Origin of the sequence: Mucilaginibacter sp. CAU 1740, assembly GCF_039839285.1 — a bacterium.
In the GTDB taxonomy this organism is placed as follows: Bacteria; Bacteroidota; Bacteroidia; order Sphingobacteriales; family Sphingobacteriaceae; genus Mucilaginibacter.
Genome location: NZ_JBDOQS010000001.1, coordinates 1 through 57,671 on the forward strand (window position 1 = coordinate 1; position 57,671 = coordinate 57,671).

Here is a 57,671-nt window from a genome sequence, read left to right on the forward strand (position 1 = left end):
AAATGAGGCAGTATCTCTCTATGAACATACCTTATGGTTGTTGGGGTGACCATCTGCTCTCATCCCTTTTCACTTTATTTGATTGCTAATTTATCAATTGACAACAAACATAGGAGGGGTGACAAGCAAAGCGATGTCGGGGTGAGTAACCGCCGCTTTACTTCACCATCCTCCCCTTCCAGGCGTACTTTTTGTTTTTGCCTAAAAAGCCTATGATGATAAAGTAAATGATATTAGCAGGCAAGGTAAAGCTCACGTACCACAACAGTTCGCGGCGTTTTAAAAAATTCATGATCGGAGTCATGTATATCAGATCGATAATATATTTTACACCTATCGTGATCAAAAACAACTTTAGAAAATAAAGATTGAAAAGGCCAAGCACCGCGGTGAACAATAACATAAAATTGCACAGCCACACACTAAGTGCGAATGCCACCATGCGTTTATCTTTATATTTTGTAGATTTCGACGCCCACCTGCGCCTTTGCTGCATAAACTCCTTTAGGTTTGGTTTGGCATGCGTGTAAACAATGGCTTCACGGCGTTTTAAAAAAGCTATCCTGCCAGGATATTTTACCGCTACTTTATGCAGCAGCAACTCGTCATCGCCTGATGCAAGCTCATCGATCCCGGTAAAGCCGCCAACCTCATAAAACACGTCTTTACGATATGCAAAATTAGCCCCATTGCAGGTGGCGGCAAAGCCGTTGGTCATGAATGAGCCGCCCATGCCTATCAGCGATGAAAAATCGAGCGTTTGCATGCGCTCAAATACAGATTGCTCCTGGAAATACGTCACTGGCGATGAGATCATCACCAAATCGTTTTGCTCGTAAAATCCTACCACGGTGCTGATCCATGAAGTGCCCATGCGGCAATCGGCATCGGTAGCCATCAAAAAATCGCCTGTTGATAGTTTTATCGCTTCGGCAATGGCTTTCTTTTTATAGGAGTTCAGCGCGTCGCCCAGTTGAAGTTGTAAAAGTTTTACGCCTTGCGCTTCATAACTTCTAATAATATTGGCTGTATTATCTGTTGAGTGATCGTCGACAATGATTATCTCGATTAAATGTTTAGGATAATCCTGAGCCAACAGATCGTTGATGGTTTTGCCGATGCTTTCTTCCTCGTTACGGGCGGCTATCATTACGGTAACACGGGTTTTGAAGGAAGGTGCCGCCACCGGTCCGCGGGTAGCCTTTGCCCAACCTATACGTAAATACATAAGCAAAACCACATATAAACTAATGGAAAATACAGAAAGGATACTAATCAGCGCGATCAAAGAATTTGAGTTTTAAAACGAATAATGAACCTAAAATAGCAGGAATAAATAAATTAATGAGCCATATTGACGATACCCCGGCAATTACGGCAATATTTTGATCGGTAATGTAAACAAATAGGTGCGAGGCCGTGAAACCACGCACGCCGATATCAAAAAGATCTAAAGAAGGGATAGCCGACGATACCAGGAAAAACAGCATCAACATCATCAGCATCTCAAAAACGGGCATGCTTGGCACCAACATCCTGAACACTAAAAAATACTGAAAGGAGAATGTGGCATAGCGGGCCACACTAAAGCCCATAATGGTAAGTAGCTCATGGAAATGGTATCTCCCCATCACCTCAAAAAAGCGATGATATTTTTTGATATACGGGATCCTATCAAAAAAACCTACAACCCAGTTAATGTGAAAATACAATACCAGCTGTATAGCAACAATTATAGCGCAAACAGTTGTTATAGCCCAGGCCAATGTGTTATTAGTATGGATGTAGCTAAATACAAACCAGGCCATGGCAATTACCCCCAATACGTTGGTAACCGATCCCTGGCTAAATGAACCTACGCCCATGGCAAACACGCCGGGCACACGCTTACGGGGCGGCAAAAACATAACCCTACCACCATATTCACCTAAACGATTTGGCGTGGTAACGGCCCAGGTAAGGCCGCAAAAAACAGCCTCGACGGCCTCCCACAAACTAATATTGATGAGGGCTTTGGTTACATAACGCCATTTGAGGGCCTCCAAAAACCAGTTCAGGAACATAAGCAGCACCACTAGGCCCATGGTAATAACCACCTGCGTTGTGCTTATGTGCGATGCGAAGTATTCAAACTGCTTTAAGTCGTTATTTTTTTTGATGAACTGGCGGTAAATGAACCAACCGGCAACAATCAAAATACCCGCCTTTAAAAGGTAGGAGACTATCTTTTTGGTAGAAGCTGTCAAACAGGTAAAATTTATGCAATGTTACAAAAAAATGGGGCAAGGTTTTGCCTGCCCCATATAACGTTACATAATTCCTTTTGTTCACTTTAAGCGCGCTTTTAAAAAGGCGAGGGTATTGGTGTATGCATCCTTGGTTGCATCGCTATTATAAATAGGGTTGCTTGGGTTTGCAAAACCATGATCGGCATCGTATTGGTGCACCGAAAGTTTCTTTCCGGCGGCCTTCATATCGGTTTCAAATTTGGCCACTACCTTCGGGTTGATCCATTGGTCTTTATTGGCAAAGTTGCCCAACACATCGGCATTAAGGGTTTTAAGCTTAGCTACATCTTGCTCGGGCATGCCGTAGTACATTACACAGCCTACTGCTTTTTTTCCTGCCAATAAACTGGTTTGTAAACTCCAACCGCCACCAAAGCACCAACCAATGGTTGCGATATGGGCTTTTGCACCGGCATAAGCGATAGCTCCGTTTACAATGGCGCGGGCACGATCATCATTAACGCCCTGCATAAATTTGCCGGCATCTTCGCGGGTGGTGGCAACTTTACCATCGTACAGGTCAAGGTCGATGATATTTACGTTGCCGAGGTCGTTGTACAATTTTTCCGATTCTTTTTTTACATAATCGTTAAGGCCCCACCACTCGTGTATTACAAACAGGTAGTTGTTGGTTGGCTTCTTTGCTTTCATAAAAAAGGCGGTGGCCTCTTTACCATCAGGTGTTTTGTAAGTGATGGATTCGCCGATGCTGCTTTGAAAACGTATAGGCAACGGATTTTTGTGCGACATTTTGAAAGCCGGGTTTGAAGCCAGCATAGCAAATTGTTGTGTTGCTGATGATGGGTTGCTGCAGCAAACTACTTTACGCTGCGCGAATGTAACTGCGCTGATGCCTAAAGCTAATGTTAGTAAGATGAGTTTTTTCATGAGGATTGATTTATTACGAATTTATTTAAAAATACGGGGCGGGGCAAGTTGGCGTTGCTTGTTTGTAATTTGGTTCTGAAATTTTTACAGTAATCTTTCGAACTTGATCGGATTGCATTAATACTGGGGGAGGCTTTGGGGTTGATGACTTAGAAATTTCTATACGAATTTTTACGAATTAGCGAATTACACGAATTGGCGCCACACACACTTTAGATATTCGCGTAATTTGGATAGCTGGACAATCAATTCGTGTGAAAATTCTTATTATCATTTAATGCAACCGGCAGATAGTGTAGCCAAAACAGAATGCTTGTTGTTGAGAGGATTTAAGCGAAAGCAACGGTTAAATATTTTATATAATGGGTTGTTCTATACCTTTTTGAAACTTTAACCAGTAAACCATCGTTTATAATATATTATAAATCATAATATATCATGATATCAACGCCTCCTGTTCCCGAAAATGAGATGGATAGGCTGTTAACCCTCTCCACATTCGATTTTGATTATACCGAACATAAAGACAGCTTTAATGACCTGGCCAAGCTGGCCGCTAAGGTTGCCGGTACCGAGATCTCGCTGGTAAACCTCATCGACTCGTTTACCCAATGGAGCATCAGTGGCCACGGACTGGAAGTTGAGCAAATGCCGCGCGAAGATTCTGTTTGCCAATACACCATCATTAACGGCGAGCATTTTGAGGTGGAAGACCTGCGTACCGACGAACGCTTTAAAGATAAATTTTACGTAACCGACGAGCCTAAGCTGAGGTATTATTATGGCATCCCCCTAAAAACAAAAAGCAACCATAATATAGGCGCACTATGTGTACTGGATAAAAACGCAAGGGAACTCTCGCCCGAAAAAGTTGAACTATTAAAGATCATCGCCGACGAAATTGTGAGCAGGCTGAATGATATTAAAGTGATCAACAAGCTAAAAAACAAACTTACTGAAGCTCACGAAACACAGAAAAAGGTTGCGCATGATATCCGCGGGCCACTAAGTGGCATTATAGGCCTGGCACAGCTTATTGCCGAACAGGGAGAAGACAACCAGATAGAAGAAGTGTTGGAATTTATGCAGCTGATCCATAAAAGCGGCCGCTCCATACTTGATCTGGCCGATGAGATACTAAGCGCTGATAAAAAGGAGCAGACGCCCACTACAACCAGCAACGAATTTACCTTGCTGGTATTTAAAGACAAGCTGGAGCGCTTGTTTATACCGCAAGCCCGCAACAAAAGCATCCAGCTTACAATTAGCACTTCGGCAGTCTCAGAACGGCTTCCGCTGGCAAAAAATAAATTGCTGCAAATAAGTGGCAACCTTATTTCAAACGCCATCAAATTTACCCCTCCGGGCGGTCATGTTGAAGTTGAACTGAGTCTGGAGATAAATGATACCGATAGTACCCTTCAAATTATAGTGAAGGATAACGGAACCGGTATTGATGAAAAAGGTATCGAAAAAATACTGAAGGGGAACGCCACCTCAACAGAAGGAACAGCAAACGAGGCCGGTTTTGGTTTCGGCCTCGCATTGGTAAAACATCTTATTGATACGTTAAATGGCTCAGTAAATATCTATTCAAAACCCAATGAGGGTTCGGTATTTGAAGTAAGGTTACCTCAAATACGGCAATAGAAAAACAAGCCTTCAGAAAATTATTTTTTGAACATAGGAAGTTCCGCCGGTGCGGTTAACCCGATTAAAAAGAATTGTTTTTCTGAAAAGGTAGATGCAAGCGTACGTTCAAATTAAAATACCGGAGTTAACCTACCGGTATTTTAATCCGATTATATTTTACCAGCTTTTGCCGCCGCCGCCACGGTTATCACGTGAATAACCGCCGCCGCCGCCACCACGGTTGCCACCGCCGTAACCACCGCCACCGCGGTTGCCACCACCGTAACCACCGCCGCTGCTTCTGCGATCGCCGCCTGGTTTTTTCTCTTCTGCCTGGCTTACTGCAATTGATCTTCCTTTAACTTCAGAACCGTTTAGGCCGCTAATTGCTTGTTGTGCTGCCTCATCATCTTCCATTTCAATGAATCCGAAACCTTTACTTCTACCTGATTCCCTGTCAATAATAATTTTTACGGAATTAACTTCACCATAAGCTTCGAAAAGCTGTTTTAAATCGGCTTCCCCTAAAGTAAAAGGAAGACTTCCTACGAATATGTTCATTAATATTTAGTTTTTAATGGGTATGTTTTGTTAGCTACCCACGTTTTGTTAACATCAAATATAGTAATAGATATTTGATGATTACTGCATGTTTGTGTGAATGAGTACTTTTATTTTTAAAAAAAGTTAATTTTTATTGATATTAACGAAAAAAGGAGGGCAAAGCAATCATATATTACAAAATCATAAATTATTTGTTTTAAAAATATGATGTTTTTGTAAAAAATATCCGAAACACGGACTGCAGCCGCTTTTTTACCACCAAAACGTTACAAACCAGCTAACACCTTGCTCCACACAGGTAAGCGCTGTGTTTACCTGCAATAATCAGATCACCGATTCTATCTGGTAAGTTTTACCATTCAATGTAAATCCATCTCCTGCTTTTTTGCCACTCAGCATATTTCCAACCGGCGATGCCGGTGAAACCGCGAAATAATTTTTGCCCTCTAATAAAAGGCTACCTGCGCTTATGGCGAGGTAAAAATTACCGTTACTGGTTAATATCACGCTTCCAGGCTCCGCTTTTTCCGATGTACCTACAGTGCTTATCCGATTAAGGGCCACCAGTAATTTATTAGCCTCATTAAGCTGCGCCATGTTGCGGTCGGTTTCCTGTTGCATCATTTCGCGGCTGGTTTCGTACTTATCGCCGGCACTGCTTTTGGTATCATCGGTTGATGCTTTCTGGGCATCGTTTATAGCATCCTGGGCTGCTTCCATGCTTTTACGCACGTAGTTAATACATAGCCGATGTAGTTCTTTTTTCAGATCGCTCATTTACGGTATAAAACAAAAGGCTAAAGTAGGGGGAAAGATGCATATTGTGAGGTTAAAAAAGGCTTAAAATAAAAGTCCCCTTGCACTCGCTGCTTGGGGACTTTAAACCTAAACCTTATCACTATTTTGCAGGTGTGAACCTACAAAGTAGATTAACGTAGCCAATAGTGATAATGGTATGTTCGACTAATCAAAACTGACAAAATAATGATAATCGCACATTATTATTCAACTGTTAGTTTAGCGCGGCGGAAAGTGTTTTATATAGTGTGACAGAGAAAGAAATTCCCACACGAATTATTTCGAATGATCGAATTACACGAAAACATATAAAACTGTCATCACAAGGAAGTAAAAGTCGACGCACCTGAATGCTTATGACTAAGCAGGTAAGACTTACGAAGTTTTAAAAACTTCGTAAGTCTGGATTCATCGCAATGACGCTCGGAGACAGAACAATTCTTTTGAATCGTTTTCAAACAGCATCTAAGAACGATGCAAGCTAATTTGCGTAGAAACTATAGCTTACTTACAAAAAATTTAAGAGTTGATATAATTTGCTTGCCCCAGTACGACCACTCGTGACCGCCCACATGTTCTTCATATATATGCAGAATCTTTTCTTTCTCGAGTTTTTTATGCAGATCGCGGTTATAGTTGATAAGCTGGTCGTTAGTGCCGCAATCAATCCTTATGGGCGGCAAATGTTCATGGTATTTTTTAAAGGTGGCTAACACATCTTCATCGCTTATAATATCCTGCGCGTAGGTTTTTAAAGGCTCACCCGCAAAAAGCTTCAATTGCGGCAGACTGGTAATAGGCGACAAGCCTGCTATCGCCTTAAATTTATGCCCATACTTGGCACCTATACGCAAAGCGCCAAAACCACCCATAGATACACCGGCAATAAACAACGGCGACTCGGGTTTGGCACCTGTAATATTCTCTATCATTGCTGTTTGCACATCCTCAGCTATCCATTTTTCAAAATTAAGGCCACTATGGGGTAAATAGCCCGAACCATCGCCCCAAAGCCCGTCAGATGGCATGGCGATTATCATTTTAGGCAATTCGCCTTTTTCAATAAGCTCGTGGGTTTTGATGTGCACGCCGCCGTTCATGGCCCAGCTCCAGGCGCTGCCGTACATGCCATGTAATAATATTACAATAGGCAAGGTCTCGGTTTTGCTCACACCTTTAGGCACGTAAACGCAAATATCGCCCCGGCCTTTAAGGTTAATGGTTTTAACTGTTATAAAACGTAAATTGTTACTTTCAAATTGCGGGTTGGAAACTTCGGTAGTTCTAAATGGCATGGGGGCTTACGGGTGGCCAACGATACAAGTTTCCTCGTAACAGTTTTCGTGTATCGTTAACGGCTTTATCAATTTGTTTTAATTATTTAGGGGTAATAACATTTATATAAACAATAGTGCCCTCTGCCGCATAATTGTACCACTCGCACACAATATTTTGCAAATAGCTTATGAATAAGCTACTGTAAAGTTATCGTCCGGAACTTTCACGATTACTTGCATCTTGTTTATTATCCGCGTAAGCTTTCAGCTTAAAAGCAATTTAACATTGCTGGTTCCCGGATAAATAATTTCACAGCAGGCAGATGCATTTTTTGTACAGGATGCCGCTATTCTGTTTAGTTTAGCAACAGCCCGAATAGCAAAAATAACTTAACAAGCCTCTTTAAAAGTTTAGCAAATTGGCCAAAAAATGGAGTATATTATCCTTCAGGTGGTTGTTAAATTCCAATTCGGGGTAAATAGATGCCAAATCAATAAAAGAGTCCACTTATGATTGTGGCAAAATAAAAGGGGAACAGCTAACCATTCCCCTTTCACAATATCTGATCAAAAAAATACAGATCGATCTGTTACATCGAAGCCGATGCCTTCACATTTTCCATTCCGTAATGTTTCAGGATATCTTCAGGAACACCTGTCCATTTGCCTGGTTGGTTACCAGCATAGCCGATGTCTTTTACACCTATCTCGCTGGTGAAAAAGCCAGAAGCGGTTAAATCACGCATACGGTTAAAGAAAGCTACGCCTTGTGCCATTTCTGGCTTAGCTTTAGCCGGGTAAGCGATCATATCAATCAGTTGAATTTGTTGATCCTTAGTACAATCGGTAAATGGTTTACCGAAGCGGTTAAGGCATTGCAAATCGAGCCAGCGCAGTCCACCACGCATAGGCGTTTGATGATCTGGCATATCTTTTACAATAAACTCAATAAAATCAGGCACCTTGGCATCTGATGCGCTGCCCGATTTTTCATCTTTAGGGATGATGATATCGGCCAATACGGTGATGGTTGCCATTTCGGCGGCGGTGAAAAATTTCTCGGCGTGCAGTTTTTTGTCACGCTCAACCTCGTATGGCTGACGGCCAACCTCGTCGCCCGCGGCGGCTGTGGTTGTTTCTTCTGCGCCTTTTTTAGTATCGGTTTTACAGGCCTCCAGTAATAATCCTGCCGATAGTGTGGTAAAGCCTAATGCTTTAAGGGAGTCACGTCTGTTCATGATATGTTATTGGATTGCTTGTTAAACGTTTAATTTTTTTCTTTCCTGTAAAATGTACTCTGCTGTACGCATAGATAGGGCAAGGATTGTCCAGGTTGCGTTTTTATCGCCTTGCTGTACAAACGGAGCGGCATCAACTACAAACAGGTTTTTACAATCGTGAGCCTGGCAAAATTTGTTCAGGGCCGATTTTTTAGGATCGTTACCCATACGGATAGTACCTACCTCATGGATAATTTTACCCGGAGCCTCTAAACCGTAATTGGTTTCAGGGCCTTGCGGGCCACCGAAAATTGCGCCACCCATATTATGCATAATTTCCTGGAAGGTTTCCTGCATGTGCTTAGCCTGTTTAATTTCTTCAGGAGCCCATTTGTAGTGGAAACGCAATACAGGGATACCATATTTATCAACCACATTAGGGTCGATCTCGCAATAGTTATCATAACGGGCAATGGCAGTACCACGACCGGCCATACCGAACTGCGTACCATAAAAACGACGGTAGTCATCTTTCAGCGAAGCACCGTAACCACCACCATCTTTCATTTTACCATCACGACCAGGAACAGCGCCGTTCATATTCTGGATGCCGCCACCGATGCCGTATGATGGCATATGGAAACCGCCGCCGTACTCAATGTGGTAACCACGAGGGAAATCCAGTTTTTTATTATCCAACCACCATGGCGAGTAGATGTGCACACTGCCTACGCCATCTTCGTTGTAGCGTTTGCGATCCATCAGTTGCGGAAGGAAACCACCCGCGCTCGAGCCGGTAGAATCATGCAAATAACGACCAACAACACCACTGCTGTTAGCTAAACCACCCGGATGCGCTTCTGATTTTGAGTTTAACAGGATCCTTGCCGATTCGCCCGCGCTTGCACCCAGGATAACCACTTTCGCGTTTACCTGGTACTCCTGCATATCCTCTTTGCTTACATAAGATACGCCGGTAGCGATACCTTCTTTATTGGTGATCACCTCGCGCACCATGGCGTTAGGGATCACTTTTAAATTACCGGTTTTAATAGCCGGGATAACCAAACATGATGATGCCGAGAAATCGCCATAAACTTTACAGCTACGGCCGCACTGCCCGCAGAAGAAACATGCGCCACGATCTTTATTGCCCGGTAAAGCTTCGGTTAATACCGAACCACGGCCAGGAATAATTTTTACACCCGCTTTTTGAGCGCCTTGTACAATGTACAGCTCATTAAGTTTTGGTTTTGGCGGAGGAAGGAAGATACCGTCCGGTTCATTTTCCAGGTTTTCTTTAGTACCATAAACACCAATCATGCGGTCAACCTTATCGTAGTATGGTTTAACCTCATCATAAGTGATTGGCCAATCATCGGTCAGGCCATCTTTGGCCTGAAAATCTTTCGGCCCCATCCTTAATGAGATACGGCCCCAGTGATTGGTACGGCCGCCCAGCATCCGCGAGCGGAACCAGAAAAACTCGGTATTATCTTTAGTAGTGTAAGGCTCGCCGTCAATTTCCCAGCCACCGTAAGCGGCGTCGAAATCGCCGAACGGACGAGTTGTACCAGCGCCACGGCGAGGAGACTCCCATGGCCATTTTAACTGTTGTGAATCTTTAGCGGGATCAAAGTAAGCACCGGCCTCAAGCATTAAAACTTTAATGCCAGCATTGGCCAACACGTAACCGGCCATACCGCCGCCCGCGCCCGAACCAACAATAACCACATCATAAGTGGTTGATGATTTTTTAATTTGCAGATCGCTCATATCGTATCAAAAGTATCTTCTTTGTATTGGGAGGAGATATTATTGCACATGCCTTGCAGCACGTTTAAACATAATTTAAGTTAGGGTAAATATATTAAACAGGGCGCTATTACACACCCTGCTTATCAAAATATTAAAGCTCTTTCAGCTTAATGTTACGGTAGCTCACCAGGTGACCATGATCCTGCAAAGCGATGTGGCCTTTAGGATATTGGGCAAAGCCTTTCCAGTTTTTGAATTTGCTATCGGCCAATGCTTTGTTCCACTCGTCGCTGCCCATTTTTACATCAACTATTTGGGTGCCGTTTAACCAAAAAGTAAGCTGACCATCTTTTTTACGCAGTTTAACTTTATTCCACTCGCCGGCCGGTTTGCACACATCTTTTGATGGGGCAATCATATCATATAATGAGCCAGCAAGATGGTTTGCTTTTTTATTGTCTTCGGCATCTTTGTTATCCAATACCTGCATTTCCATACCGGTTAGGTAGGTAGCGCCAAACTGAGGATCTTCATGTACGCCGAAAATGATGCCGCTGTTACCTTCTTTGGTGATGTTCCACTCTAAAGTAAGTTCGTAGTTTTCGTACTCGCCGTCGGTAACCAGGTCGCCATGGCCTTGAGCTGCAGGGTCAAGTTGTAACGCGCCGTCAACAACTTTCCAGCCGGTAACTTCCTGCTTTAAATAAGTGTGCCAGCCTTTGGTGGTTTTGCCATCAAACAGTTTGGTTTGTGCCGATACCGACAGGCAAAAGGCGGGGATGGCCATCAGGCCAAGCATCATCTTTTTCATAAGTTATAATTGTTAAATGTAGGCAGAGCTATCGGGTATAAGTTTTTTGGTTGGTTAAGATAGCCCCGTTTTGGTTTCATTGTTTTCTTCTCTCTCAGGTAAAGTAATGATCTACAAAAATGCCGATGGTTTAATTGCGGCAAATTGGTAAAACGTTTTATTTACAATAATAAATAAAAGCTTACTTAGTTTCGGTTAAATATATTGGCATTTTTTCAATGCTAAAACGATTATCGCAAAAATAAAGTATCAGGCCATTAAATTAGAGGTAAAAGCTTGGTTACAATGGATAATTTGGGGTGGAGGCAGGTGTGCTTTGAGAAATATTGAGCTGTTAAAAAGCGAGGGCCCGTGCGATTCCCCTCTTGAGAGGGGCGGAGGGGTGTGTTACCCCACGCATAGCTTATCGCTTGTATAACACGCCCCTGCTCATGCTCTCTCCACCGCGCCCCCTCTCAAGAGGGGAGTTTTAGTATCCCATACATTTACTTAACCCTGACACATCAGCAATTGAAAAAAAACTTATAATAAGTAATATTGCGCCGTTATTGTTAACCTTATCTTAACAGATACAGGCGAATATAAACAACTATAATTCAAGCACTATCGGCAAAATAATACGTACCACATTGATCAATTTTTCTTCAATATCACGGGCTTTCGGGAAGAAAGTTCAAATAACCGGCACCAGCTTCAAATCGGCTTTAAAAGCGATCTGCATGTTGGCCATGTTTATCACCATCAACAATTCAGCCTCAGCAAGCATACACGAAACCACACCGGCAGATACCTCCGCCGACAGCGCCCTGATCAAAAAGCGCCTTGTTAACCAGGCTTTTGGTGATATCTACAGGCAAAACCTGCGCGTATCCGAAGGTGGTAACGATTACTTTAACAAAATAAAAACTCAGTTAACTGCAGATCTGGCCCCGAACTTTGTTTTGTTCAGTACGCCTAAATCGCCGCTGTTTGCTGTATTTACTGCTCGGGTAAAAATCCGCTTACTATCATCGCAAGGAGCACCGGTAAAGTCGCCAAGCTTTATGCCGGGTTTAACCTTCTATTACAGGCTTAATGCTGATACTTACAAACCGCAGTTTTTATCGTTCGGCTATTCGCACCACTCAAACGGGGTGCGCGGACCGTCGCTTAATCCTGATGGCAGCTTTAACCGTGATAGCGGCAAGTTCACCACCAACTTTTACACGCTTACTTTTTACAACGGCAAGCGCATCGATAAAAAAGACCTGATCATTCAGCGTTATGATAATTTAGGATTAGAAGTTCATGCTGGCTTGTTTAACCTCGGTTTATCTGAAGGATTGAAAGATCATTACGGCTTTATACGTATTAATGGTAGCCGCATGTACAACTTCGCCAAAGCGGAGGTTGATCCTACAGATAAAACCAAAAAGGTTTATCAAAACTGGCAGCGCATCCGTTTCGACTTTACTTACATTGCCGATAAGTATGATGATTACTCGCATTTTAATTTGAAAAAACGCCTGAATGTGAGCCTTAAATATTATTACCAGTTTCCGTTTATGCCTGATGCAGCCCTTATGGTGGGCGGAGGTTACCGTGGTCAGGATGATTATAATCAGTTTTTTGAGGATAGTTATGCTTATATGACTATTGGCTTTGCTACTACGTTGAGTTTTAATGCGCATAAACATTAATCTCATGTCATTGCGAGCGCAGCGTGGCAATCACACGGAAGCATAGCCGCCCTGTATAGCATGCGATTGCTTCGCACCTCGCAATGACATGATTTATTAAAAAAGAGGGGCGGTTTCGCATGTGAAACCGCCCCTCTTTTTTAATCGCTGCCGCAAGTAAAGTATCCGCCATACAAAGTAAGCATAACCCGCTTTTTTGTACATTTGCCGCATGGCATCCATTAAACCATTAGTTTCCATTAAACCGTCGGTACCCAGAGGAACTCGCGATTTTTCACCCACTCAAATGGTGAGACGCAATTATATTTTCGATACGATTAAATCTGTTTTTCGCAAATACGGCTATCAGCAGATAGAAACTCCCACCATGGAAAACTCATCTACATTAATGGGTAAATATGGCGAAGAAGGAGACAAGTTGATATTTAAAGTACTCGACAGTGGTGACTACTCTCTAAGCTTAATAAAAAAACTCTTCACCAATGTTAATCAAACAAAGATTGATGCGGATCTATTATTTTTATTGACAGATGTTTCAATAGATTTTGCGTTATGCGTATCAAGATTAGACTCGAATATTCTTAGTAATAAGTTAATTCTTTTAAGACAAGTAATATACGATTCGCTTGATTCGAGGTTACTTTCTTCTGCAATAAAAACAGAAGAACTAATTATCTCCATAAAAGAAGCATTTGTAACTTTTCTTGTTGGTAAAACGAAAAACGTAATTAAATATAATGGCAATAGAAGAATTGCATATTATTTATCAATCAACGATCCCTCTCGTAGATTTGAAGAAATCAAAGCATCTTTCGGATTAGCCATTAATAAAAACATAAAATTTAGATCTGAAATAAAGTTTGAATTGTTTTTAAATAAACAACTTTCTCCTGGCAAGGTAACATCTTTGATTTCCGAAAAAGCCCTCCGCTACGATCTCACCGTACCATTCGCGCGTTACGTTGTACAACACCAAAACGAAATTACTTTCCCGTTCAAACGTTTCCAGGTGCAACCGGTTTGGCGCGCAGACCGCCCTCAACGAGGCCGTTACCGCGAGTTTTACCAGTGTGATGCCGACGTAGTTGGCTCCGATTCATTATTGAATGAGGCTGAATTTGTGATGATATATGACGAAGCTTTAACCAAGCTCGGCCTTAAAGATTTCAGCATAAAAATCAACAATAGAAAAATACTATCTGGAATTGCACAAGTTATAGACAAAGCTGATAACATCATTGATTTGACTGTAGCGATAGATAAACTGGATAAAATAGGCCTTGATGGCGTAATAAAAGAGCTACTTGAGAAAGGTTTTACAGATGCCGATATCGACAAGCTGAAACCGGTGATACTGTTGGAGGGCAACAACACCGAAAAGCTGGCCAGCCTCCGTGAAGCTTTAGCAGCCTCAGAGATAGGTTTAAAAGGCTGTGATGAAATAGAAACCGTTTTCGGTTATATTGAACGCTGCCCGCTGCAAACCGCCAAGCTGGAACTTGATATTACCCTGGCCCGCGGCTTAAATTATTATACCGGTGCCATATTCGAGGTTAAAACTAACGAAGTAAATATGGGCAGCATTGGCGGCGGCGGCCGTTATGATGACCTTACCGGCATGTTTGGTTTAAAAGGGCTAACCGGTGCAGGTATCTCCTTTGGTGCCGATAGAATTTATGATGTACTGGAAGAGCTTAACCTTTTCCCGGCCGATAGCAACCAAACCACCAAAGTGCTGTTCTGTAATTTTGATAAAGAAGGCGAGCTTTATGCATTGCCTTTGCTAATGCAGTTGCGCCGCAATAATATCAACGCCGAACTTTACCCTGCCGGTGCCAAGATCAAAAAGCAGATGGATTATGCCAATAATAAAAACATCCCTTATGTGGTGGTGATTGGCGGTGATGAAATCCAAAGTGGGTTATTGAGCTTCAAGGATATGACCAGTGGTGAGCAGGAGAAGTTGACAGCGGAGGAGATAGTGGAGCGTTTGGCCTAACAAATCATGTCATTGCGAGGCACGAAGCAATCGCACGGAAGCAGGTCCGCCATGTATGGCATGCGATTGCTTCGTGCCTCGCAATGACATGTTGGAGCATGCTGGAGATATAAACAAAAAGAGGTTTTCGTGTACGAAAACCTCTTTTTGTTTGCTATTATTTAAGGGTTACTTTAATGATCTTATTGATGTCGGGAAGGGTAGTGAACCCGTTGGGATTAGGTACTGCGCCAATAGGATTGCTTTCTTTCAGCGGCGTACCGGCGAGGTTAAATTGCGTTAAACCAGCACCGGGGAATTGGTTGATCGCCGTTCCATCATCAAATAATTTGATGGTGTTTGATATGTCGCCTTTTTGGGTTGCATCTACGCCATTGTCGGCAGAGGCAAAAAACCAATCGTTCGAGAATCCATACATGGTAGCAATAGCCAGGCGGTCGCCGGTATTTACGCTTAGTTGTTGTGATACAACGCCGCCTTGTTTACCGGCTATTTGAGGCAGCAATACTTTAGTAGTTGGGGCAGGCAATACATAAACAGCCTTAACGCCTTTAACCGTTTTCAGATAGGCTGCAAGCGTATCAGCATTACCTTGTTGTGCAAGCGGCTTTAAACCTTTACCGGCATCCAACTGGCCAACATTATAAATAGGGTTATTGATACCATTATACACCACAACCAAAATTGGCGAAAGCGGGGTGAAGATACCCGTGATAGATTTAACATAAGTGCTTAACGCGCTGTTATCGCCGGCTTCGGCAATATTTGTTAAACCGTTTGCTGTAGGCTGACCAGTTGTATATAATGGATTGGAGGCCTGCAATGTTCCGCCAACTATGTACGAAACACTCCATACGCCCGGACTAAGCGGTGTTTGGTTAGCCGTACCGCCCGAAGTATTTTGAAGGGTTAACGTAAAGGTAGAACTGCCATTGTACTTTAAAGTAGCTTTAACCAGTTTTGATGCGGCCAGATAGGTATTCCCTTGGGCATCAGTCCCGGCAACTTCAGTGATATTTTTAGATTCAGCTACGCCGGGATGGTTAACAGTAGCGCCTGGTTTTTGATTAACGCGGGTGCCATTATCCCACAGCTTTACCTGGTCAGAAACATCGCCCTCGATGGGTTTTCCGCTGCCATCATAAACCTGGATGCCGGGATTTGACGGCGCGAAGAAAAGATCGTTAGAAGCACCATACATAGTAGCGAAAGATAAGGCCTCACCTTTTGCTGCCGAAAATGTGATGGTTGTTGATTGCCCCGGTTGGATCAATGCCGGGGTTCCTGTTTCCTGGAAGGTACCCGATTCAACCAATGGCTGCGATTGCAGTACGTTCTCCACAGTGATGGAGTTTTGCTGAGGCGCACCGGTGCTGCTATTATTATCCTTTTTACATGCCGTTAACGCTATTGGTGCCAATACCACCAATAAAATTGATTTTAGATTTTTAAGTAGATTCATCTTATAAGATTTTTTCGGCTTAGTCGGTAAGCGCCGCATTTTCTTACAAGGGAATATCGAAAAAAAGCAAGCCTGACACTGGGATGACAGATGCATTAAATCAAACGGCGGTTATATCCGATCTAACATAAATGAAAAGAGGCCATATCTTTACGATACGGCCTCTTTTCATTTATAAATATTTCTCCCTTTTAGGGATCTCTGGATTAACCTTTCACACGCTCAACATATGAACCTGTCGCGGTATCAACTTTAACTTTATCGCCAATGTTGATGAACAATGGTACGCGGATCTCGGCACCGGTTTCAACAGTCGCGTTTTTTAACGCGCCGCTTGAGGTATCGCCTTTAACAGCTGGTTCGGTGTAAGTGATCTCTAACTCGGCAGAGCCAGGGATAGAACCCATGATAGGCTCGTCGCTTTCAAAAGCAACGATCACGTTCATTCCTTCTTTCAAAAATTTAACTGCCGGACCAAACAATGCTTTTGGTACGTTATGCTGATCATAAGTGGTGTTATCCATTACTACTAAAAAATCACCATCATCATATAGATATTGGTAATCGTTAGTTTCAACGCGGGCTATATCAACCTCTTCATCGGTACGGAAACGGTATTCAACCAATTTGCCTGATTTAACGTTGCGCATACGGGCCTGGTAAAACGCGCGTAAGTTGCCCGGGGTACGGTGTAAAAACTCTTCTACCTGAACTAATTCGCCGTTGAAGCGAAGTATATTTCCATTTTTAACGTCTGATGCCTTAGCCATAAAATAATATTGAGGCGCAAACTTAGTTACTTAAGGTCAAAGAAACAAGTAGTTATGTAGGTGAATGGTTGATTGGAGATTGAGTGAGTGGTTGATTGAGTTGATTAGGTGAATGGTTGGGTTGTTAGATCACTGGTCTTTCTAAACCGAAATTTATCAAATTAAGGAACTTTTAGAGCTTTAATGGCAGCTCTTTTTCATTCAAAGCCTATCAAATGTTTACACGAGGCTCCTATGGAGCCGCTTTGTTTACGCTTGGTTTTTCTATAAACACGGAACCCCTATGGGGTGTGATGTTGCATAAAACCCAACTCCGTAGGAGTATCGTGTTTATAGCAAAACGAACGACATTGTTTTGGCTCCGTAGGTGCCTCGTAATTGGCCTATGCAGTTTCAACTATTTTCGCCGACAACCAACCTCTCACCTAATCAACCCAATCAACCACTCACTAACCCTTATAATCCACAATACTCAACCTATGCTCGCAAAAACCATATTCATGCTCTTGATTGGAGCATACAATGGTTAGGCGACCTTCGGCAAATTGTTGTACAAGGCTTAAGTACCAATCAACGCCCTGCGTATCGAGGTTGGATGTGGGTTCATCCAGCATCAGCATGGGGGTATCGGCACAAAAAGCTAAAGCCAGTTTAAGACGCTGCTTCATGCCCGACGAAAAATATTTGATGAGCTTGTTGGTGCTTTTGGGCAGGTTTAGCAAAGCGATGAGTTGCTCTTTATCCATCCCCGGTTTAAAGCTTTTAAACTTGAAGTGAAAATCGATCATTTCGCTCAGCGTAAACTCTTCTATCAACTCTAAATATGGCGCAGCAAGGCTTAGATAATTGAATACCTTATCAATTTCAATAGCCGTTCCGTTATCGGCAAAATCAATTTTACCTGCGGAAGGGGTAAGGCTGCCATTTAAAACCTGCAGCAGGGTTGATTTCCCGGAACCGTTGTGGCCGAGTATGGCGTACGATTGCCCGGAAGTAAAGGTGTAATCCACTCCTTTAAAAATCCAGTCGCGGTTAAAGCGGCGGCCGATATTTTGGAGGGTGATGGTCAACATATTTTTGTCTGAATCAGAATTTTCAGAATGGGAGAATTAACAGAATTAAAAAGAACAAGATCAGAACTTACAGGATTCTGAAAATTCTAAAATCCTGTAAATTCTGATTCTGACACTATCAGGTATTCCCAAACCCTTTCATGATACCGCGTTGCGAGTTTTGGAGGAAGTTAATGATCTCATCACGTTCTTCACTTGGAGTAAACTCGGCTTCAATGATATCGAGGGCTTTGGTTACGTTGTATTTTTTAAGGAATATGATGCGGTAAATCTCCTGGATCTCGGCAATAGAAGCCGCCGAGAAACCTCTGCGGCGTAAACCTACCGAGTTGATCCCTACATATGATAATGGCTCCCTGCCAGCCTTTGTGTACGGAGGAACATCCTTACGCACCAACGAACCACCCGAGATCATGCTATGTGCGCCAATTTCAACAAATTGGTGTACGGCAGATGAGCCGCCGATAAAGGCGTAATCATAAACCGTAATGTGACCAGCCAATTGAACTGCGTTAGCAACGATAACGTTGTTACCGATAACGCAATCATGCGCTACGTGTACATAAGCCATCAACAGGCAGTTGCTGCCAATGGTGGTGGTATTTTTATCGAGGGCAGTACCGCGGTTAAGGGTTACGCATTCGCGGATGGTGGTGTTATCGCCAATGGTTACTGTACTTTGCTCGCCTTTGTATTTCAGATCCTGAGGCGGGGCAGATACCACCGCGCCGGGGAAAATACGACAATTTTTACCGATGCGGGCACCATCCATAATTACGGAGTTGGAGCCGATCCAGGTGCCTTCGCCAATTTCAACATCCTTGTGGATGGTTACGAAAGGCTCAATTACCACGTTATCGGCAATTTTGGCCTGCGGGTGTATGTATGCTAATGGCTGGATCATGCTTCTGTTTCTTTTACTTTTACAATTTGAGCCATCAGTTCGGCTTCAACAACAACACGGTCGCCTACCATGCCTACGCCCTTCATGGTAGCAATACCACGGCGGATAGGGGCCATCAGGTCGCACACGTAAATAATGGTATCACCAGGTACTACCTTGCTTTTAAAGCGGGCGTTCTCAATTTTCAGGAACAGGGTAAGGTAGTTTTGAGGATCGGGAACGGTATTCAATACCAATATCCCGCCGGTTTGTACCATACCTTCAATCTGTAACACACCCGGAAATATCGGTGCGCCAGGGAAGTGGCCTTTAAAAAACTCCTCGTTAATGGTTACGTTTTTGGCTCCCACAACGTGGCTTTTGGTAAGTTCCAATATCTTATCGATCATCAGGAAAGGCTGACGGTGTGGCAGCATGCCCATAATATCAACCGTATCAAAAAGCGGCTTAGCGTTCAGGTCATAAGTTTTTACCTGTTTGCGGCTTTTCTCTTTCTTAATTAAAGCTTTGATCTTTTTAGCAAAAGCAACGTTAGCAGCGTGACCCGGCCTTGCAGCCATGATATGACCTTTCAAAGGCACACCTACCAAAGCCAAATCGCCAATCATATCCAGCAGCTTGTGGCGTGCAGGCTCGTTTTGGTGGCGAAGCTCAATATTGTTCAGGATACCCTGCGGGGCGACGCTGATATCTTTACGGTTAAATAGTTTGGCCAGGTGGTTTAACTCGTCCTGGTCAACATCTTTATCAACAACTACTATGGCATTGTTCAGATCGCCGCCTTTAATCAGGTCATGCTTTAACAGCATTTCCAGTTCGTGCAAAAAGCAGAAGGTACGGCACGAAGCGATCTCTTTTTTAAACTCGCCAATGGTTGAGATACTTGCATGCTGGCTACCCAACACCTGCGAGTTATAATCAACCATACAGGTAAAGCGGTAATCATCTAAAGGCATGGCCACCATCTCTACCTTACGGTCAGGCTCAGAGTAGTGGATATTGTATGGTATATGATAATACTCGCGATCGGCATCCTGTTCAACAAGGCCGGTTTCGGTAATTACGTCAACAAATTGTATCGAGCTGCCATCCATAATGGGGGTTTCGGGACCATCCATATCAATCAGCACATTATCCACCTCAAGGCCAACTAACGCCGCAAGCACGTGCTCTACAGTGTTAACCGTAGCCCCGTTCTGGCTGATAGATGTTCCGCGCGAAGTATCGCTAACATTATCAACATCGGCATCAATAATAGGCTCACCGGGAATATCGATCCTCCTGAATTTGTAACCGTGGTTTTCAGGGGCTGGGTTAAAGGTCATGGTAACCCGCTGACCGGTGTGCAAGCCTGTTCCTGATACCGAAACCGGCGCTTTAATAGTTCTTTGTTTAACGTTCATATTTAATTTTACAGGCGGTGGCTATTCCTTCGCCGTGCCTTTACGTAGTTCTTCAATTAATTTTTCAAGTTCGTAAACTTTTCTGTCAAGTTCAGGCAGTTTACGCAACTTAGCGTGGGCACGAAGGTAATCTTTATATGGCATATATGGAGAGCCTCCCCACGCCTTACCTTCTTCTGTTATAGAACCGTTTACACCGGTTTGCGCCGAAAACTGGTTGCCATTGGCAATAGTAAGGTGACCGGCAAAGCCTACCTGGCCGCCTATAACCACCCGCTCGCCAATTTTGGTGCTTCCTGATATACCCGATTGCGCGGCAATTACCGTATTCGCGCCAATCTCAACATTATGCGCTATCTGGATCAGGTTATCAATTTTAGCACCTTTTCTCACGATGGTCGATCCCATAGTGGCCCTGTCGATAGTGGTATTTGATCCCACTTCAACATCATCCTCCAAAATTACATTACCAATCTGTGGAATTTTAGCATATGAACCGTCCGGGTTAGGGGCAAAACCAAAACCGTCGCTGCCAATAACCGCACCCGAGTGAATGATCACATTATTGCCGATAACACAATCAAAATAAACCGTTGCTCCGGCAAACAGCGTTACGTTGTTGCCGAGGGTTACATTATCGCCAATGTTTACGTTAGGATAAATTTTGCAGTTGTCGCCAATTTTAACATCCTGACCAATATAGGCAAAGGCACCGATATAAACATCTGCACCAACTTTAGCTGATGGATGGATAAAGCTTGGCTGCTCAATTCCCTTTTTATTCAGGCGGAATGAATTGTATTGTTGTAACACCAGGGTAAAAGCACTGTACGCGTTCTCCACACGGATCAGCGTGGCCTTTACCGGTCCGGTTAATTCCTGGCTATTATTAATAATTACGATAGAAGCATTGGTAGTATATAAATACTGCTCGTACTTGGGGTTGGATAAAAAAGAAAGACAACCTTCGCCGGCCTCTTCTATTTTAGCCAGCTCACTTACTGTAACTGCTGCATCACCCTCAACTGTTCCGTTAAGCAGCATCGCTATATCTTGAGCACTAAATTGCATCGGGCAAATTTAAATGTTAAAATTGAAGCAACAAATTATTAATGAGTTATGAACACACGTTAAAAAGTTTTGAGGCTCAAAGTGTTTTGATTTTCATTGTATCTTCATTTGTTGCGTGTTATGGCAAATTTATTTTCTATTTTAAAATCAATGTACCTAAAATGTCATTGCGAGCGTAGCGTGGCAATCGCATACTCTACAGAGAGACCATGCATCAGTGCGGTTACTTCGTGCCCTATAATAATATGGTTGTAAGCTATTGATCATTAATTGTATTTTTCGTTATTCAATTAATAATATGGGCGTTGCCTGCGGCCCGAGCTTTCCGCTCCAAGTCCTCGCTTTTCCTCCCCGCAATTCCATCGCACGCTGCGGGCTTTCCACTACAATCCCTAACGCGGCCGACGCACATTCCAGACATTTATCCATAACAGCTATTCGGTGAAAAACCTCTTAATTCAACAACTCCTTATTATAACATAATATATGTTTCTTAACCGTTTTGGCCAATGCCACCAGGTTCGAATTATCGCTGGCCTCTGCTATATCCTTTACCTGTCCATTTTTCATCAATATGCCGATATTACCATCACCTGGGCTGTAGGCATTATTACGAATTGATGTGGTGAACACAAAATACGCAGCCGCATCATCGTAACTGATACCATATTTTTCAATGGCTTTTTGGCGCAATTGCTCTACAAAAGCCTCATCCGGGCACTCGTTTGTAATATCAACCCTGAACAAATTGCGCTGTACCAAGTTTTTGCAAAGTGTTGAAAGCACAAAATCCGGGTGCGATGCCCATACTTTTACCGAAGCCATAATATCGGTATCATCCAGACTGGCAAAAGTTTCCAAATGATGATCCTCGTTCATAAAAGCATCACGGCTGATGCGGTTTTTTAAAAAGTGCATTAGGGCAGGGGTAGCAAATAATTCTTCGCCATCGGCAATCAGCTTACGGCCGCGTTTAAAGATCTTGGTTAGTACTTCCTCGCCTGCAATTACGGTTTTATGCAGATATACCTGCCAGTACATCAGGCGGCGGGCTATCAAAAACTTCTCTATCGAGTAAATACCTTTTTCATCAACCACCACATGATCGTCCTTCACGTTCAGCATTTTGATAATACGCTCTGAGCTGATCACTCCTTCAGATACGCCAGTGAAAAAGCTATCACGGTTCAGGTAATCCAACCTGTCCATATCCAGTTGGCTCGATACCAGGTGGTGTAAAAATTTACGTGGATAAGTAGCGTTAAAAATGCTGATAGCCATGGTAAGCTTACCTTCAAACTCATCGTTAAGCTTGTTCATCAGCATTGATGAAATATCTTCGTGGGCTATGCCATCAATAATAGTGTTTTCTAAAGCATGCGAGAACGGGCCGTGGCCAATATCGTGCAATAAAATGGCTATGGTAACGGCTTCTTCCTCTTCGGCGGTAATATTATGTCCCTTGCCGCGCAGGGTTTCCAGCGCGGTATCCATTAAATACATGGCCCCTAAAGCGTGATGAAAGCGGGTATGTAAAGCGCCGGGATAAACCAGGTGGGTCATGCCCAACTGTTTGATATACCGCAACCGTTGAAAATACGGGTGTGCAATCAAATCGAAAATCAGTTCGGTTGGGATGGTGATAAAGCCGTAAACCGGATCGTTAATTATTTTCTTTTTATTCAATGTTGCTGTTATAAGTGCAAAAATGTAAAACAAAGGTAAAATAACCCCATCAGCTTTGTTAAATTTTGTTAATACCTTTACTGTGTAACAACAAAAGCCTCTCTTTGGGGTTTAATGTCAGAATCAGAATTTTCGAATTTGTCTGAACTCGAATTTTTCGAATTAAAAAATTACCAGAATTTAAGACAGATTTCTGTACACCAGATGAGCTAAAATTCGATAAATTCGTTTAATTCCCCCAAATTCCAGTTCAGACAACCTTAACATATACATATACCATGCAAGACACCACCATTTTGTGGGCCGATGACGAAATTGACCTGCTACGACCACATATACTTTTCTTAGGCGAAAAGGGCTATAAAGTAACCACCGTTACCAATGGCTACGACGCCATCGATTCGTTCAAGAGCAACTACTACGATCTTGTTTTTTTAGATGAGAACATGCCCGGCATTACCGGTCTGGAAACGCTGCAGCAGATCAAAAACATCAATAACGATGTGCCTATCGTACTCATCACCAAAAACGAGGAAGAGTATTTGATGGAAGATGCCATCGGTTCGAAGATAGATGATTACCTGATCAAGCCGGTGCACCCTAAGCAGATATTGCTTACCATTAAAAAGCTTACCGAAAACAAACGCCTGGTTACCGAGAAAACTACCATGGCCTACCAGATGGATTTCCGTACCCTGGGCATGACGCTTAACGACAACCTGAGCCACCAGGAATGGGTTGATGTTTATAAAAAACTGATCTACTGGGAGCTTGAACTCGAAAAGCTCGAAGATGCCGGTATGCACGAGATCCTGACCCTGCAAAAAGCCGAAGCTAACATGCAGTTTTGCAAGTTTGTGGAGCGCAACTATTTAAACTGGATCAAAAACCCGGATCTGGCACCAACATCGTCAATTCAGCTGTTTAAAAAGAAGGTATTCCCTAAGCTGGATGGCAAGGGCCCGGTTTTCTTTATTTTGATTGATAACCTGCGTTATGATCAATTCAAGATCATAAACCCGATCATTTCTGAATATTTTAGATTAGAAGAGGAGGACACTTATTACAGCATCCTGCCTACTGCAACGCAATACGCCCGTAACGCCATTTTCTCAGGCCTTATGCCTTTGGATATGGAAAAACGCTACCCGAGCATGTGGCAAAATGACGAAGATGAAGGCGGCAAAAACCTTTACGAAGCAGAGTTTTTAGCCGATCACTTGAAACGTGTACTCCGTAAAGATTGCAAACATTCATACCACAAAATTCTGAATATTGACGAAGGCCGCGCACTGAACGAATCGGTAAACAACCTCATGAACAATGAGCTGAACGTAGTGGTGTATAACTTTGTGGATATGCTATCACATGCCCGTACAGATATGCAGATGATCCGAGAATTAGCAAGTGATGATGCTGCTTATCGCTCGTTAACCCTATCGTGGTTCGAGCATTCGCCGCTGTTTGATCTGTTAAAGTTTTTAGCCCAGAAACAGGTACGCGTAGTGATCACTACCGATCACGGTACCATCCGCGTAAAAAACCCAAGCAAAATTGTAGGTGATCGTAATACCAACACCAACCTGCGCTATAAACAAGGTAAAAACTTAAACTATAACGCTAAAGAGGTATTCCACATCCGCAACCCGCACGATGCCATGTTGCCAAGGTTGCACATCAGCTCAAGCTTTGTGTTCGCTAAAGAGGATAGCTACTTTGTGTACCCGAATAACTATAACCACTTTGTTAATTTCTATAATGAGACCTTCCAGCATGGGGGTATTTCGTTAGAGGAAATGATTGTGCCTATCGTTACTTACGGGCCTAAATAAGACTTACGAAGTTTTAAAAACTTCGTAAGTCTGGATATAAAGGAAAACGCCATTGCAAATTTGTATTTGCAATGGCGTTTTCCTTTATATATAAATATTATCCCTTCTTCTCTTCCTCTTTCTTCGCCTCTTCGGCTTTCTGCTTCGCCTCCACCTTTTTCAAATTACCCTGCAACTGCGGATTTTGCGCAGGCAATACGCTTACCTTATGTTCAACCTCGGTTTGCTGGATGTGCACCGCGTATGATGCCGGTTCGATATGACTACCACTGGCCTCGGCGTAAACCTGGGTAAACTCGGCACCTATGTATAATATGGCCGATGTATAATAGATCCAAACCAAAATAACAATGATCGAACCAGCAGCCCCGTAAGCTGAGCCTTGAGCTGTATAATGAATGTACAAACCGATGATGTACTGCCCCAACATAAACAGGATAGCAGTAAAAATCGAACCACTACGCACATCGCGCCATTTGATCCTTACATCGGGTAGAAATTTAAATATGATACTAAAAAGCGTTGTGATGATCACCAAGGTGATACCAAGGTTAAGGCCTTTCACCAAGATCTGCGTTACCGAGTCGATACCAGGTAAAAAGCGCTGGACTTGGTCTTGTATCGCCTGGATAACGATATTTATAATCAATGAAGCCAACAGTAAAAACCCAAGGCTAATGATCAAAGAAAAAGATACAAACCTATTCCTCAACAACTGCAACCAGCCACTTTTGGGCCTTGCTTTTACTCTCCAGATAATATTAAGCGAATCCTGGATCTCGATAAAAATACTGCTCGCACCCAATAACAGGGTACCAACCCCTATTATTACAGCCATGCCCGATTTACCCGAAAGCGCGAGGTGCTTCAAAGCATCCTGAATTTGAGCTGCCGGCTCCGGACCAACGTATCTAACAATTTCCGGGTAAAGTTTATTGGTAACCGCGTCTTGTTTAAATACCAACCCGGCTACCGACATTACGATGATGAGCAGCGGGGCTATAGAAAAAACGGTATAATAGGCCAGTGAGGCGCTCAGCTTTAAGCCATTATCCTTAGAGAAACCGGTAAAGGAAGCCAGTAGTATCTTCCATAATTGTTTAAAGTAGTCCTTGCTGAAAAACTTCATACTTGCTTTTTATAGGGTGTTAATGATGTTTTATTGATTGTTAAGCAATATTGATGCCTTTTGCAGATTAAGAGATTGATTTTTTTCATTCCCTCCCGAGGGAGGGGCGCGATAGGCTGTGTAGTGACAGGGAGGGGTTATACGATTTGCTAACGGATATGCGAGGCGTATAAACCCCTCACTACACCCTCCCAAGGGAGGGAATCGCGCGGCCCTACGCTTTTAATCGTTCTGTTATTGTCATTCAAAGTTTCTGCAACGGCACATCAAGTAGTTCATAGTCGCCCCATCCATTAAAATCATAATGCCACCACTCAGTAGAGAGTACCCTGAAGCCGTATTTGGCCATTACAGCTTTAAGCAACTCGCGATTACTGATCTGCAATGGTGATAAGTTGGGGTAATTAGCCGAAGCTTTACGGCTAAAACTATCAAAAGGTGTAGGCATATCCAGTTCTTTCCCTGTTTTAAGGTTGATCAACGATAGGTCGATTGCACAGCCCCGGTTGTGCTTGGATCCTAAACGCGGGTTGGCCACAAAATTGGTATCGGGCGTTTTTTCGTAAAAATCTACCGTAACAGAGTAGGGGCGGTAGGCATCGTAAATTTTAAGTCCTAAGTTTTGAGTCTTAAGTTCAGCCTCAACCTGTTGCAGGGCTTTTACTACCGGCAGCCGGGCATATGCTTTGGCAACAGTGTACATGCGGCGGTGCATAAAATTGTTGGTGGTGGCGTATCGGATATCCAGCGAAATTTGCGGGATATATTTTTTTATTTCGACAAGCTGCTTATCCAGGTTGGCCTTTACCTGTACTTTATACCGGGCAATATTGCTGATTTTTGTACTATCGATGTATTTGTAATGCTGGGCTTGTACACCCATCCCACAAAAAATCAATATTAACAGTAATAAATACCTGTTCATACGTTAACGATGCGATACGATGAGCAGGTCGAGATCTTTGCAGGGAATGGAAAACCTGTCGCCGATGTGTTTATTGGTGAGTTGTCCCTGGTAAATATAAACCGCATTACGTACGCCTGACTTTTCCCAGATCACGTTTTTGATACCGCCATGCTCGCCAATATCCAGCAAAATAGGTGCAAAGATATTGGTAAGCGCGTAAGTTGCGGTACGGGCCACGCGCGAGGCGATGTTAGGCACGCAATAATGGATCACATCATACTTGCGAAAAACCGGGTGGGTATGGTTAGTTACTTCGGATGTTTCGAAGCAACCGCCCTGGTCGATACTTACGTCGATGATCACCGAATCGCGCTTCATGTTGCTTACCGTTGTTTCGGAAATAATACATGGACTGCGACCATCTTCGGCACGGAGGGCACCAATGGCTACATCGCAAGTGGTAATAGCTTTTTCTAAAACAATAGGCTGCACAACCGAGGTAAATACCCGGCTACCAATATTATTCTGCAAGCGACGAAGTTTATATATCGATGGATCGAAAACTTTTACTTCGGCACCTAATGATATAGCCGTACGGGCAGCATATTCGCCTACGGTACCAGCACCTAAAATTACAATTTCGGTAGGAGGGACACCGGTGATCCCGCCTAACATCAGGCCTTTGCCTTCAAAAACATTACTCAGATATTCGGCGGCGATGAGGATGGATGTAGCCCCTACTATTTCGCTCATGGCACGTACAACAGTAAGGATATTACCCTCATCCCGTAAATGCTCAAAACTAAGCGCCGTGATCTTCTTGGCCATTAAAGCCTGAATACTTTCCGCTTTCAACGTTGCCATTTGCAGAGTTGATATCAATAACTGCCCCGGCTTCATCAACTCAATTTCCTGCAGGGTTGGCGGCGCTATTTTAATGATGATATCGGCCTCGTAAACTTTTTTGGTATCGTAAATGATCTGCCCACCCTGATCGGCATAGTCCTTATCCGAAAAATTGGCTGCCTGCCCGGCATTGCTTTCAAGCAATATCTCATGCCCGTTATTAACCAGCAAGGCTACCGAAAGGGGGGTTAACGGCACCCGGTTTTCCTGGAAGGAAACCTCTTTGGGGATGCCGATGTATAATTTGTTCTTCTTAGATTTTACCTCAAGCAACGACTCCTGGGGTTGCATCATTGCCTGTTTGGCAATATCCGAAAACCCGCTAATGATCCCTGAACTCATGATGTATTTTTTAAAAGGCTGATGAAGATACTAAAAATAGCCGGATGATGGAACTAATTGTTTTGGATGCTGATGAGCCTTGAGTTATCATCACCAACCTTGATACTCACGGTTGTATAATGATCGGGCAGCAGGTCTGGTATTTTTTCGGGCCATTCAATAAAGCAATAGGCTCCGCTGTAAAAATATTCCTCATAGCCCATATCCAAAGCTTCGGTTTGTGTTTTAAGGCGATAAAAATCGAAATGAAAAATCCGGCTATCCCTACCGATGTATTCATTAACGATAGAAAACGTAGGACTGGTGGCTGGTTCATCAATCCCCATTTCTTCGCACAGGGTTTTGATAAGCGTAGTTTTTCCGGCACCCATATCGCCATAAAATAAAAAGATCTTATTCCCCGCCGAATTATCTAAGATGGTTTTGGCGGCTTCCGGTAGCTGGGCTAATGTATTAACTGATAGTTGCACGATAATATTTCCTTACGTCATTGCGAGGTACGAAGCAATCCCAAACTATACAGGGCGGATCTGCTCAGCTACTCTGCTACTCGGGGATTGCTTCGTGCCTTGCAATGACGTGTTTTTTATATATTTAATCTATTCAAAAATACTCAAATTAAATATTAGCCAGCAAAGCTTTCAAAAATTGCTCCTTAGCTTCAATGTGCGGAATGTGCCCGCAATTGTCAAACTCTATCAATTTGCAGCCGGGAATCTTTTTAGCTGTTTCAGGGCCTAATATTTTGTATTGCCCGTGTTTGGCTTTTTCTTCGTCGCTCAGTAGTGCTTTGCCAACTATGGTTTTATCTTCCTTACCGGTAAACAGCACCGTTGACACTTTGATCAGCCCGAACTCATAACATACCGGTTGCTCATAGATCATCTCAAAAGTGAGAGCCGCTACTTTAGCGTACCGGGGAAAATCAGCACTTTGAGTTACGCCTGCACCTATTTTAACGAGGTAATCATATTCAGGCTTCCAGGTGGTGAAGTAAGAGTTTTCATAATATTTTTTTACGCTGGCAAAACTGGTTTTCAGTTCGGCTTTGTAATCATCGTCGGCACTGTTGTAGGGAACAAAAGTGCGGTAATCTTCTAAACCGATGGGATCTTCTAACAGCAGCTTTTCAACCTTATCAGGATACATCAATGTAAAACGGGTAGCCAGCATCCCGCCCATCGAATGGCCCATCAAAGTTATTTTTTGTATGCCGAGGCTATCCAACAAAGTTTTATTTATCCGCGCCAGCTGATGAAAACTGTAATGAATAAAAGCCTTTGATGATTTGCCGAAGCCAAGTTGATCGGGCACCACCACGCGGTAGCCTTTGTTAGTCATCGCCCGGATCACATCTGTCCAATAATAACCGCCAAAGTTTTTACCGTGAAAAAGCATCACTGTTTTGCCGTTGGGATTGGCTGGCTTCACATCCATATAGGCCATACGCAGGTCCTGTCCTTCAATCTTTACCGGCAGAAAACCTACCGGGTAGGGGTATTTTATGTTTTCGAGCGTAATGGATAGGGTATCTGATTGTGCACGGGCGATTATACTTACCGATAGGATGATGAATAGTGTTAATAATTTACGCATATGGAAAATACAGGATGGAGGATGAAATGTTTGCCCCCCGGAACCCTAAAGGGGGAGTTTGACGGAGAGGTGACGATGATATTCACAGGAGAAGGCCCGCCCAGTCCTCCTTTCAACAAAAAAGCCCCGCCTTACGGCGAAGCTCTTTATATAATATAACTTAAATCAGATCAGGATTTTTTGTTGGTGTTAAACCCAAACGGTACAACAACTTTAAAGCTAATGTTGCGGCCCATGTTAAAGATACCCGGGCGCACGCCATCCGGTACAGTAGGATTATCAAAATATTTAAGCCTGCTCATGTTTGATTGATAGTTAACATTGGCAAGATTCGTTCCTTCAACAAAAAGCTTAATAACCGGCTGACCGGCCTTGTTTACAATGTTGCCGCCAAAACCAGCGCTTAGCAAATTGTATCCTGCCGTGTAAGTCTCAGTTCCGTAAGCGGCGAAGAAGCGGTCTTGCGCACTGTAGTGGTCAAAGCCAACAAACGCGTACAGGCTTTTCAGCTTGCCGAAGCCTCCGTTAAATGTTCCGCGAAGCTCCGAGTGAAGGTGCAACGGTGGTATAAATGGCAGGTATTTCAGGCTATCCGCAACTGGGCCACCGTTACCTTTGTTTTGGCCGTAAGTTAAGCTAAGCGCGTTTTCAAAATGCAACCACGAAATTGGGTGCAAATCAACACTTGCCTCGCCGCCATAAATGCGTGCTCTGCTTTGCACATAGGTAAAAGTTGTATAACCCTGTGTATAAACCGGGCTGCCATCGGCAGCTAAAACCTGTTGTTGATAAATGTAGTTACTCAGGTTATTATTAAATACCTCAATACTGGCCGAAATATTTGGCAGTGTTAAAAACGTACCGATATCTTCCTGCAAGCTAAACTCAGGTTTAAAGTTTTTATCGCCAATATGATAGATCTGCGAGCCTGGATCCGGGCCGTTGGCCGAAATCTCGGCAATACTTGGTGCCCTGAAACCGCGTGAAATATTACCCTTGATCAGGAACGCGTCAGACACATTATATGTAGCGCCGAAGCTGCCCGAAAATCCGCTGAAGCGTTTGTTGAAGGCATCAAACTGCTTGGTAACGTTAGCTGCAGTTTCTGGATTGCTGCCGGTGTACAATTGCGGATATCCTTTGGCGCCCAAAGTATCAACATAAGCTGCAGCGTTCGAGAACGAACGGGTATCATACCTTGCACCTGCCGAAACATCTAATTTACCATAACTCTTTTTGATCACAAAAAACGGACCTACATCAAATTGATGATAGGCAGGGATAGGAAAATCGGTAGCATCGCCAATGGTATTGTTGCCATACTGCCCGTTAATGCCAAAGGTTGTTTCGTAATCGTTACCTATATTAAAGTTGTATTTAACATCATAAGTATAGGTAGCCAGGTGCAGGTTAAGTCCGGCTATATCACCATCCTCGGGGTGCGTGTATTCGCGACGGTGGCTATACTGGAAGCCCAGGTTAACCGCAAGGTTACCGTTGCCTAAAATAAAATTACTATTGTTGTAGATACGGTAAAGTTGTACATGCTGATGCAGGGTTGGTATTTTATAGGAGTTTAAAACCGAGTTTGGCACAATAGGTCTAAAAGCGTCGCCGTCTTCTACAACTTGCTGCGTAAACTTACGTGTAATCGAATCACGGCTACCGTCAGGAATGGATTGTTCATCATCAAACACTGATGCATGCAGGTATGAATATCCCCACGATTTGTTAAGGCCAACCATTACGCGGGCGTCTTTTTCGCGGTAGTTGGTTCCATATACACGACCATCGTGCTCGTTTTGATAATCCTTGCTGCCTTTAGCCGATACCACGGTACCCCAAACCAGTCCGTTTTGATTACCCTGCAACCTGAACGAACCATTATATAGGCCCTGGTTGGTACCATATAAGCCCTGAACCGAACCTAATATTTTTCCTTCGGGAACAGGTGCCGGTGAGATCAGGTTTACAACACCACCTATCGCATCAGAACCATAGCTTAAACTTGCCGGACCTTTGATCACCTCAACACGGTCTATCGAATTTTGATCAACCTCAATACCATGCTCATCGCCCCATTGCTGGCCTTCCTGGCGGATACCATCTTGTAACGTAATTACCCGGTTATAACCCAACCCATGGATAAATGGTTTAGATACATTAGGCCCAGTAGTAACGGCGCTAACACCAGGCAATGTAGCTATCTGGTCAATAACATTGCCCGATGCAGCACGCTGCTCCAGATATGCTTTGCCAACGGCCAGCATAGGTACCGGGCTACGTTTTATTTCGGTGGCTTTGCTTACCCCTGTAACTACAACCTCACCTGCCTCGAGCGATGATGTTTGCATTTTTACATCATATACGTTTGTTTTTGAAAAATCAACCCTCTGGGTAACGGTCAGGTAACCTAAATAAGTAACCTGCACCAGGAAAACACCTTTGGGTACTGTACTGAAGCTGTATTTACCGTTTACATCGGTAATAGTTCCTTTACGCAGATCGGGAATATTTACAGTTGCACCAATAATTGGTTTTCCATCGGCCTTATCGGTTATAGTACCCGAAAGCGTACCGGCCGCCTCTTCAATAACTTTATTTTTTACGGTACGCGTGGCGCCGTCCGCAAGCGCGACAAATTGAGCGGACAAAAACAATAATATAGCGAAGCTAATTAGCTTTAATTTCATGACGAAAACTTAAGAAATAGATAAATGCCCCCTCTTTGAGTGGCGTTATTCAGAAAAATTTAAACAGGATAGTTAAACTAACACAGGAGGTGCGCGGCCAGCCGCGAGGATAAGCGCGATGCTTACAAAATTGTAATCGCCTTGCTTAAAAACATGGGTAGAAGGTACGAGGGGTATTAAAAATAAGTTATTGGTAACAACCACGGCATCGGTATGCTGCATGGCGTCGCACAGTAAACATTTTTCTTTAACCGTTTGCCTGTCGGAGGCTATATGGCTGTGTTTGGTAATTCCCTTAATAAGCGCGTGCTGGTGCGAATAAACAGCGTATTGCCCAACTACAAAGCTAAGCAGTAGCAGCCACGCGAATACGATATGTAGGCGTTTTTTATTCACAGTCAACACCCTATTAAACGGGATAAAGCAAAAGTAAGTATTAAAACGGGAATATTAATGCAACATTGTAACAATTATATTGAAGAGTCATTGTTTCATTGGGTCATTAAGTCATTGGATAGCGTATCTGATCTCGGGTTTAAATATCCCTTCAAAAGAAAAAATGACCTAATGACCAAATGACTTAATGACCAACAACCTATCTTTGCAACCTATGACACCTGCCGAGATCAATAAAAAATGGGACATATTACAGCAACATATTGCCGAGGATTTTGATAACGAAAAGCCCGACATTAAAGTGATGCTGTTTTTAATAGGAGTGCAGGAATTGGGGCAGGGGCCACGCAAGTTCAGCAAACGCCAAAAGGAAGAGCTGATGCATATTGCCACCTGCCGGCTATTCAGCATGATGGGCTTTTACGAACTGGAAGGACTTGACCAGGATGGCTGGCCACATTGGAAACGCGTTAAAGTTATCCCAAACTACACCTTGCTTGAGCAGGAGATGACGATGAAATCGCTCATTATTGCTTATTTTGAGGAGTTGGGGGTTATTTAAGTTTGGGTGAATGGTTGATTGGGTTGATTAGACGAGTGGTTGTATCTGTGGGCAAGCCTGTCACTCTGAGCTTGTCGAAGAGTCGTGCGCAGAGGCCCCACCCACCATGCTTCGACGCGCTCAGCATGACACCCGATTTTGAAGCGTTCAGGAGAAGCCGAATCCTCTCCAACAAAATTCCGAAAATTCATAAATTCGATAAATTACGGTTCAGACAAAACCATATGAAGAAACTTTTTACCTTAAGCATCCTATTATTAACGCTCACCGCCGCCTTTGCGAGTAAGCCTAAAAACCAGTATGTGCGTATCCATACTACTTATGGCGATTGCATTATCCGTTTGTATAACGAAACTCCTTTGCACCGCGACAACTTTATCAAGCTTACAAAAAAAGGCTTTTTTAATGGCACATTGTTCCATAGGGTAATCCAAAACTTCATGATCCAGGGCGGCGACCCGGATTCGAAAGATCCGGCAAAAGCAAAACCCGGTGCAGAGTTGGGTAACGGCGATGTGGGTTATACCGTCCCTGCCGAATTTCGCGATAGCCTGTTCCACAAACGCGGCGTATTAGCTGCCGCCCGCGATGAAAACCCTACCAAGGCATCAAGTGGTTGCCAGTTTTACGTTACTGAAGGTAAACGTTTTACGGATGGTAAGCTGGACACTTTGGAGAATACAAGGTTAAAGGGTCGCAAGATTCCTGCTTCACAGCGTGAATATTATAAAACAGTAGGAGGTGTACCGCATCTTGATCAAAACTACACGGTATTTGGTGAGGTAATTACCGGCATTGATATGGTAGATAGGATAGCCGCCGTTAAAAAGGACGGGAACGACCGTCCGCTTGCTGATGTGCCGATGACTGTAGAGTTGTTAAGCAAACGGGAGTGCAAGCAGTTGGATAAAATACTTTATCCGCAGAAAAAATAAAAAAACGGGCGCATGGGTAGCGTAGAGGAGTGTAAGTTATAAACTTACACCGTTTGTAACCACGGGTTACGCTATCGCTAAACCCGCGGCAGTTGGTATATTCATTAATATTGCAAAAAAAGGCCTCTTTTTAGGGGTAGGGACACATGAAAATAATCACTTATAATGTTAACGGCATCCGCTCGGCCATCAGCAAAGGTTGGCTGGCCTGGCTACAAGCTACCGATGCCGATGTTGTTTGTTTACAGGAAATAAAAGCAACACCCGATGTACTGACAGATCTTGGTTTGGTTGATGCTATGGGCTACCAACACTACTGGTTCCCGGCCGAAAAAAAGGGCTACAGTGGCACAGCCATTTTTACCAAAATCCTTCCTAAACATATTGAGTACGGTTGCGGCATCCCAGATTTTGACCGTGAAGGCCGTTGCATCCGGGTTGATTTTGATGAGGTATCGGTGATGAGTGTATACTTCCCATCAGGCTCGAGCGGCGATGAACGCCAGGTTTTTAAATACCGTTTTTTAGATGAGTTTGGCAAATACCTTACTTTATTAAAAGTAACTATCCCAAACCTGGTAGTTTGCGGCGATTATAATATCTGCCATAAGGCTATCGATATCCATAACCCAAAATCAAACGCCAACTCATCAGGCTTTTTGCCCGAAGAGCGCGAATGGATGGAGAATTTTGTTGAAGGTGGTTTTATAGATACCTTCCGCCACGTTAATAAAGAACCTCATAATTATACCTGGTGGAGTTTTCGCGCCGGGGCACGAGGTAAAAACTTAGGCTGGCGTATTGATTATGCCATGGCCAGCACGCCATTGGAGGCCAATATCCGCAGGGCGGCTATTTTACCGGAGGCCAAGCATTCGGATCATTGCCCGGTGTTGTTGGAGTTGGAGTTTTAAACTCTTTCTTTAAAAATTGTCATTTCGATAGAGCAGGGGGAGGATAGAGCGTCGGGGCGAAAGAGAAATCTTGTACGCCGTGCAAAGAGGCTTGCATGGCGTACAAGATTTCTCCTCACCCCAATTCACAGTCCATCGCGCGTTCGTCGAAATGACAATTGGGGTATTTCGTTGAAGAGTTATCACCCTTAAAACTCCTCATGAATATAAGTCATGATCCGCACCATCTCATCCCGCACTTCTCTACTCGGCCTCACAAAATTATTATTCATAAACGCAAAGGCCAACCGCTTGCCCTTCCTGGTAACGATGTAACCGCTTTGGTTATGATTATTACTTAACGAGCCTGTTTTTGCCCAAACAAAGGGCTGCCCGTTATCGGTTTTGTAAGCATTTTTAATAGTACCGGCCACACCGCCAATGGGCATCATACTGTGTAGCAGGCTATCATCTTTAACCTCATCGTGTATTTTCAAAAGCAAGGCCACCATATCCCTCGGTGTAAATAAATTATAGCGCGACAGGCCCGAGCCATCCACCCATTGTGGCGCATCCGGCAAATCATTCAGCAAATTAGCTTTGGCATAGTTGATCACCGAATCGATATTCAACGTTCCAAACTTTACCGACGAGCATACCAACAGCAACTGTTCGGCAATAAAATTATCACTCGGTTGCAGCATACGGCGATAAACTGAATCGGCATTGGCGTTGTAAATAGTTTTGACATCGGCAGGCATTGGCGTTTGCAATAATGATACCTGTTTTTTTAAAGTATCCTGCAGCAAGGCCATGGTGAGTTGCAAACTGGTTTTCCACGGAATTTCCTGCTTGTAGCCCGGTGGGATCTCCTCGGCAGGGTAAATAAAGTTATTGGTTAACAGGTCGCGTTTTACTTTAAACTTTGCGGGGTGATAATTGATATCAGCATTTAAAAACCGCTTTAAATAATAAGGTTTTACCTGCATGTTGCCATCATGATCGGCATATAATTGGGCCACGTTATCTTCAATGGGGAGGGCGGTTATTTCGGCCTGGTAATAATCGTTATAATCGTCCCATCCCCAGCCGGGGCCAAAAAGTTCGCCGGTATAATTGCCGGGCGAATAAAACAATTGTTTATTACTGCTTTTTAAAAAGTTAAGACCACTTACACCTTTCAGATCACTATGTAAAAAAGATGGGTCGCCGGTTCCCCAAAATATTAGCGAATCGCCGCGGGTTTGGTAGCGTAAGGCGGGGATACTATCGCCCAGCATTTTGAGGCAGGTATAAAAAGTAAAAAGCTTGGTGTTGGATGCAGGAGTAAAATATTTATCGGCATTAAGCTCATAGATCATTTTTTGTTCGTCGATATCATACAGGGCGAAACCCGTAAAATGATCGTTCACAATTTTTGAGTGCTTAAAAAGCTTTTTAACCTTTCTTTTTTTTATCGAACGGGCATAAATACTATCATGGAATACACTTAAAACACAAATGATTAACAGAAATGAAATAGTTGGTTTTCGCATAATAAAATATTTATTTAACAAATAAATGTCGTAAATTTAATATACCAACTATAACCACTTTGTTACACAAGCTATATTATATTTTACGCCGATCCGGGGCATTGTGGCTTGCAATTATATTAACATTTTGCTTCGCCAATACGGTTAGGGCCCAGTACTTTGATCTTGCTGTTAATAAAAAAAAGGTGAATATCCCGTTCAGGCTGGAGCGCAACCTTTTGATCATCAAACTCAAGATCAACGATAAAGGCCCCTTTAACTTTATTTTGGATACCGGGGTAGGCCTCATGATCATCACCGATCCCAAATTAGTCGATTCGATCAGCATTCCCAACAAACGTACCTTAAAAATACCTGGTCTTGGCGAGGGCGAAGATTCTGAAGCATATGTTACCTCTAACTTAGCTGTTGATATTCCGGGATTGGTAAGTTATGATATTGCCGCGGCCATACTTAAAAAAGATGTTTTTAACCTTTCGGGATATGCGGGCATGCCTATACACGGCCTGCTTGGTTATGAGTTTTTTAATAACATGGCTGTAAAAATCGATTTTCAGGACAGCACAGTTACCGTTTGCCGCCCAAAAGATCTGAAACCCATGCGCCGCAGCAGCAAAATACCTATGAGCATTGAAGACAGGAAACCCTACATTGATGCAAAAGCTATTATGCCAGGCATAGCACCATTTAAAACCAAACTGGTGGTTGATCTGGGTGCCGGGCATCCTGTATCTATCGAACGATACATCAAAAACTACGGGCTGCCTCAAAAATTCATCTCATCTGCCAATCTTGGTATCGGCCTTAACGGACCAATTAATGGTTTTATAAGCAGGCTTGAAGAGTTTGATCTCGGTAAATTCAGGATAAAAAAGGTACTTGCTTCCTTTCCTAATGACGACAACAATCAAGGCAACGTATCGGTAAAGCGCGATGGCAACCTGGGCACAGGTATTTTGAAAAGATTCACTGTAATATTTGACTACCCGGATAGCGTACTGTACCTGAAACAAGGCTCAACCTATAACGAACCTTTTGAGCATGATATGAGCGGACTGGAATACTATGCCGCAGGCGATAATTACGACCGGATTGTGATAAGCCGCGTTGAACCGGGTTCGGCAGCCGATGAAGTTGGCCTTGAACGGGATGATGAGATCATTGCCATAAATTTTAAGCCTGTATCAAAAATGACTTTGCAACAAATTGACGAAATGTTCAAATCCAAAGATGACCGAAGCCTGTTATTGGATGTCTACCACGAAAAACGGGTTGACAAAGTGGTACTTACTTTAAAACGTCGCATATAATTAATAATACTTGTAATTTTCTTGCTGATAAAACGTCTTATCCTAAAAAAAGAAGCCTTTTTTTATATAAGTTTACGTTTTAACTATTATTAATAAATGAAAAGACATTCGTTGCCGGGCATTTATATGCGCGGTTCAGTATTGGCGCTTGCAGTTTTAGCGGGGTCGTGCGCTACTAAAAAGCATGCCGCCAATCAAACCCTAACCCTAAAAACCACAACAACAGCCTCCGGAACGGTAACTACCGCCACAACCGGTGCGCCAAAAAAAGAGGGCATCAAAAAATTCAGCGACCTGATCCCGGCAAAAACCAAAGTAGATAGCGGCCTATTTAACCTGTACAAGGTTGATGGCAAGTACTACTATGAAATTCCCGATTCATTAAACAACCGCGAAATGCTGGTGGTTACCCGTTTTGTTAAAACACCGGGTGGACTGCGCACTTTTGGTCAGCAATATGGCGGTGAAGAAATTAACGACCAGGTTTGGAAATGGGAACGCCACGATAAGCAAGTGTTTATCCGTGTACCAAGCTTTTCAATGCGTGCCGATAGTACCAGCGATATGTACCAATCGGTAAAAAACTCAAACCTTGATGCTGTACTGGCATCGTTTGAGGTTAAGGCATTTAATAAAGATACCACAGGTGTTTTAATTGATGTTACTGATTTTTACAATGGCGATACTCAGGCAATAGGTTTATCTGACGAGATCAAGAAAGCCTACAAAACAATGGGCCTTGATAACTCGCGCTCATATATCGATACCATTAAAAGCTTCCCGATAAACATTGAAGCGCACTCGTTAAAAACATACCGCGCCGGCGAATCGCCAACAGATAACAGCACAGGTGCTATTACTTTCGAGCTGAATACCTCGATGTTGTTGTTACCTAAAACGCCAATGAAACCGAGGATTATGGATGCGAGGGTTGGCTTTTTTGGTCAGGGCCAAACAGATTACGGCACCAACGCGCAAAAAGCATTGGTTACCGCCTACATTCATCGCTGGAAGTTGGAACCAAAAGATCCTGCTGCTTACGCAAACGGCCAACTGGTTGAACCTAAAAAACAAATTGTTTACTACATAGATCCGGCAACACCTAAAAAATGGGTACCATACCTTATTGCAGGTGTAAACGATTGGCAAAAAGCTTTTGAGGCCGCTGGTTTTAAAAACGCTATTGTTGCTAAAGTAGCTCCTACTAAAAAAGAAGATCCCGAGTTTAGCACTGAGGATGCACGTTACGCGGTGATCCGTTATTTCGCATCGGATGTGGAGAACGCTTACGGCCCACACGTTTCCGATCCTCGCAGCGGTGAGATTTTGGAAAGCCATGTTGGCTGGTACCATAACGTTATGCAATTATTACGCGATTGGTATTTGATCCAAACAGCCGCCGTAAACCCTAACGCGCGCCACGCTCAATTTACTGATGAGCAAATGGGTGAGCTGATCCGCTTTGTATCATCGCATGAAATTGGTCACACCCTTGGTTTACCGCACAACTTTGGTTCGAGCTATGCTTACCCGGTTGATTCATTGCGCTCAAAATCATTTACTGATAAACACGGCACAGCTCCATCAATTATGGATTATGCCCGTTTTAACTATATCGCACAACCGGGTGATGGTGTAACCCACCTTTACCCGCAAATTGGCGAGTATGATGACTGGTCGATCAAATGGGGGTACAGCTGGTTCCCGGGCAATAAAACACCTGAGCAGGAAAAAGAGATCCTTGCCAAATGGACTGATAAACACGCAGGTGACCCTAAATATTACTTCGGTCGCCAGGGCACTTCTATCGATCCGCGTTTGCAGAACGAAGATTTAGGCGACAATGCCATGAAAGCAAGCGCTTACGGTATTGCCAACCTGAAACGTATTTTGCCTAACCTCGAAAAATGGTCGTACCAAAAAAATGAGGATTATGATGATCTGAGCGAACTTTATAACGAAGTGCTTGGTCAGTTTTACCGTTACATGGGCCACGTTACCACCAACATTGGCGGGATGAACGAAAACTTTAAAACTTACGATCAGAAAGGTGCTGTGTATGATTTCGTAGCCAAAACCCGTCAGCATGAAGCAGCCGCATTTTTGAACGAGCAATTGTACAAAACTCCAACTTGGTTAATTAACCAGCCAGAGCTGGCTAAGTTTGATAACGGTGTAGTGATTAACCGCATCAAATCAATGCAGGCATCGTTGTTAGCAAACGAGATAAACCCATCAAGGTTGGCCCGTATGTATGATAACGAAGCCAAAAACGGTAAAAATGCTTACACCGTAGCTGAGTTATTTACTGATTTGCACACCGGTATATTCGGAGCAGGTACTCCTGACAGCTACAAACGCAGCCTACAACGTACCTATGTTGACTACCTTAAAACGTTGTTAAGCCTTGATGCGAGTCCTTCGTACCAGGGTATTCCGGCGGCGGCACTGGCCAATTGGGGCTTAACACCTATAAACATTGCCATGTCTGATATCAGACCTATGGTACGTATTGAGTTGAGGAAAATTGATGCTGGTTTGCCAAAAGGCGGTGACGCTATTACCTCGGCACACTACGCCGACTTACGTTTAAGGATCAAGGAAGCACTTAATCCAACCCGTCCGGTTGTTAATATTAACGGCATGATGATGAGGGGCATTACCACTCCGGTACCAAATAATTTAGATCCGAAAGCAGGCAGCACTAATTGCTGGCCAAAAACAACTTTCGATTTTTAATCTGAACTGAAGTTTCGGATGATTTTAGAATCCTGCCTCATTTTTGGGGCAGGATTTTTTATTTGAAAACGAATCCGCTTTAAATCCTATATGTCATTTCGATGGAGCGGAGGAGGAAAGAGCGTGAGGGCGAAAGAAATCTTGTACACCCTGAACCCTATAAGCATGATTGATTAGCACGGCGTATAAGATTCAGCTTGTGGTCGGTGTTTTCACCGCACCACTCTCCCTTGGCCCTGTTCCTTCAATTAACCTCACGATAAACAAATCATATGGTGCGGTGAAAACACCGACCACAGGCTGGAACGAAATGTTATTATGATGTGAAGCAAAAGCCTACTTCAACTGGCTGATATTTTCAAAAAAAGCGACTTGCAAATCAAGCAGCGATTTCACATTTATCTTTTCGCCATAGGCATCAAAACATAAAATTTTGGTGTATTCAGGATGTCCTTTTTTCGATTTTTCGAAAAAGTTAAACGTTTCAAAAAAATAATGATTAGTGGTTATATGGCTTCTGCCATTAGTTTGTGAGGCATTTAGCCTGAAACCGATCGCGTCGATCCACTTGTGCACTTTTGTGTGCAGCGAGTTGCTAATTTTGTTCATAGGTTAATGTTTGATTAAGTATAACGAAAATTCATGCCACAATGTTACCATTACATCAATAGTTTTTAAACAATAGTTTATTACTGGTGTGAGTTATTTAACGTTTTACCGTTATCGATTATTATTTACGAGATAAACAAGCCAATTGTTGCAGCTTATAACGTAAAAGATCCTTGATTAAATGGCCAATCCTTTATGGAATTGCCGGTTGATGAAAAACAGATGAAATTTGGCTACTAAAATCACTTATTACATGTAACAATAATATGATTGATAGGCCTTTACGAGCTTAAAATGTAACAATCATATATTGATTAAGCTATATATACATTTTAAGTTGAACATTTGCGGTTCAAATACGTCTAATACCCAAAACACAACAAATTGTACGCTGAAAAAACATTTATGAAAGCCCTTCTCCTTATTTTGAGTTTTACCTTTTTTCTTGCCTTCGCATCTCACGCGCAAACGGGCAGGGAAGTAAAGGGAACTATTGTCGATTCTACCAAACTATCGCTCCCAGGCAGCAGTGTTAAGCTGGTTTCAACATCGGGCGATAGCACCATAGCCATAGCCGATATCAACGGAAAATTCTCGTTTCCGGTTGTTAAAGGCAATAAACTAACGCTTACCATTTCATCTATCGGTTTTACATCTATCAAAAAACACTACACGCTTGATGCCGGCACCCAACCGGTTGATCTGGGTGCTATTGTAATGCAGGCCGAAACCAATATGCTAAACCAGGTTACCATTGTTGGTGTTAACCCGGTTGTTTTAAAGGAAGATACTACCGAATATAAAGTAAGCGCCTACCCGGTACGCGAAAACGCCCCGGTTGAAGATGTATTGAAAAAACTACCCGGCGTTGATGTGGATAAAGACGGCAACGTAACCGCGCAAGGTAAATCAGTTACCAAAGTGCGTGTTAACGGCAAGGATTTTTTTGGCGGGGACGTTAAAACCGCGACCAAAAACCTGCCTGCTGATGTGGTAGAAAGTATCCAGGTAATTGATGATTACGGCGACCAGGCCAACCTTACCGGCGTTAAAACCGGCGAACCGGACAAGATCCTGAACATTACCATCCGCAAGGATAAAAACCATGGCTACTTTGGTCAGGCAACGGCTGCTGATGGTAACGATTATTTACCTAAAGATCCAGGCGTATCTAACGCTAACCGTTATCTGGGCGATCTGAAGTTTTTTAATTTTAATAACGACCAGCAAATAGCAGTTTTAGGAACAATTAATAACACCAACGTAAATACATTTACCTATGGCTCGCCAACAAGTGGGGGAGGCGGCGGTTTCGGCGGTGGGGGCGGCGGTCGTGGTAACGCCTTACGTGGCGGATCCAGCGGTTCAACAACCAGTGCCAACGGTATTACCAATGCACATAACATAGGAGCCAACTATCGCGACCAATGGGGTAAAACCGTTTCGGTTTACGGAAGCTACAGCTTTACCGATAATACTACGCACACCATCAGTTCGTCTATCCAAACCAACAACTTCCAAACCCCAAGTGTAAGTAACCAAAAAAGCGACCAGACAGACAATCCGATCAACCATCGCTTCACCTTCAACGTTGAGTGGAAGCCTGATACCATTAACTATTTTAAAATAACCCCTAATTTTAGCTACTCGAGCACTAACACCAACGCCAACGAGGCGGTATCATCAACCGTTGGAGGCTTGCAAGATCAGGCTTATACATCATTATCGCACAGCGACGGAACCTCACCAAACTACGGTATTAACGTATTGTATAACCACCGCTTTAACGCACATGGCCGTAACTTCAGCATCAATGTGAGCGCCAACTCATCAAAAACCACGCAGTTTGATAATCCAACTTATCAGTACGCCGACGGCGCACCGCATACAGCGCCCGAAAACCAGCAGATCTTTACCAATAGCCGAGTTACCAGTGTAGGTACAAATATGTCGTACCTGGAGCCGATAAGCAAAAACGGTTACCTTGAATTAAACTATGCTTTCAACCGCTCATCAACTAGAAGCGATAAGGAAACAGATACACTCAGCGCTGCAAATACTTTTAATAACTACGATTTGCTGAGTAACAACTACAAATACAACTTCACTACAAACAAGGTAGGGTTGAACTATCGCTTTGTTGAGAAGAAATATAATTTCACCATGGGTATTGGCGTACAGCCGGCCACATTAAACGGTCTTAACCTTAAAAATGACTCGGCTACCCATGTAACTACTTTTAATGTTGTTCCAACAGCGCGTTTCACCTACAATTTTTCGAGGGGAAAAGGCTTAAACTTCAATTACAACGGAGCCAGCAACCAACCATCATTTAGCCAGTTACAGCCGGTTATCGATTTCTCGAACGCGCTTTATCCTGTAAAGGGTAATCCTAACCTGAAACCAGAGTTTGCCAATAACTTTACTTTAAGGTACAATAACTTCAGTTTCCAAACCGGTGATATCTTTTTCACCAATTTAAATTTTACTGCTACCCAAAATAAAATAGTTCAAAATACCATTACCTACCCACGTAAGTTTAGCGCGGCGGCTTTAGCGGCAGACCCTTCATTAAAAAACCTGCAAAGCACCAACCTAACAACATACCTAAATGCCGATGGGTATTATACTGGCGGAGCCAACATTACTTACGCAAAACCGTGGGCCGAGCGTAAATTCACTCTGCAATTTAATGGTGCGCTTAGCTACACTAATAACATCGCGTTTTCAAACAGTATTGATAGCAACAATGTAGCAGCTTCGGCTACCGCGCTTAAAAACATATCAAAAAACCTCAACTTTACCCCGGGCCTAAAATTCAGGGTAAATATTGTTGATGTTATTGATGCCGAAGCCAGCAGCAGCTACGGCATTAACAAAACCACCAATACCGTACATACCGAATTGATTGACGGCAGCTCGAACTTCCGCACCTTAAATATGGGACTGGCCGGAAAAAACTATTTCTGGAAAGACTGGACATTGAGCTACGACTTCACCCGTACAGTGAACTACGGTTACGCCAGCAGCCTGGAGATCAAAAACCCTAACATTTTAAATGCCTACGTTGAGCGCCGCTTTTTGAAAGATCATCGCGCAACCGTCCGTTTAGCGGCGTATGATATGTTTAACCAAAACACCGGGTACACTTCGGTAGTTAACGGTAACATCACCACACAATCAAATGTGAATAAACTGGGGCGTTACTACCTGTTGAGCTTTACTCTGCGTTTGCAAAAATTTGCAGGCAAGGCACCATCACAAGAACCTGGCCAGCGCAGGTTTAACCGCGATGGCGGTGGCCCAGGCGGTCCGGGTGGAGGCCCTGGTGGTGGTGGTCCGGGCGGACCAGGTGCGTTTTAATTACCTGATTAAAGATAAAGCATATATAACAAACAGAGGGGCTTTTTGCGGGAATGCAGAAGGCCTTCTTTGTTTTTGTATGATGCAAAGATGATACACGTGTTAGGGATTGCAGCGGATACCGGCCCTGTGGCTAAGGCCTTGTGTAGTATGAGCGGAAAGCCCGGCCCGCAGGGAACACCATAAAAATTAATTAGGCTAAAAATGAACGCAACAATCGTGCATACTCCGCCATGTCATTGCGAGGAGCGGGCAAAGGTAGGGCTTGGGGGCGACGTGGCAATCGCATACTATAAAGGGCGGCCATGCTTCCGTGCGATTGCTTCGTACCTCGCAATGACATGTTTAAAACACATTGTCATCAAGAGCGATACGCCCGCTTTTAATAATGCCAAGTTAAGAAAACAGGCGTCGATTTTTAAGTTTCTCTTACGCCGCAATAACCCTATTAATTACCTTCTCCAGATCGTCCAGATCAAAAGGTTTGGCTAAATAGGTTTGGGCGCCGGCATGGCTGGCCAGGATCTGGATATCGCTGTTGGCTGAGAAGTAGATAACCGGGATATCCTTTAGTGTATCGTTCTTTTTGAGGGTTTGCGTAGCTATGATGCCTCCCGAATCGGGGATCCAGTTATCCATCATGATCACATCTGGCAAAATGGCTGATACTTTTTCTTCGATGTTATTGCAATCGTTGTAGGTATGCACTTCCCATCCTTGTTCTTCTAAAATATAACTGCAAATAGATAGGATGTCTTCGTCATCATCAAAGATGATGATCTTCTTTTGTAGAGTGCTCATGAGATAGTTGAACCCGAATTTATAAACATGTTTTCATAAAAACAAATGTTTTAAATTGAAAGGTAAATTAAACGTGTTTAAACAACATTTTAAACGCAAAAGTTGTGCTGTTGTTTGCAAAAACTACCACTTCTTAACTACTACAAGCCCTCATCTGCACGTTTGTAACCGATTAATTACTGCTTTTTGTTGAAAACGTTAATACTTTTACCAATCCAATTCACAAAGCCTGTATTAAACTCAGATCATACCAACAAATACACCTGTAAATTATATTTCATGAACACGCAAATCAAATCGATTTTATTGGGCAGCCTGCTTTTAGCATCGCTTGCACCGGTAAGCGCGCAAACAACGAAGGCCGCTTTATGGCTCACCAAAGCCGATAGGTCGGTGCTTTTTCAAGAGCAGAAAACCAACCTTGTATTTAAAACCGGCAAGGAAAACGGTACAACCATTACTGTAGAAGATAAGCCGCGTTACCAGGCGATAGACGGATTTGGCTTCGCGTTAACAGGTGGCAGTGCCATGCACATCATCAGGATGAGTGCCGACAGCCGTGCTGCATTGCTTAAAAACCTTTTTGCTGTTACGGCCGATAATATTGGCATCAGCTACCTGAGGCTAAGCATTGGCGCATCTGATCTGAACGAAAAAGTTTTCTCGTACGATGACATGCCTAATGGTCAAACCGACCCAACTTTAAAACATTTTGATCTCGGCCCGGATAAAACGGATGTGATCCCGGTGATGAAACAGATCCTGGCCATTAACCCGTCAATAAAAATATTAGGCTCACCGTGGTCGCCACCGGCCTGGATGAAAACCAATAACGATACCCGAGGTGGCCGTTTAAAAGCTGATTGCTATGCAGTTTACGCCAAATATCTGGTTAAATATATCCAGGCTATGAAAGCTAACGGAATTATCATTGACGCCATCACCATTCAGAATGAACCGCTGCACCCCGGCAATAACCCAAGCTTGCTGATGCCTGCGCCGGATGAAGGTGATTTTATTAAAAACAACCTCGGCCCGGCATTTAAAGCCGCTGGTATCAAAACAAAAATTATTGTTTATGATCACAATGCCGACAGGCCCGATTACCCGATCTCTATCCTGAACGATCCGGCAGCGCGTAAATATATTGATGGTTCAGGCTTCCATTTGTATGGCGGCAACATTTCGGCCTTAACGGATGTACACAACGCCCATCCTGATAAAAACATCTACTTTACCGAGCAGATGACAGTTGAACCTGAAAATCAAAGCACCATCAACATCGCCTGGCCGGTAAAAAGCCTCATCATAGGCGCTACCCGCAACTGGAGCCGCAACGTGCTGGAATGGAACCTTGCCGCCGACCCGGAATATAAACCATACACCGATAGGGGTGGTTGCCCAATGTGCCAGGGTGCTGTTACTATTGACAAAAACGAGGTGAAGAAAAACGTAGCTTACTATTCGGTAGCGCATGCTTCTAAATTTGTACGCCCTGGTTCGGTGAGGATCGCTTCAAACAGTTCGGACGCCCTGCCCAACGTGGCCTTTAAAACGCCCGATGGTAAAAAAGTACTGATCGTAGCCAACACCGGCGATAGTGCTCAAAGCTTCAATATTAAATACGATGGTAAGGTGTTGGCGGCCACTTTAGATAAAGGTTCGGTAGGTACATACATCTGGTAGTAAAACGGCAAGGCTAAATTTTAAAAACGCAAACAACATGTTAACAGCATTAATAAAAAATATAAAACTAAGCACCGCAGCCAAGGCATTGCTGGCGGCAGCCCCTGCTTTATTATTCAGTTTGAAGGGCAACGCGCAAACCGGTTTTTTAAAGGCCGATGGCAAAAAAATAGTCGACGAAAAAGGGCAGAATGTATTACTGCGTGGGATGGGTTTAGGGGGATGGATGCTGCAGGAAGGCTATATGCTGCACATTAATAAAGACAGCCGCCAATATCGCATCCGCGAGCGCCTGGAGGAGCTGATGGGCCCGGCCGAAACCAAGGAGTTTTATGATACCTGGCTGGCCAACAATACCCGCAAAATTGATGTGGATTCGATGAAGCGCTGGGGTTTTAACTCCATCCGCCTGCCGATGCATTACAACCTGTACACCCTGCCGGTTGATAAAGAACCGGTTGCAGGTCAAAACACCTGGATTGAAAAAGGTTTTAAAATGACCGACGACCTGCTGGCCTGGTGTAAAGCCAACCACATGTATCTCATTCTTGATCTGCATGCCACACCAGGCGGCCAGGGTAATGATCTTAACATATCCGACCGCGACCCGGACAAACCATCGCTTTGGGATAGCGAAGCCAACAAGGCCAAAACCATCGCTCTTTGGCGTAAACTGGCCGAGCGCTACAAAAACGAACCCTACATTGGCGCTTATGATATCATCAATGAGCCGAACTGGGGTTTTGATGATCCGCAGAATGATAAGAACGGTTTGAAAGAAAAAACCAATGCACCATTAAGAAAACTGATGGTTGATATTACCGCCGCCATCCGCGAGGTGGATAAAAAGCACATCATCATTATTGAGGGCAATGGCTGGGGTAATAACTACAATGGCATATTGCCGCAATGGGATAAAAACATGGTGCTAAGCTTCCATAAATACTGGAACTTTAACGATCAAAAATCGGTAGAGCATATTGTAAAAACCCGCGACCAGTACAACATCCCCGTATGGCTTGGCGAAACCGGCGAAAACTCTAACACATGGATAAGCCAGGCTATCGGCTTATTGGAGCGCAACAACATTGGCTGGAGCTTGTGGCCGCTTAAAAAGCTGGGCATCAACAACCCTATGGAAATTGTATCCAACCTAAACTACGATGATGTGGCTAAATACATGAACACTGGCCGCCACAAACCAAAAGAAAGCAATGTCTACAGCGGAACTTTAGAGTTAGCCACCTATGCTAAACTGGAAAACACCATTATACACCATGATGTGATCGATGCTATTTTCCGTCAGCCGCACTCGGCAGCTACCAAGCCGTTTAAAGCTAATAAAATAGGCAACGGCACTATTATTAACGCTGTTGACTATGATCTGGGGCGCAACGGATCAGCTTATTTTGATACCGATACTGCCGATTACCACACATCTGGCAAACCGGGCGTAGGCAACCGCGGCCATGTTTACCGCAATGATGGTGTGGACATTACTAAAGACTCGACCCAATACAACAGCTACTATGTTGACCATATTGAAACCGGCGAGTGGACACAGTACACCGTTTTTGTTAAAACTCCCGGCGTTTACTCCATCAGCCTAAAAATTGCTTCGTCTACCGATGATGCCAAGCTATCGGTATTGGTTAATAACACTACCCAGGCAAAGGAAGAAGCAGTGCCAAACACCGGTGGATTAAAAAAGTGGCAGGTTATCGCTGTTAAAAACATCGTGCTGAAGGCTGGTGCTAATAGAATAAAAGTACAGGCCGATAATGGCGGATATAATTTACATTACCTGCAGTTTTGGAAAGGGAAGTAAACTAATAGTGAGGCTATTGTAGAGCCATAAATAAGGCGTCATTACGAGGCACGAAGCAATTGCACGGAGGCAGGTCCGCCCTGTATAGTCCGCGATTGCTTCGTACCTCGCAATGACGCATTTTTATTTTATTTTTTCTTTACAATCTATTGTAAATCAATAAGCTTATACTTAAATTTATTATACCAATTATCTACATGATCTAAACTAAGGAGGAGTCGTTATGAAAAAACAAACTACCATAGTTAGTCAGCCTGATAAGACTGAAACTATTCCTGCAGCACCCGTAAACTGCCAGCCATCAAACCAAAAAACTTACCGCAACCACAGCCACTGCGATCACTCGCACGGCAGGGTAAATAAATTCGCGATAGGGAGCAACAGGGGGCCTTGCTTTTTCTAAGCTTTTGATAGAATAATATCCATAGTGATGAGCTTGTGCTATGCTCGTTTAGTTTGCTACGCTTAATGGGGTACACGCCACAGGCGTGCACCAGCAAACAGTAAATCAGCAACACATTGGTGCTATTATTTTACCAGATAGTACGATCTGCTATCCGGCTTAAAATTGTGCAGATAAATAGCAAGCGAACAAAGGCCTATTTCCTCTCTTCGGGCGTCAACACCGGCCTCATCGGCTATGGCGAAGCTTTGGTATTGGCCATCATTGGCCTGTTGTACGTGCGTTCCGTATATCTGCGTATTGTTTTCGTTCAGGGCGATATTATCTGCTATTATGGCAAAGCCTTCGGCAGGTAAAGCGCCTTCGAGGGTGGCATTGCGTACTATCGAAAAATATTTTTTTTGCCCGGCGATATCAGCATGCATTAAAACAATAATTAGGGCTTCAGCGGCATCACGGCCAAAGTATGTTTTCCCCCTCCATCCGTAGGTATTAACAATAGATGATACCTTAATAAAATTAAGGGAATCCGTTTCGTGCAGATGTTCTTTAAAGTCCTTTACCGCTGCCGAGTTTTGCCCGTGTTTGTTAAGCAGTGTTATGTATTTATCATAGTTTGCTTGGTACTCCTTCAGCATTTGCGAAAACTCGATAGCTACCGGCTCAATTAACTGCGTGCGGTTATGGATTACTGCATCCTTTAATACTTCCCAACGTGCTTCGCGCTGATATTTTCTAAAAAGTGGTTCGGTGGCAAGCTTATCGTAATTTTTAAATCTTCGTTTGCTCAGTAGCTCCAGGTAGCGGTAGGCACTATCGCGCCCGTTCAGCGCGGCCCAGCAGGCGGCGGCGTTATAAAGATGCGTGGTATCCATGATTCCGTTAGCATTAGCGCGCAAAACGGTGTAAAGCTTGGCCGCCTTTTTATATTTTTTTATGGCGAATAAAGAATCGGCTGCACGAAACATAGCATTTCTATCCTGCGCTTTAGCCGGAATAACACATACAGATATGATGAGCAACAGTAGAAGATATTTCAACCGCATGATAAAGGTTTGATGGCTTAATTTACAGCTATCAAACGGATAAAGCCAGTTTCATGATATTGAAACCGGCTTATTTAACATTTTTTAACGGGCACGGTTATTCGGCCCGCTTCAATTCCATCTTCCCGCCGTCACCATAAAATATCAAATGCTGTTTGCCATCGACATCTTTAGTAAATTCCAGTTCGTAGGGCAGATCGCGGAAAAAGAAATGGTTTGCCGCTTGCGGGTAAAGCTCACGTTTAATATCCCCGATGGCCTGGGCGAACAGATGCCCGGCATCTTCGCTAATGGTTAAAGTACGCGGCGGGCCTATCAAAAATTTGCCGGTATAGGTTTTCAATACGTCGGCAGGTACCGTTACAAGTGTTTTTATGTTGGGATGATATAAGCCTTTAAAACCATAAACTTTTGCTACACTGTTGATCAATTCGCTGATAACGCCATCGTTGTTGCTGTTCACCATTACCACTACACCGCTTCCGCCTTCAAAGCTACCAACGTAGCGGGCACGAAAACCGGCGTTGGCACCATCATGGCTAAAATAAAAAACGCTATCGGGCTTGCTGATAAACACACCGAGGCCTACATCATTACCGGCATGCACGGTAAACATTTGTTTTACTGTCGCCTGGTTTAATACTTTGCTTGATTTGCCTTCATATGCCTGTTGCATAGCGATGATGTATTTGGCCAGATCTGTCGGGGTTGTCCACAAACCGGCGGCCGCTTGTTCCGGGTAGATATGGTAATTGCCCCTGATAGGTTTGCCGTCTTCATTATAAGCTGTAGCTAACAGCGCTTTGTCAACATCGGTTGCCGGTTGCGCATAGGTACTGCTGTTCATGCCTAATGGTTTAAGCACTTCCTTTTTCATATAATCGGCGTAGGGCAGATGGGTAATATCCATCACCATCAGTTGCGAAACGGTAATACCACCGCCCGAATACTGATAGTTTAAACCTGGCGCGGTAACCGAATGGATCCGCGGCGTATTGGCCGGCTTTTCTCCATTAAGCACCTGCACAATAGTGGGCAAGGGAGCGCCTGGCTCATAGCCACCAAAACCGTGTACATTAAGCCCCGCGCTATGGCTTAGCAAATTGGATGTAGTGATCTTTTTACCTTTGGAAACGCTATCATAAGGGAACTTCCACGAGGTTAAGTAGGTGTCGATATCTGCATCCAGATCAAGCTTTTTATCCTGTACCAGCTTAAGTACACCAACCGCATTTAGTGATTTACTGATAGATGCCGCCTGGAAAAGTGTTTGAGCCGTTACCGGCGTTTTTGCGCTGTCGTTGGCAAAACCGTAACCCTTCGCCCAAACAATTTTATGGTTTTGGATCACAGCGATGCTCAAGCCCGGAATTTTATAGAAAGCCATTCTGTCGGCCAGGTTCCATGGTTTTTCGCCGGCAATTTGTACCCGGCCAAAAAGGTTGTTCTCAACTTGTTTAATTTGTTCGGCAGTATTGGTTTGGGCCAGGAGAAATAAAGGAGCGGTTATAAATTCCGCGGACAATAAAATTTTGCTTAAGGTATTCATTGATTTGTTTTAGATAGGTTCACCTGCACAAGGTAAAAACAATCAAAATAAAATCAAACAAAAACAGAATAAAATTTTGAATAAATTAAACAATCAAAATTTAATATCAAACACACGCGCAGGAACAAAACATTAGTAATCTTTATTGATCTTATCTGCGTTCAATATACTATCAACCATCTTTCTTGAAATCTGCTTTGCGTCGTGTTCAATCTGATAGGTATAAACCACCGAATCTTTTCTTCTTTTAGTAGGATAGTTATATTCTATCTCGATCCATCTGCCCTGTCCGTTTTGCTTCGGAAGTGTATATACATCATATTCCGCCTCAATATCGCACCCTGAAAAAACTACCGATTTCCTTTTATGGCCTATTACGTTTTCATCACCTGTCCACCAAATAAAATCGAGGTTACGTTCCTTAATGTGCCAATGGTTGGGAATTGCGGGGATACCTAACGATTTTCTTTTCCCGTTATACGATAAGCCATATTTTTTATCCTGACAGCTTTTTACCCAATACTCTTTTATTGGTTCATATCCAAATGCCAACAAACAAGCCGATATCAATATAATTCGATAGATCATTGAGGGGGTTTTTGCTTCCATTGTTTAGGTTTATGTGAGTGTGTACTATGATCTCTTTGCGTGATACTTCATCCGTTCAATGCGTATACTTACTAACTATGGTAAATATAATAGGTGGAATGATTAAAGAAACCAGCACCAAAATACCTTTAAAAAGCCTTCTGAGCGAGGCTTCATCTTTCATCTCAAACCTTAATTTATTGTACCTCCCATCGTATTTACGATAGTTAAAATAAGAAACCAAAAGACTAAGAATAATGAGAACAAATTCGATTTGATCTTCATATTGGCCCCTTATTGTTTTTTCAATAAACTGATTTTTTAAAAGCACAGCTACTGTCATTAATAAAAATGATTGCGACAGAGAAATAGCCATAACGCCAGGAAGCCCTCTTCGTCCACCTCGTTTATAAAACAACTGCGCGGTCCGGTAAAAAACATAATCGAGCCAGGTGTTCATTGCTACGTATTTTAGCTTTACTGAATCTTAATTTAACCAGCCCAGCCCTCTCTATCCAAACTCCTGAAATGGATAGCCTCTGCCAGGTGCTCCAGTTTAATATCCTCGCTTCCGGCCAGATCGGCAATGGTGCGGGATACCTTCAAGATCCTGTCGTACGCCCTTGCCGATAGGCCCAATTTTTCCATCGCTTTTTTAAGCAGTGCTTGTCCGGCCATATCAATTTTACACTGTTCGCGCACCATTTGCGATGTCATTTGGGCGTTGGCATGCAAGTCGGGGCGATCACCGAAGCGCTGTACCTGCACCTCGCGGGCTTTAATTACCCGCTCGCGGATCAGTTCACTTTTTTCGGCAGCACGATCTGATGATAGTTCACTAAAATTAACCGGCGTTACTTCCACATGCAGGTCGATCCTGTCCAACAGCGGACCAGAAATTTTACTCAGGTATTTCTGCACCATGCCCGGCGGACAGATACATTCTTTTTCGGGATGATTGTAGTAGCCGCATGGGCAAGGGTTCATACTGGCCACCAGCATAAAACTGCTTGGGTAATCAACCGTGAACTTTGCACGGGATATGGTTACGCGTCGCTCTTCCAACGGTTGGCGCATTACCTCAAGGGCGCTGCGTTTAAACTCAGGCAATTCATCTAAAAACAAAACGCCGTTATGGGCCAGCGAGATCTCGCCGGGTGCAGGGTTGCTGCCGCCGCCAACCAAAGCAACATCCGATATAGTGTGGTGAGGACTCCTGAACGGCCTAACGGTAACCAAAGCATCCGCCGCCGAAAGTTTACCTGCAACCGAATGGATCTTGGTAGTTTCTAACGCTTCATATAAACTTAAAGGGGGCAATATAGACGGCAACCTCCGGGCCAGCATAGTTTTGCCAGCCCCCGGCGGACCGATCAATATTACGTTATGCCCGCCTGCCGCGGCAATTTCCAGCGCGCGTTTAATATTTTCCTGGCCCTTTACCTCGCTAAAATCGCTATCATAATTGCAGAGGCTATCATAAAACTCTTCGCGGGTATTTACTACTTCGGGCTTGAGTGTGGCTGTGCCGTTAAAAAAGCCAACCACATCGGTAATGCTTTCAACGCCGTAAACTTCCAGATCATTTACAATGGCCGCTTCGCGGGCGTTTTGTTTGGGGAGGATAAAACCTTTAAAACCGTCTTTCCGCGCCTGGATAGCTATGGGCAAAGCGCCCTTGATGGGTTGTAAACTTCCGTCGAGCGAAAGCTCGCCCATGATGATGTATTGATCAAGCGTTTCTGCCTCTATCTGGCTTGAAGCGGCAAGTACGCCGGTTGCAATGGTTAAATCGTACGATGAACCTTCTTTTTTGATATCGGCGGGGGCCATATTAACTACCACCTGCTGGCGCGGCATCCGGAAACCACAATTTTTTAGTGCCGATTCAATCCTGAAATAACTCTCCTTAACGGCAACGTCAGGAAGCCCCACTATAAAATATTTTGTACCTGATGCAATATTTACTTCTACGGTTATTGTAATAGCCTGAATGCCATAAACCGCGCTTCCAAAGGTTTTAACCAACACAGTGATAAAAGTTTAATTGGAGCGAAAATATGGATTTTTGATGAGGTGGGGAAGAGGGGAGGGAGACAATAAGGGAAAATAACATCCCGAGCTGCATATACATTACCCGCGCGTTAACCACAATGCACAGCCTTGCGGTGCTATAAATCAACTAATCCATTATCTTGATTTATAAATACCTGCTTAGGGTAAAGCGTCACCCTGTAATCGAAGTCGATTCCCTGCTCTTTTAACTTAGTAATACTGACAATACCATGTTTCCGTGATACTTCCAACTGAAACGTCGGGCCATAATGTTCCTCCCTTTGGCTCTTTTTATAAAAAACAAACGATCTAAGTTTATATATAAACAAGGTATCTCCCACAGACTTTTGAATGTTAAAAAGTTGAATTGAATCGCCACTATTATAATATTTGTTGGTCTTTAAAGTTACCTTCCAGGCTTTCCCTCTATTATTACTAAAATCAAAAAGCTTTTCTTCTCGAATTTCTTTATTATAATCACTTGGAATAACCATCACAGAATCGTTTAACCGTCTGAGATAACCCTTCATCCTAAAATATGAGTCATCGTTATTTTTAAGCAGCCAATAATCGATTCCATTTATCAATGTAGGAGTAGAAGAAAGTCCAAATGACTTTATGAAGAAGAATGCATTATTTACTTTAACATCATCGAAATGATCGCTCATTCTCGGAAAGATATCGCGGCTTTCCCTCCCACAAGCTGAAAAAAGTAATACTATAGCAATAAATCCAATTTTGTTCCTTGTCATTTTAATGATCTTTCTCCAATAAAAAACCCGCCTAAACAAGCGGGTTTCATATATTCAATAATCTATCAAAATCTTATCTCAAAAACACACCGGCTTCCGAAATAAACAATAAAAATCCGCTGGTAACAATAACGCAGATCATCAGCATCACACACCAGGTATTAGGGTTATGTTTGCTGATCCGCTCAAAAGCAACATTAATTTTTTTGAAGAAACGGCTGTTTAGCAACACAAAATAATTAAGCACCAGCGCACCGGTAGCCCCAAACAATATCATTAATACCGATGTTGGGCTAACCTCAAACCAGCCTGTATTTAAAAATAACTGGGCTGCTGTAGTTAAAACAGCCAGTAAAACGATCATTAAAAAGCTGGCACCAAAAAGGGAGTTAGCCTTTGGCAAACCGCCATGACCAAAATTTTTAACATTCCACCTGTAAAACGTTACGTAGATGGATTTGTAGGTTTCTGCTGCCTTCATAATGTTATGGTTTAAGGTAATTAATTCGGTACAGTATACTATTACTTGTACAATATTAGTTTAAAAACGCAATCTGCAAAATTTTATTGTGATAACGCAAGATTTTCGGGGCTTTTTTGAACAATTATTTGGTTAAACACCTATATAAAATTCATTTCGGGTGTAACATTCTTATAATCAGTGCCGTCTATACCAGCATTACACAACCTTATGAACACAATTAATATAACCAAACACCCGGATACTGATGCTGAAGCCCTGAAAATCAGCATGAATATCATCTTCAATAAAAAAGTTGATGGAGGCAATATAAGCATTATTGAACAACACATTCCCTATACTGCAGGAGTAGCGTTAAACCTTTGCAACAATCACGATAAAGTGGTTTATGTTGCTGAAGGCTCGTTCCGCTTCTTCGCAGGAGGCCGATATTACAATGCCATTAAAGGCGCGAGTTTGTTTATTCCGAAAGGGATATTACATAGTTACAAAAACGAGGCCCCCCAAACAGGCAAGGTATTAGTTACTTTAACACCCGGCGGTAACAACGGTTTTTTAAACAGCATTGAACGCTCGGTACAATTGGTACAACCCGGCCAGCAGGCATTGCCCGCCACGGTTTAAGTAAAACAAATGTTACAAACATTAAAATGCCGCTATTCTGAGGCATTTTTGCACATAGCAAGCAATATTTATAATTATTTGCTGTTATAGGATCGAATTTACGGCATCTCATTCCTCTGCCGGGGATATAAGTGTAGTGGTTTAGTAGGGTGGCAGTTTTTGATGCATTAAACCTTTGTTGCAGATCTTTGTCGAAGCCATCGATCACAATAAAAAACTAACAAAATACTAACGCCAAACCCTACCAAACCCTATGATATAAGTATCTACACGTACACCGGCCCTACATCTATACCTACAATACTTTTTACCTTACAAGTCCGAACACCTAAACCTTTGAATGAAGACAACCTTTATCTCACTAATACTTTTTTGCCTGTTTTCTGTTAGTTACGCACAAAATCGCGCCACTATTAAAGGCCGCGTAATTGATTCTGTTAGCAAACAACCGCTCGAGCTAAGTACCGTTGCCATGGTGGATGTTAAAGATTCATCGCTTATTGCTTACACGTTAAGCAAAAAAACCGGCGAGTTTGAGTTGCTGCGCCTCCCATCCGAAAAGCCGGTTAAACTGGTGATCTCGTACGCAGGCTATAAAACTTATATCCGCCAGTTTAATTTTAAAAAAGCCGAAGTTTTGGATATCGGCAATATCTCCCTGAACAGTAAAATGCTAAGCGAGGTGATAGTGCGGGCCGAGCGCATACCTGTTAAAGTAAAGAAAGATACTATTGAGTTTGATGCTGCCGCCTTTAAAACCCGCCCGAATGCTGCTTTGGAAGAGCTGCTAAAAAAACTTCCCGGCATACAGATCGATGGCGATGGTAC

The 57,671-nt window shown here is 43.3% G+C and carries 48 protein-coding genes and 1 pseudogene (1 of these 49 running past the window's edge); 16 read left to right on the forward strand and 33 right to left on the reverse strand.

Features of this window, described 5'->3' with window-relative positions; all coding sequences use genetic code 11:
* Positions 1 to 157: 157 nt before the first annotated feature.
* From AAFN85_RS00005 to AAFN85_RS00015, 3 genes are all read right to left on the reverse strand, one after another.
* Positions 158 to 1,228, reverse strand: coding sequence for a glycosyltransferase (locus AAFN85_RS00005; RefSeq protein WP_347524677.1), 1,071 nt, complete (start codon positions 1,226 to 1,228; stop codon positions 158 to 160).
* 43 nt (positions 1,229 to 1,271) lie between these two features.
* Positions 1,272 to 2,246, reverse strand: a complete 975-nt coding sequence (locus AAFN85_RS00010) for a lysylphosphatidylglycerol synthase domain-containing protein (RefSeq protein WP_347524679.1) — start codon at positions 2,244 to 2,246, stop codon at positions 1,272 to 1,274.
* An 81-nt stretch (positions 2,247 to 2,327) separates the two neighbouring features.
* On the reverse strand, positions 2,328 to 3,176 hold the full coding sequence (locus AAFN85_RS00015) for a dienelactone hydrolase family protein (RefSeq protein WP_347524681.1): 849 nt from the start codon (positions 3,174 to 3,176) through the stop codon (positions 2,328 to 2,330).
* A gap of 438 nt (positions 3,177 to 3,614) precedes the next feature.
* Between AAFN85_RS00015 and AAFN85_RS00020 the strand changes: the two genes are divergently transcribed.
* Entirely contained in the window at positions 3,615 to 4,826 is a 1,212-nt protein-coding gene (locus AAFN85_RS00020) for a GAF domain-containing sensor histidine kinase (RefSeq protein WP_347524683.1), read from the forward strand.
* 159 nt (positions 4,827 to 4,985) lie between these two features.
* On the opposite strand, the gene AAFN85_RS00025 is transcribed toward AAFN85_RS00020, so the two are convergent.
* The 6 genes from AAFN85_RS00025 to AAFN85_RS00050 all read right to left on the reverse strand — a co-directional run bounded on the left by AAFN85_RS00025 (position 4,986) and on the right by AAFN85_RS00050 (position 11,236).
* Complete coding sequence (locus tag AAFN85_RS00025) at positions 4,986 to 5,369, reverse strand: RNA-binding protein (protein WP_347524685.1); 384 nt, start codon at positions 5,367 to 5,369, stop codon at positions 4,986 to 4,988.
* A gap of 327 nt (positions 5,370 to 5,696) precedes the next feature.
* The gene (locus AAFN85_RS00030) at positions 5,697 to 6,149 is read right to left on the reverse strand and encodes a 3-oxoacyl-ACP synthase (protein ID WP_347524687.1); all 453 of its coding nucleotides are present in this window, start codon (positions 6,147 to 6,149) and stop codon (positions 5,697 to 5,699) included.
* Between the two features lie 518 nt (positions 6,150 to 6,667).
* Positions 6,668 to 7,465, reverse strand: a complete 798-nt coding sequence (locus AAFN85_RS00035; protein ID WP_347524689.1) for an alpha/beta hydrolase-fold protein — start codon at positions 7,463 to 7,465, stop codon at positions 6,668 to 6,670.
* A 572-nt stretch (positions 7,466 to 8,037) separates the two neighbouring features.
* A complete protein-coding gene (locus AAFN85_RS00040) occupies positions 8,038 to 8,685 on the reverse strand; it encodes a gluconate 2-dehydrogenase subunit 3 family protein (RefSeq protein ID WP_347524691.1) in 648 nt (215 codons plus the stop codon).
* A gap of 21 nt (positions 8,686 to 8,706) precedes the next feature.
* Positions 8,707 to 10,443, reverse strand: coding sequence for a GMC family oxidoreductase (locus AAFN85_RS00045; protein ID WP_347524693.1), 1,737 nt, complete (start codon positions 10,441 to 10,443; stop codon positions 8,707 to 8,709).
* 133 nt (positions 10,444 to 10,576) lie between these two features.
* Positions 10,577 to 11,236, reverse strand: coding sequence for a DUF1080 domain-containing protein (locus tag AAFN85_RS00050; RefSeq protein ID WP_347524695.1), 660 nt, complete (start codon positions 11,234 to 11,236; stop codon positions 10,577 to 10,579).
* A 629-nt stretch (positions 11,237 to 11,865) separates the two neighbouring features.
* On the opposite strand from AAFN85_RS00050, the gene AAFN85_RS00055 reads away from it, so the two are divergent.
* The 3 genes and pseudogenes from AAFN85_RS00055 (at position 11,866) to hisS (ending at position 14,914) form a co-directional block, all read left to right on the forward strand.
* Positions 11,866 to 12,915, forward strand: coding sequence for a hypothetical protein (locus AAFN85_RS00055; RefSeq protein ID WP_347524697.1), 1,050 nt, complete (start codon positions 11,866 to 11,868; stop codon positions 12,913 to 12,915).
* A 211-nt stretch (positions 12,916 to 13,126) separates the two neighbouring features.
* A pseudogene (locus tag AAFN85_RS00060) lies at positions 13,127 to 13,366 on the forward strand (ATP phosphoribosyltransferase regulatory subunit); the annotation flags it as partial.
* Positions 13,367 to 13,780: 414 nt separating this feature from the next.
* The gene (gene hisS / locus AAFN85_RS00065; protein WP_347525748.1) at positions 13,781 to 14,914 is read left to right on the forward strand and encodes a histidine--tRNA ligase; all 1,134 of its coding nucleotides are present in this window, start codon (positions 13,781 to 13,783) and stop codon (positions 14,912 to 14,914) included.
* Between the two features lie 157 nt (positions 14,915 to 15,071).
* Here the strand turns inward: hisS and AAFN85_RS00070 are convergent, their stop codons facing one another.
* From AAFN85_RS00070 to AAFN85_RS00100, 7 genes are all read right to left on the reverse strand, one after another.
* Positions 15,072 to 16,376 (reverse strand): spondin domain-containing protein, encoded by a 1,305-nt coding sequence (locus AAFN85_RS00070; protein WP_347524699.1) that lies wholly within the window; start codon positions 16,374 to 16,376, stop codon positions 15,072 to 15,074.
* A gap of 206 nt (positions 16,377 to 16,582) precedes the next feature.
* Entirely contained in the window at positions 16,583 to 17,146 is a 564-nt protein-coding gene (gene efp / locus AAFN85_RS00075) for an elongation factor P (RefSeq protein ID WP_347524701.1), read from the reverse strand.
* A gap of 449 nt (positions 17,147 to 17,595) precedes the next feature.
* Positions 17,596 to 18,216, reverse strand: coding sequence for an ABC transporter ATP-binding protein (locus tag AAFN85_RS00080; protein WP_347525749.1), 621 nt, complete (start codon positions 18,214 to 18,216; stop codon positions 17,596 to 17,598).
* A 121-nt stretch (positions 18,217 to 18,337) separates the two neighbouring features.
* Positions 18,338 to 19,123 carry an acyl-ACP--UDP-N-acetylglucosamine O-acyltransferase gene (gene lpxA / locus AAFN85_RS00085; RefSeq protein WP_347524703.1) on the reverse strand — a complete coding sequence of 262 codons (786 nt, stop codon included), beginning with the start codon at positions 19,121 to 19,123 and terminating at the stop codon, positions 18,338 to 18,340.
* Positions 19,120 to 20,526 carry a bifunctional UDP-3-O-[3-hydroxymyristoyl] N-acetylglucosamine deacetylase/3-hydroxyacyl-ACP dehydratase gene (locus AAFN85_RS00090; RefSeq protein ID WP_347524705.1) on the reverse strand — a complete coding sequence of 469 codons (1,407 nt, stop codon included), beginning with the start codon at positions 20,524 to 20,526 and terminating at the stop codon, positions 19,120 to 19,122. The genes lpxA and AAFN85_RS00090 overlap by 4 nt, the downstream gene beginning before the upstream one ends.
* A gap of 21 nt (positions 20,527 to 20,547) precedes the next feature.
* Complete coding sequence (gene lpxD / locus AAFN85_RS00095) at positions 20,548 to 21,597, reverse strand: UDP-3-O-(3-hydroxymyristoyl)glucosamine N-acyltransferase (RefSeq protein ID WP_347524707.1); 1,050 nt, start codon at positions 21,595 to 21,597, stop codon at positions 20,548 to 20,550.
* A 453-nt stretch (positions 21,598 to 22,050) separates the two neighbouring features.
* Positions 22,051 to 23,283, reverse strand: a complete 1,233-nt coding sequence (locus AAFN85_RS00100; RefSeq protein ID WP_347524709.1) for an HD domain-containing protein — start codon at positions 23,281 to 23,283, stop codon at positions 22,051 to 22,053.
* A gap of 278 nt (positions 23,284 to 23,561) precedes the next feature.
* On the opposite strand from AAFN85_RS00100, the gene AAFN85_RS00105 reads away from it, so the two are divergent.
* Positions 23,562 to 25,115 carry a bifunctional response regulator/alkaline phosphatase family protein gene (locus AAFN85_RS00105; protein WP_347524711.1) on the forward strand — a complete coding sequence of 518 codons (1,554 nt, stop codon included), beginning with the start codon at positions 23,562 to 23,564 and terminating at the stop codon, positions 25,113 to 25,115.
* 97 nt (positions 25,116 to 25,212) lie between these two features.
* On the opposite strand, the gene AAFN85_RS00110 is transcribed toward AAFN85_RS00105, so the two are convergent.
* The 7 genes from AAFN85_RS00110 to AAFN85_RS00140 all read right to left on the reverse strand — a co-directional run bounded on the left by AAFN85_RS00110 (position 25,213) and on the right by AAFN85_RS00140 (position 33,084).
* Positions 25,213 to 26,244 (reverse strand): YihY/virulence factor BrkB family protein, encoded by a 1,032-nt coding sequence (locus AAFN85_RS00110; protein WP_347524712.1) that lies wholly within the window; start codon positions 26,242 to 26,244, stop codon positions 25,213 to 25,215.
* Positions 26,245 to 26,488: 244 nt separating this feature from the next.
* On the reverse strand, positions 26,489 to 27,169 hold the full coding sequence (locus AAFN85_RS00115; protein ID WP_347524714.1) for a M15 family metallopeptidase: 681 nt from the start codon (positions 27,167 to 27,169) through the stop codon (positions 26,489 to 26,491).
* 3 nt (positions 27,170 to 27,172) lie between these two features.
* Positions 27,173 to 28,399 (reverse strand): alanine dehydrogenase, encoded by a 1,227-nt coding sequence (locus AAFN85_RS00120; protein ID WP_347524716.1) that lies wholly within the window; start codon positions 28,397 to 28,399, stop codon positions 27,173 to 27,175.
* Between the two features lie 53 nt (positions 28,400 to 28,452).
* Entirely contained in the window at positions 28,453 to 28,869 is a 417-nt protein-coding gene (gene tsaE / locus AAFN85_RS00125) for a tRNA (adenosine(37)-N6)-threonylcarbamoyltransferase complex ATPase subunit type 1 TsaE (RefSeq protein WP_347524718.1), read from the reverse strand.
* A 148-nt stretch (positions 28,870 to 29,017) separates the two neighbouring features.
* Positions 29,018 to 29,995, reverse strand: a complete 978-nt coding sequence (locus AAFN85_RS00130) for an alpha/beta hydrolase (RefSeq protein ID WP_347524720.1) — start codon at positions 29,993 to 29,995, stop codon at positions 29,018 to 29,020.
* A 170-nt stretch (positions 29,996 to 30,165) separates the two neighbouring features.
* Positions 30,166 to 32,688, reverse strand: coding sequence for a TonB-dependent receptor (locus tag AAFN85_RS00135; protein ID WP_347524722.1), 2,523 nt, complete (start codon positions 32,686 to 32,688; stop codon positions 30,166 to 30,168).
* A gap of 72 nt (positions 32,689 to 32,760) precedes the next feature.
* Positions 32,761 to 33,084 carry a hypothetical protein gene (locus AAFN85_RS00140; RefSeq protein WP_347524724.1) on the reverse strand — a complete coding sequence of 108 codons (324 nt, stop codon included), beginning with the start codon at positions 33,082 to 33,084 and terminating at the stop codon, positions 32,761 to 32,763.
* A 214-nt stretch (positions 33,085 to 33,298) separates the two neighbouring features.
* Here AAFN85_RS00140 and AAFN85_RS00145 point away from each other — a divergent pair, with 214 nt between their 5' ends.
* The 3 genes from AAFN85_RS00145 (at position 33,299) to AAFN85_RS00155 (ending at position 35,495) form a co-directional block, all read left to right on the forward strand.
* Positions 33,299 to 33,646 (forward strand): hypothetical protein, encoded by a 348-nt coding sequence (locus AAFN85_RS00145; protein ID WP_347525750.1) that lies wholly within the window; start codon positions 33,299 to 33,301, stop codon positions 33,644 to 33,646.
* A gap of 224 nt (positions 33,647 to 33,870) precedes the next feature.
* A complete protein-coding gene (locus tag AAFN85_RS00150) occupies positions 33,871 to 34,581 on the forward strand; it encodes a peptidylprolyl isomerase (protein WP_347524726.1) in 711 nt (236 codons plus the stop codon).
* A 146-nt stretch (positions 34,582 to 34,727) separates the two neighbouring features.
* On the forward strand, positions 34,728 to 35,495 hold the full coding sequence (locus AAFN85_RS00155; protein WP_347524728.1) for an exodeoxyribonuclease III: 768 nt from the start codon (positions 34,728 to 34,730) through the stop codon (positions 35,493 to 35,495).
* A 188-nt stretch (positions 35,496 to 35,683) separates the two neighbouring features.
* Here AAFN85_RS00155 and AAFN85_RS00160 read toward each other — a convergent pair whose 3' ends face one another.
* Positions 35,684 to 36,886: a D-alanyl-D-alanine carboxypeptidase gene (locus AAFN85_RS00160; RefSeq protein ID WP_347524730.1), complete on the reverse strand. Its 1,203-nt coding sequence runs from the start codon at positions 36,884 to 36,886 to the stop codon at positions 35,684 to 35,686.
* Between the two features lie 308 nt (positions 36,887 to 37,194).
* Here AAFN85_RS00160 and AAFN85_RS00165 point away from each other — a divergent pair, with 308 nt between their 5' ends.
* Together AAFN85_RS00165 and AAFN85_RS00170 are read left to right on the forward strand one after the other, a co-directional pair.
* On the forward strand, positions 37,195 to 38,319 hold the full coding sequence (locus tag AAFN85_RS00165; protein WP_347524732.1) for an aspartyl protease family protein: 1,125 nt from the start codon (positions 37,195 to 37,197) through the stop codon (positions 38,317 to 38,319).
* A gap of 96 nt (positions 38,320 to 38,415) precedes the next feature.
* On the forward strand, positions 38,416 to 41,058 hold the full coding sequence (locus AAFN85_RS00170) for a zinc-dependent metalloprotease (RefSeq protein WP_347524733.1): 2,643 nt from the start codon (positions 38,416 to 38,418) through the stop codon (positions 41,056 to 41,058).
* A 336-nt stretch (positions 41,059 to 41,394) separates the two neighbouring features.
* On the opposite strand, the gene AAFN85_RS00175 is transcribed toward AAFN85_RS00170, so the two are convergent.
* Positions 41,395 to 41,667 (reverse strand): hypothetical protein, encoded by a 273-nt coding sequence (locus tag AAFN85_RS00175; protein WP_347524735.1) that lies wholly within the window; start codon positions 41,665 to 41,667, stop codon positions 41,395 to 41,397.
* 405 nt (positions 41,668 to 42,072) lie between these two features.
* On the opposite strand from AAFN85_RS00175, the gene AAFN85_RS00180 reads away from it, so the two are divergent.
* Positions 42,073 to 45,030 carry an outer membrane beta-barrel protein gene (locus AAFN85_RS00180; RefSeq protein WP_347524737.1) on the forward strand — a complete coding sequence of 986 codons (2,958 nt, stop codon included), beginning with the start codon at positions 42,073 to 42,075 and terminating at the stop codon, positions 45,028 to 45,030.
* A gap of 429 nt (positions 45,031 to 45,459) precedes the next feature.
* Here AAFN85_RS00180 and AAFN85_RS00185 read toward each other — a convergent pair whose 3' ends face one another.
* Positions 45,460 to 45,831, reverse strand: a complete 372-nt coding sequence (locus tag AAFN85_RS00185; protein WP_347524739.1) for a response regulator — start codon at positions 45,829 to 45,831, stop codon at positions 45,460 to 45,462.
* A 279-nt stretch (positions 45,832 to 46,110) separates the two neighbouring features.
* On the opposite strand from AAFN85_RS00185, the gene AAFN85_RS00190 reads away from it, so the two are divergent.
* From AAFN85_RS00190 to AAFN85_RS00200, 3 genes are all read left to right on the forward strand, one after another.
* On the forward strand, positions 46,111 to 47,517 hold the full coding sequence (locus tag AAFN85_RS00190) for a glycoside hydrolase family 30 beta sandwich domain-containing protein (RefSeq protein ID WP_347524740.1): 1,407 nt from the start codon (positions 46,111 to 46,113) through the stop codon (positions 47,515 to 47,517).
* Between the two features lie 37 nt (positions 47,518 to 47,554).
* Positions 47,555 to 49,345: a cellulase family glycosylhydrolase gene (locus AAFN85_RS00195; RefSeq protein ID WP_347524742.1), complete on the forward strand. Its 1,791-nt coding sequence runs from the start codon at positions 47,555 to 47,557 to the stop codon at positions 49,343 to 49,345.
* A gap of 223 nt (positions 49,346 to 49,568) precedes the next feature.
* Positions 49,569 to 49,748, forward strand: a complete 180-nt coding sequence (locus AAFN85_RS00200; RefSeq protein ID WP_347524744.1) for a hypothetical protein — start codon at positions 49,569 to 49,571, stop codon at positions 49,746 to 49,748.
* A 125-nt stretch (positions 49,749 to 49,873) separates the two neighbouring features.
* Here the strand turns inward: AAFN85_RS00200 and AAFN85_RS00205 are convergent, their stop codons facing one another.
* The 7 genes from AAFN85_RS00205 to AAFN85_RS00235 form a co-directional block, all read right to left on the reverse strand.
* Positions 49,874 to 50,788: a DUF6624 domain-containing protein gene (locus AAFN85_RS00205; protein WP_347524746.1), complete on the reverse strand. Its 915-nt coding sequence runs from the start codon at positions 50,786 to 50,788 to the stop codon at positions 49,874 to 49,876.
* Positions 50,789 to 50,891: 103 nt separating this feature from the next.
* Complete coding sequence (locus AAFN85_RS00210) at positions 50,892 to 52,343, reverse strand: serine hydrolase (protein WP_347524748.1); 1,452 nt, start codon at positions 52,341 to 52,343, stop codon at positions 50,892 to 50,894.
* Positions 52,344 to 52,475: 132 nt separating this feature from the next.
* On the reverse strand, positions 52,476 to 52,952 hold the full coding sequence (locus AAFN85_RS00215; RefSeq protein WP_347524749.1) for a hypothetical protein: 477 nt from the start codon (positions 52,950 to 52,952) through the stop codon (positions 52,476 to 52,478).
* Positions 52,953 to 53,007: 55 nt separating this feature from the next.
* Positions 53,008 to 53,391 carry a hypothetical protein gene (locus tag AAFN85_RS00220; protein WP_347524751.1) on the reverse strand — a complete coding sequence of 128 codons (384 nt, stop codon included), beginning with the start codon at positions 53,389 to 53,391 and terminating at the stop codon, positions 53,008 to 53,010.
* A gap of 32 nt (positions 53,392 to 53,423) precedes the next feature.
* Positions 53,424 to 54,962, reverse strand: coding sequence for a YifB family Mg chelatase-like AAA ATPase (locus tag AAFN85_RS00225; protein ID WP_347524753.1), 1,539 nt, complete (start codon positions 54,960 to 54,962; stop codon positions 53,424 to 53,426).
* Between the two features lie 140 nt (positions 54,963 to 55,102).
* A complete protein-coding gene (locus AAFN85_RS00230) occupies positions 55,103 to 55,738 on the reverse strand; it encodes a hypothetical protein (RefSeq protein ID WP_347524755.1) in 636 nt (211 codons plus the stop codon).
* A 73-nt stretch (positions 55,739 to 55,811) separates the two neighbouring features.
* On the reverse strand, positions 55,812 to 56,219 hold the full coding sequence (locus AAFN85_RS00235; RefSeq protein WP_347524757.1) for a hypothetical protein: 408 nt from the start codon (positions 56,217 to 56,219) through the stop codon (positions 55,812 to 55,814).
* 210 nt (positions 56,220 to 56,429) lie between these two features.
* On the opposite strand from AAFN85_RS00235, the gene AAFN85_RS00240 reads away from it, so the two are divergent.
* Positions 56,430 to 56,843 carry an AraC family ligand binding domain-containing protein gene (locus AAFN85_RS00240; protein ID WP_347524759.1) on the forward strand — a complete coding sequence of 138 codons (414 nt, stop codon included), beginning with the start codon at positions 56,430 to 56,432 and terminating at the stop codon, positions 56,841 to 56,843.
* A gap of 340 nt (positions 56,844 to 57,183) precedes the next feature.
* Positions 57,184 to 57,671 carry the start of an outer membrane beta-barrel protein gene (locus AAFN85_RS00245; RefSeq protein WP_347524761.1) on the forward strand. The gene runs 2,221 nt beyond the window's last position, so 488 of the gene's 2,709 nt are visible here — the first part of the coding sequence; it begins with the start codon at positions 57,184 to 57,186; the stop codon falls past the right edge of the window.

Excerpts from the sequence above, each read along its gene's own strand:
- AAFN85_RS00005 (WP_347524677.1), bottom strand. The coding sequence starts at position 1,228 with ATGTATTTACGTATAGGTTGGGCAAAGGCTACCCGCGGACCGGTGGCG.
- AAFN85_RS00015 (WP_347524681.1), bottom strand. The coding sequence starts at position 3,176 with ATGAAAAAACTCATCTTACTAACATTAGCTTTAGGCATCAGCGCAGTT.
- AAFN85_RS00020 (WP_347524683.1), top strand. The coding sequence starts at position 3,615 with ATGATATCAACGCCTCCTGTTCCCGAAAATGAGATGGATAGGCTGTTA.
- AAFN85_RS00025 (WP_347524685.1), bottom strand. The coding sequence starts at position 5,369 with ATGAACATATTCGTAGGAAGTCTTCCTTTTACTTTAGGGGAAGCCGAT.
- AAFN85_RS00030 (WP_347524687.1), bottom strand. The coding sequence starts at position 6,149 with ATGAGCGATCTGAAAAAAGAACTACATCGGCTATGTATTAACTACGTG.
- AAFN85_RS00035 (WP_347524689.1), bottom strand. The coding sequence starts at position 7,465 with ATGCCATTTAGAACTACCGAAGTTTCCAACCCGCAATTTGAAAGTAAC.
- AAFN85_RS00040 (WP_347524691.1), bottom strand. The coding sequence starts at position 8,685 with ATGAACAGACGTGACTCCCTTAAAGCATTAGGCTTTACCACACTATCG.
- AAFN85_RS00045 (WP_347524693.1), bottom strand. The coding sequence starts at position 10,443 with ATGAGCGATCTGCAAATTAAAAAATCATCAACCACTTATGATGTGGTT.
- AAFN85_RS00050 (WP_347524695.1), bottom strand. The coding sequence starts at position 11,236 with ATGAAAAAGATGATGCTTGGCCTGATGGCCATCCCCGCCTTTTGCCTG.
- AAFN85_RS00070 (WP_347524699.1), bottom strand. The coding sequence starts at position 16,376 with ATGAATCTACTTAAAAATCTAAAATCAATTTTATTGGTGGTATTGGCA.
- efp (WP_347524701.1), bottom strand. The coding sequence starts at position 17,146 with ATGGCTAAGGCATCAGACGTTAAAAATGGAAATATACTTCGCTTCAAC.
- lpxA (WP_347524703.1), bottom strand. The coding sequence starts at position 19,123 with ATGATCCAGCCATTAGCATACATACACCCGCAGGCCAAAATTGCCGAT.
- AAFN85_RS00090 (WP_347524705.1), bottom strand. The coding sequence starts at position 20,526 with ATGAACGTTAAACAAAGAACTATTAAAGCGCCGGTTTCGGTATCAGGA.
- lpxD (WP_347524707.1), bottom strand. The coding sequence starts at position 21,597 with ATGCAATTTAGTGCTCAAGATATAGCGATGCTGCTTAACGGAACAGTT.
- AAFN85_RS00105 (WP_347524711.1), top strand. The coding sequence starts at position 23,562 with ATGCAAGACACCACCATTTTGTGGGCCGATGACGAAATTGACCTGCTA.
- AAFN85_RS00110 (WP_347524712.1), bottom strand. The coding sequence starts at position 26,244 with ATGAAGTTTTTCAGCAAGGACTACTTTAAACAATTATGGAAGATACTA.
- AAFN85_RS00115 (WP_347524714.1), bottom strand. The coding sequence starts at position 27,169 with ATGAACAGGTATTTATTACTGTTAATATTGATTTTTTGTGGGATGGGT.
- AAFN85_RS00120 (WP_347524716.1), bottom strand. The coding sequence starts at position 28,399 with ATGAGTTCAGGGATCATTAGCGGGTTTTCGGATATTGCCAAACAGGCA.
- AAFN85_RS00130 (WP_347524720.1), bottom strand. The coding sequence starts at position 29,995 with ATGCGTAAATTATTAACACTATTCATCATCCTATCGGTAAGTATAATC.
- AAFN85_RS00135 (WP_347524722.1), bottom strand. The coding sequence starts at position 32,688 with ATGAAATTAAAGCTAATTAGCTTCGCTATATTATTGTTTTTGTCCGCT.
- AAFN85_RS00145 (WP_347525750.1), top strand. The coding sequence starts at position 33,299 with ATGACACCTGCCGAGATCAATAAAAAATGGGACATATTACAGCAACAT.
- AAFN85_RS00150 (WP_347524726.1), top strand. The coding sequence starts at position 33,871 with ATGAAGAAACTTTTTACCTTAAGCATCCTATTATTAACGCTCACCGCC.
- AAFN85_RS00155 (WP_347524728.1), top strand. The coding sequence starts at position 34,728 with ATGAAAATAATCACTTATAATGTTAACGGCATCCGCTCGGCCATCAGC.
- AAFN85_RS00170 (WP_347524733.1), top strand. The coding sequence starts at position 38,416 with ATGAAAAGACATTCGTTGCCGGGCATTTATATGCGCGGTTCAGTATTG.
- AAFN85_RS00175 (WP_347524735.1), bottom strand. The coding sequence starts at position 41,667 with ATGAACAAAATTAGCAACTCGCTGCACACAAAAGTGCACAAGTGGATC.
- AAFN85_RS00180 (WP_347524737.1), top strand. The coding sequence starts at position 42,073 with ATGAAAGCCCTTCTCCTTATTTTGAGTTTTACCTTTTTTCTTGCCTTC.
- AAFN85_RS00185 (WP_347524739.1), bottom strand. The coding sequence starts at position 45,831 with ATGAGCACTCTACAAAAGAAGATCATCATCTTTGATGATGACGAAGAC.
- AAFN85_RS00190 (WP_347524740.1), top strand. The coding sequence starts at position 46,111 with ATGAACACGCAAATCAAATCGATTTTATTGGGCAGCCTGCTTTTAGCA.
- AAFN85_RS00195 (WP_347524742.1), top strand. The coding sequence starts at position 47,555 with ATGTTAACAGCATTAATAAAAAATATAAAACTAAGCACCGCAGCCAAG.
- AAFN85_RS00200 (WP_347524744.1), top strand. The coding sequence starts at position 49,569 with ATGAAAAAACAAACTACCATAGTTAGTCAGCCTGATAAGACTGAAACT.
- AAFN85_RS00210 (WP_347524748.1), bottom strand. The coding sequence starts at position 52,343 with ATGAATACCTTAAGCAAAATTTTATTGTCCGCGGAATTTATAACCGCT.
- AAFN85_RS00215 (WP_347524749.1), bottom strand. The coding sequence starts at position 52,952 with ATGGAAGCAAAAACCCCCTCAATGATCTATCGAATTATATTGATATCG.
- AAFN85_RS00220 (WP_347524751.1), bottom strand. The coding sequence starts at position 53,391 with ATGAACACCTGGCTCGATTATGTTTTTTACCGGACCGCGCAGTTGTTT.
- AAFN85_RS00230 (WP_347524755.1), bottom strand. The coding sequence starts at position 55,738 with ATGACAAGGAACAAAATTGGATTTATTGCTATAGTATTACTTTTTTCA.
- AAFN85_RS00235 (WP_347524757.1), bottom strand. The coding sequence starts at position 56,219 with ATGAAGGCAGCAGAAACCTACAAATCCATCTACGTAACGTTTTACAGG.
- AAFN85_RS00240 (WP_347524759.1), top strand. The coding sequence starts at position 56,430 with ATGAACACAATTAATATAACCAAACACCCGGATACTGATGCTGAAGCC.